Raw genomic sequence first — 53,352 nt, forward strand, 5'->3', positions numbered from 1 at the left:
CGTGCGTCGGGGGTCTGCGACTCCGCCCGGTTCACCGCGAACAGCGAGGCGGCCACGACCGCGCCGGGAATCAGCATCGCGACGAGAAACAGAACTCGAAACCGGGGCATTCGCGCAACGTATCAACCATCGTCACCCGGTCTTTCGACGCTGGGGCCGTGGACACCGGGAGCGTGAACCGCTGAGGGACATCTGCCCGGGGCGGGCGGTTCGCTGCAGGATGGATTGACCCGTACGTACGGTTTCGTTCCCTGGAAGGGCGCCGCATGACCGTCACCGACATCCTCTCGCCCGCCTGCCTGGCCGACCCCACTGAAGTGTGGGCGGCGTTGCGGGAGACCGAGCCGCTCGCGTTTCACGAGGGGATGAACGCGTATGTGATCAGCCGCTACGCCGACGTCGAGCGGGCGCTGAAGGACCCCGTCTTCACCAGTGACAACTACGCCTGGCAGATGGAACCCGTACACGGGCGGACGATTCTGCAAATGGACGGGCGGGAGCATTCGATCCATCGGCGGCTGGTCACTCCGGCTTTTCGCGGCAGTGAGTTGACCAACCGTTTCGTCCCGGTGATGCGGCGGAACGCCACCGAGTTGATCGACGCCTTCCGGTATGACGGCGAGGTGGATCTGGTGGACGCTTTCACGACCCGGTTCCCGATCAACGTCATCGTGGACATGCTGGGCCTGCCCAAGGCGGATCATGCGCTGTTCCACCGCTGGTACACGTCCCTGATGGAGTTCCTGGCGAATCTGGCCCAAGATCCGGCGGTGGCGGCCGCGGGGCTGCGCACCCGGGACGAGCTGGCCGCCTATCTGCTGCCGCGGATCGCCGAGCGCCGGGCGGATCCCCGCGACGATCTGATGTCGGTGTTGTGCACCGCGGAGATCGACGGCGCGCGAATGACCGCCGAGGAGATCAAGGCGTTTGTCAGCCTGCTGCTGCTCGCGGGTGGGGAGACCACCGACAAGGCGCTGGCGAGTCTGATGCTCAACCTGATTCAGAACCCGGACCAGATGGCCGCGGTACGCGCGGACCGCACCCTGATCGCCCGGGCGCTCGCCGAGACGTTGCGGCATTCACCGCCCGTTCAGATGATCATGCGGCAGCCGGATGCCGACGTGGAGTTGTCCGGCGGCGTCGTGCCGGCCGGGGCGACGGTGGTCTGCCTGATCGCGGCGGCGAACCGGGATCCGCGCCGCTACGCCGACCCGGACCGGTTCGATCTGACCCGGCCGGATCTGGATTTCGCCAAGGCGTTCACGGCGGCCGCCAATCATGCCGGTTTTGCGCTCGGCCGGCATTTCTGTGTGGGGGCGATGCTGGCCCGCACCGAGGTGGAGGTGGCGGTGAACATGCTGCTCGACGCCATGTACGACATCGAGCTGGCCGAGCCGGCGGTGGTGCGGGGCCTGTTCACCAGGGCCCCGTCGGCGCTGCGGGTGCGTTATCGTCACTGATCGATGACGAAGCGACTGACCCGGCTGGAGACCGAGGTCCTCGTCTCGCGCGGCATGATCGTGCTGCTGGACGACGCCGGTGACTACGATCTGTCCGGCGCGGACTGGGTGTCGGCGGTGGACAACTGTGTGGTGCTGATCAGTGCCGGCGCCACCGACCACTACGCGGGTGTGACGGTCGAGGTCTGGGGCGGGACGCCGCCGGTGCAGGACGGCTGGGAGGGCGGAAAGGCCGCGCGGGTACGCCTGGACACCGGCTCCGTGGAGATCCAGCCGACGGGTGGTCACGTGCTGCGGATCGGCCCGCCCGGCGACTTCGGGCTGCGGGTCTACGCGTCCGGCCGCACCCGGATCGCCGAGGCGACGCCCCGGTCGGGGATCGAGGAGTTGCGCGGGGTGGAGTCGTTCCTGGTGCAGTTCTGGCCGGCGATCTGGTCCAGTGACCGTGAGCCCAGCCCGGCGCCGCCCACTGGTGACGGCGCCGGACCAGGGTCTCAGGCGGCGTACGAGTTCAGGAACGCCAGCAGGTCGGCGTTGAGCTGGTCCTTGTGCGTGTCGGTGATGCCGTGCGGCGCACCCGCGTACACCTTCAGTTCAGCGTCCTTGATCAGCGCCGCCGACGCCTGGCCGCCGACCTCGAACGGGACCACCTGGTCGTCGTCGCCGTGCACGACGAGCGTGGGGATGTCGAACTTGGCCAGGTCACCGCGGAAGTCGGTGGCCGAGAACGCGGCGATGCACTCGTAGGTGTTGCGGTGCCCGGCGGCCATGCCCTGCAGCCAGAACGAGTCCTTCATGCCCTGCGACACCTGCGCGCCGGGCCGGTTGGCGCCGAAGAACGGGCCGTTGGCGAAGTCCTGGTACAGCTGCGAACGGTCGGCCAGCGAACCGGCGCGGATGCCGTCGAAAACGTCGAGCGGCAGGCCGCCCGGGTTGTCGTCGGTCTTCAACATCAGCGGCGGTACGGCGGACACCAGCACCGCCTGCGCGACCCGGGCGGTGCCGTGGTTGCCGATGTAGCGGGAGATCTCGCCACCACCGGTGGAGAACCCGATCAGCGTGACGTCCCGCAGGTCCAGGTGCTCGATCACGGCGGCCAGGTCGGCGGCGTACGTGTCCATCTCGTTGCCGTGCCAGGTCTGCTCGGACCGGCCGTGCCCACGCCGGTCGTGGGCGATCACCCGGTAGCCGTGGGAGGCCAGGAACAGCTGTTGCGACTCCCAGCTGTCCGAGTTCAGCGGCCATCCGTGGCTGAGCACGGCCGGCCGGCCGGCACCCCAGTCCTTGAAGTAGATCTGCGTGCCGTCGGAGGTGGTGACGAAGCCCATGAGGGTCCTTTCGAGTGGTCTTGCCTTCCCCCTCATGCAACCACCGCCGTACGGCGTGGACCACGCAGGAAATTACGCAGAACCGTCGAGCGCGGCCAGTTCCGCCCGGGCCAGGTCGATGTGCCGGGGCATGTCCTCGTCGAGCATCCGCAACGCCAGCAGCAGGTCGTCGCGGGCCTCGGCGGGCACGCCGAGGCCGATCCGGGCGCGTGCCAGGGTCAGGTGCACCTGGCCGGCCATCGTGGTGCTGGCGAAGTCGCGGACCAGCGTCAACGCCATCTGCGCGGCCTCCAGGGCCTCGGCCCACCGGCCGGCCCGGACCAGGGCCTCGGCCATGAAGGTGTGCGCCCCGGCGAGTGCGCCCTTGCCCGGTGCGGACGCCACCGGCCGGACGGCGACCTCCCGGATCGTGGCGCGGAACTGCTCGACCGCCTCGTCCAGCCGGTCCTGTTCCATCAGCAGCAGGCCGATGCCCTGGAACTGCTGGACGTACGCGTCGTGGTCGCCGGTCTCGTCGAACAGCCGCAGCGCCCGACGGCACGCGTCGAGCGCCTGACCGTGGTGGACCCGGGTGAATCGCCAGGCGGCGGCCGCGTACTGCAGCGCCCAGCCCTGCTGCCGCCGGTCGCCGATCTCCACCGCCAGCCGGTGGGCGGCCATCGCGATCTCCGCGCCCTCCGGTGGCCGGCGGGCGGCGTGGGTGGCGGCCCAGGAGAGGTAGTTGAGGTGGGTCACCTCCTGACGCCGGTCGGGGAGGCGGGCGGCGGCGGCCCGGGACAAGCCGTAGACCTCGTACCAGCCGGCCCAGAACGTCATCCGGTCGGAGAACCAGTGCATCGACTCGGCCACGTCCACCACCAGCTGGTCGGCGCCCGCGTTCGCGGCCCCACGCAACGCCTCCAGCCAGTTCTCCGACTCGGCCTGCAACCAGGCGGCGGCCTCGTCCGCGGTGGCCAGCGGCACCAGGCCGGCCCAGCCGTCCGGGAGGCTGCCGTAGCCCGGTTCGAACCAGCGCCCGGCCACGATCGCGGTGTCCAGCAGCCAGTCGCGCATCCGGCGAGCGGTCTCGGCGCGGGTGCCCGGCGGCTCCTCGATGCGTAACCGTTCGGCCGCGTACAACCGGATCAGATCGTGAAAGCGGTAACGGTCGGCGCCCTCCGGCTGCAGCAGGCCCAGCTCGACCAGCAGCTCCAGACCGTCGACCGCCTCGGGCAGGCCGGTGCCGGTGAGCACGGCCGCGATCGGCGCGGCGAAGTCGACTCCGGGCACGTGCGCCAGCCGCCGGAACAGGGTGGCGGCGTCCTCCGGCAGCTGGGCGTGCGACAGCGCGAACGCGGTGGCCACACCGGTGTCGCCGCTGGTCAGCACGGCCAGCCGGCGGTCCGCGTCGGCCAGCCGGGACACCAGGTGATCGACCGTCCAGGCCGGGCGGGTGGCCAGCCGGGTGCCGGCGATCCGCAACGCCAGCGGCAGATGCCCGCAGAAGTCGGCGACCGAGGCCACCGCACCGGCCGCGCCCGGGTCGACCGCCTGCGCCGCGATGCCCCGCAGCAGCCGCGCCGACTCGTCCGGGACCAGCGGTTCCAGCGCGATCCGGGCGACGTCGTCGAGCCCGCCGAGCAGCCGGCGGCTGGTCACCACGGCCATCCCCGGCCCGTCCCCGGGCAGCAGCGGCCGGATCTGTGCCTCGTTCGCCGCGTTGTCCAGCACCAGCAGGCAGCGGCGTTCGCGCAGCACCGCCCGCAGCTGGCTGGAGCGTTCCGCATCGGTCTCGGCGATCCGCCGCGGGCTGACCTCGCAGGCGCGCAGCAGCCGGACCAGGGCCTCACCGGCCGGCATCGGACTCGCGTCGGTGCCACGCAGATCGAGGTAGAACCGGCCGTCCGGGAACCGTTCCGCCAGCTCGTCGGCCAGCCGCACCGCGAACGCCGTCTTGCCCAGCCCGGCCTGCCCGTGCACCACCACGACCGGGGCGGAGGCGCCGTCCGCCCGGGACCCGGCAGAAGCAACGGCAAGTTCCAATTCGGCGGTACGGCCGACGAAGTCACCGATCGCCCGGGGCATCTCGCACAGCCGGGGCCGTCCGGCGCCGGTGCTGGAACGGCTCTGCTGGGCAATTCCGGTCAGCTCGCCGCGCTGCCGCCGGTCCAGCCCGAGGCCGTCGGCGAGGGCGGCGAGCGTGCGCGCCTGGGCGGCCCGGCTGTGTCCGCGTTCCATGTCGCTGATCGCCCGGGCGCTGACACCGGACGCCTCGGCGAGCTGCTCCATCGTCATCCCGGCGGCCTGTCGCAGGGCGCGCAGGTGGGTGCTGAAGGCCGACACGCCGGTCATCAAAACACAGTCGGGACCTTCGGCCCTGGTGTCGTGGCAACCGTCACGCGCCGGTCCGGTGGCGAGCTGACCGGGGATCAGTCGACGGCGCCGCGGTCGACGAAGCTGTAGGTGCCGCGGCTGCCGCCGTCACCCACCTGCTGGAGGTACAGCGCCGAGCCGTCGTTCTTCACCTGGAGGACACCGTGCCGCTCGCTGACGATCTGGTGGGTGGGGCGGCCCTTCTCGTCCTTCTCGCCGGTGGCCGAGATGGTGAACAGGGTGTCCTGGTTCTCCGTGCACTTCGCGGTGCCGACACTGGTGGGGTCGGTGCCGTCGTTGGTCTTCGCGATCGCACACCAGCGGCCGCCCTCCTCCCGGGGGCGCAGCGCCTCGATCAGATGCTTGTCGCCGCCGGCCGGCACGATCCGGAACAGGGCGCCGTCGTCGGTGCCGTCCCCGATGGCGATCGGTCCCTCGTACGTCGCGCTCCAGTCCTTGTCGTCCTCGGCGATGTGGATCAGAGCCTTCCGCTTCCCGGCGAGGATGTCGTCGACGGAGGCGGATTCGGCGCCGGAGCCGGACCCGGACTCGGAACCGGAGGTGGTCGCGGTGGACTCGGGGGTGGCGGTGGAACCGGAGTCGGCGGAGGCCGTGCCGGCGGTGGGGGCCGGTGCCCCGGATGACGGCTGCTCGGCCGGAGTGCTGCAAGCCTGAAGGAGCAGGGCGACACCGGCGAAGGTGACGCCGACGGTGCGGGGCCGGGTCGAGCGCATAGGTACTGCCTCCCATTTCTCAGTGGCTTGCCCGGCGGTTACCCGACACCGCCCGGCGGTTAACCCCCGGCTGATTGGACCGGTGGGTTCGGGGAAAGTGGTGCACGGCACGAGATCCACAACGGAGAAGGAGCTCGCACGATGCGGAACCGGACGATGCGATTCGCTGTGCTCGGCGCGATGACCGCGGGCGTGATGCTCACCCAGCAGGCATGCGCCGGTGAGTCGACAGCCGAACCGGTGGCGGCCGGGTCGACGGCGGAGGCGCCCGTCCCGGCCTCGGAGCCGGCGGCGCCGCCGAACCCGGACGAGGGCGCGGTCCCGCTCTGCAAGACCACCGATCTGGAGGCGAACATCACCCTCCAGCCGGACGGCAAGGGCGACACCCGGATGGGCCTGGTCACGCTGACGAACAAGTCGGACCTGGAGTGCACGGTCGGTGGCCGGGCGGCGATCTCGCTGAAGAACCCGGCGGACGAGGTGGTCGAGGTGCCGACCGAGGAGGTCGAGCAGCCGGGGGAGGCCGCGCGGACCGCGCTCAAGGTCGGGTCGAGTGTCTTCCAGGGCATCAAGTGGACGGTCTGCGACAAGGGCGATTCCAGCTGCGGTACGGGTAACACCCTCGTCTTCAGCCTGGAGGCGTCCACTGACGGCGAGCCGGCGGAGCTGTCGAACTTCCCGGACCCGGCGAAGAACGCCATCACCATGAGGTCGTTGCAGGTCGGCACGATTCAGCTGAGCCGTCAGGGTGTCGTCGCCTGGTGAGTTCCGCCACGTACGCGTCGGGAGGGTGACGCCCGGTTCTTCACCGAGCCGCCGGCCGTGATCCGCTGGGCTCACCGGGTGGCGCCGCCGAAGCCGGTGTGCTCGGTGTGGACACCCCGCTGGTCGCCGGGTACGCCCGTCCCGGCGCCTGACCGGGGTTCCGGAGTTCGGGAAACCGGGTGGACCCCGGGGCGGCCGGGCGGGCAGGGTCGGTCCGTGGACACCATCGCGGTTCGGCATCGTTCGCTGGCGGAGATTCTCGACGGGCTCGACGTGGTGCGGCAGTCACCACGCGACGCCGGCACCCTGGACCTGGCGGTGCGCCGGCCCGCCCCGGGCACCCGGGAGGTGCTGGCCACCGCCGATCTGGACCTGACCGGCGGGCTGGTCGGCGACGACTGGATCCGGCGCCCCAGCTCCCGCACCCCGGATCACACCCCGCATCCGGACATGCAGCTCAACGTGATCAACTCCCGGTTCACCGAGCTGATCGCCGGACCGGACCGGGACGCCTGGGCGCTCGCCGGTGATCAGCTCTACGTCGATCTGGACCTGAGTGTCGAGGCGCTGCCGGCCGGCACCCGCCTGGCGATCGGCGATCAGGCGGTGATCGAGGTGACCGCGGAGCCGCACACCGGTTGTGCCAAGTTCGCCGCCCGGTTCGGCCGCGACGCCCACAAGCTGGTCTGGACCGACGAGGCGAAACAGCTGCGGCTGCGCGGCCTCAACGCCCGGGTGATCGTCGCCGGGACCATCCGGCCCGGCGACGTCATCCGGCGTTCCTAGGGCCGTTCTGGAGATTCGGCCGCGCCGCAGCCCCGGCCGAATCTCCAGAAAGCCCGAGGTGCTGTCTACATCGCCTAGTATCCGTAGATCATCTTGTAGGCGACCTCGGGCAGGAACTGTCCGGCCGAGGATCCGCCGCCGACGCCGCAGTTGCCGTCGGACTCGCCGGGCGTCTTGAGCCACAGCAGCATCTCGGCCCCGCCACCCATCTGGGTCGGCGTGCCGATCCGCCGTCCGGCCGGGTTGCACCACTGGCCGTTGCCGCCGTTGCCGTTGCGGCTGGTGTCGACCACGAACGGCTTGCTGTGACCGTACCGCCGCAGCTCACCGGAGAGCCGGTTGCCGAAGGTGACGTTCTCCCCGGTGGGGAAGTAGTTCGACACGTTCAGCGCGAAGCCGCGGGCGCCGGCGACGCCTGCCGCGTTCAGCCGCTGGGCCATCGTCGGGGCGTCGATCCAGCCGGGGTTGCCCGCGTCGAGGTAGGCCCAGGTGTTGGGGGCCTTGGCCCGGAACTGGTTGACGGCCCGCGACAGCATCCCGGTGCGTTCGCTGATCTGGTTCTGGTTCATGCAGCTGAAATCGCCGAGCGAGTCCGGTTCCAGAACCACCACGGCCGGCCGGTTGCCGATCGCGGCGGCGAACGAGGAGATCCACGCGTCGTAGGCGCCGACGCTGCCGGCGCCACCACCGGAGTGCCCACCGCAGGCGTCCCGGCCGGGGATGTTGTACGCGACCAGGAGCGGGAGCTTGTCGGCGGCGTCGGCGGCACCGACATAGTTGCCGACGGCGCCGGAGATGTCGCCGCTCCAGTTGCCGAACCAGCTGGCCATCGGCTTCTGCGCGATGGCGGTGCGGATCGCCGCGGCCCGGCCGTCACCCGGGTTGGCGTTGGCCCACACCGCGGGGCTGGACGTCGGGTTGATGTAGAAGCCGCTGGTCTGGCTGATCGGATCGGCGTGCGCGGCGGGGGCGCCGAGCAGCACCGCGGGCAGGACGAGGGACAGGGCGGCCAGCACCCGGGCGCTTCGCATCGGGGACTCCATCGGTCAGGCCGGACGGCAGGTCAGGGCGGGCCAGGTCCAGTTGCCGCCGTGCTGGACGGTGAACCCGAAGGTGTTGCCGTTGCCGTTCGGGCGGCCGGTCATCACGTTGCCGCTGGAGTCCCAGGTGGCGGTGACGTTCCAGGTGGCGATGATCCGCTGGGGCGAGGACACCGTCACCGTCACGATCCAGTCGTTGCCGCCGGTGACGGTCACCTGGCCGTTGAAGCGGTCGTTCCACTTCTGGCCCTCGCTGTAGGTGGCCGTGCACCCGCCGGTGGGCGGCGGAGTGGTGGGGCTGCTCGACGGGCCGGGGCCGGACCCGCCGTTGTTGAGGGCGGCGAGCACCGCGTCGTACGCCGCCTTCTTCTGCCCGCTGCCGTTGAACAGCAGCGGGGTGCCGGAGGCCCGCCACGAGTCGGTGTCGCGGACGCCCCACACGGTGATGCCGTTGCACCGGGTGACGGCCAGGCACGCCTGGACGATCCCGCGGTACTGCTCGGCCTGGCTGGTTCCGGAACCCTCGATGTCCAGCTCGGTGATCTGCACGTCGACGCCGAGGTTCGCGAAGTTCTGCAGGGTGGTGTGGTAGTTGGCGGGCACCGGGTTGCCGGAGTTGAAGTGGGCCTGGAAGCCGACGCAGTCGATCGGCACGCCACGCTGTTTGAAGTCCTGGACCATCCGGTAGACGGCCTGGGTCTTCGCGTGTGACCAGTTGTCGGTGTTGTAGTCGTTGTAGCAGAGTTTCGCGCCCGGGTCGGCGGCCCGCGCGGCCCGGAAGGCGGCCTCGATCCAGTCGTTGCCGGTGCGCTGCAGGTTGGAGTCGCGGCGGGCGCCGGAGGAGCCGTCGGCGAACGCCTCGTTCACCACGTCCCACGAGTGGATCTTGCCGCGGTAGTAGGTGGCGACCCGGGTGACGTGGTTGAGCATGGCGTTGCGCAGCGCGGTGCCGCTCATGTTCTGCATCCAGCCCGGCTGCTGGGAGTGCCAGGCCAGGGTGTGCCCGCGGACCTGTTTGCCGTTGCTGATCGCCCAGTTCACGATCCGGTCGCCGGCCGAGAAGTTGAACTGGTTCTGGTTGGGCTCGGTGGCGTCGAGCTTCATCTCGTTCTCGGCGGTGACCGAGTTGAACTCGCGGTTGGCGATGGTCGTGTACTGCGAATCGCTGAGCCGCCCACCGGCGATCGCGACGCCGAAGTACCGGCCGCGCTCGGCGGCCGAGGCGCCCAGCGTCGACGCCGCGTTCGACGTGCCCTGCCACAGCAAAGCGGTCGAGGCGGTCACGACGGCTACCAGGCCGGTGACGGCGGCCGTCCGCCATCGCCGCCGGGCAGCGGGGCCACTGGTGGATCCGTGCATCGGGGAACCTCCTGGGGAATCGGGGATGTTTTCCGAGATTGCCAGGGCGTTTCCGGCTATTCAAGAGTTTCGATTACCGGATTGTCGCCCGAAACTTCCGGGGTTGAGCCGACTCCGTGAATAGTCGTTGCGTAACGCTTCTGGTGCCCGCTCTTTTGGCGCGATGTGCCAGATAAGTTCCCACGAAAAGTGTTACGCAAGTCGTCGAGCTGCGCTTGCCGCGCGTACCAAAATTGTGTTGTGCGCTCTTGTTGAATAGACCGGGAGCGCTCCCGTAACATCCGTGAAATCCGCAGTCGCAATGGCGATCGTCGATACTTTCGGAGGCGTTGCATGGCACAGCGAAGAAAGGGTTGGGCCGTACTCGCCGTCGCGGCGATGCTGGTCACGGCCGCGATGGCGGTCCTGACCGGGCACGGCAGCGCACTGGCGGCCACCGCGGGATGTGGGAGGACGCCGACCCTGCGCGACGGCACCTACACGATCCAGAGCGGCGGCCGGGCCCGGACCTACCAGCTGCGGCTTCCGGCCGGCTACTCCAGCAGCCAGTCCTACCGGCTCGTCGTCGGCCTGCACTGGCTCAACGGCAGTGCGAACGACGTGGTCGCCAACGGCTTCTACGGCCTGCAGCAGCGGTCCGGCAACAGCGCGATCTTCGTGGCGCCGCAGGGGCTGGACGCCGGCTGGGCCAACACCGGCGGCCGGGACGTCACCCTGGTCGACGACATCCTGCGGGTGGTCGAGAACGATCTGTGCGTCGACACCTCCCAGCGGTTCGCGCTCGGCTTCAGCTACGGCGGGGCGATGAGCTACGCCCTGGCCTGCGCCCGGCCGACGGTATTCCGGGCGGTCGCCCCGATCGCCGGCGCCAACCTCAGCGGCTGTTCCGCGCCGTCCGGGCCGGTCGCCTACTTCGGCATCCACGGCATCCGCGACAGCGTCCTGAACATCTCCCAGGGCCGGTCCCTCCGGGACGGCTTCGTCCGGGCCAACGGCTGCACCGCACAGAACCCGCCGGAGCCGTCCTCGGGCAGCGGAACCCACGTCACCACCGGCTACACCGGCTGCCGGGCCGGATACCCGGTGCGCTGGGCGGCCTTCGACGGTGACCACGTGCCGCTGCCGGTGGACCGCAACGCCTCGTCCTCGTGGGTCGCCGGTGAGGTGTGGCAGTTCTTCACCCAGTTCGGCGGCACCACGCCGCCGTCCAGCCCGCCCCCGTCCTCACCCGCGACAGGGGCGTGCCGGGTCACCAGCACGGTCAACGCGTGGAACAACGGCCTGACCGTCAACCTCACCGTGACCAACACCGGCAGCACCGCGATCAACGGCTGGTCCCTGACCTTCGGGCTGCCGGCCGGGCAGGCGATCACCGGCGGCTGGAACGCCGGCTACACGACCGCCGCCGGACGGGTCACCGCCACCGACGCCGGTTACAACGCGGCTGTGGCGCCCGGCGCCTCGGTCGGTTTCGGATTCCAGGCGACGCACACCGGCGACAGTGGAGCGCCCAACGCGTACGCCCTGAACGGATCCCCCTGTACCAGCGGGTGAGTCAGGGGACGGCACCCGCCGGGCCGGGCGGCGGCGGACACATGAGTGAGGTCGCCGCCCGGGTCCCCCAGTCCCCATCATCCCCACCCTTGTCGAGGAGAATCCGATGAGCGCACCAGCCCTATCCCCACGCCGCGGCCGATGGCGCGTCGTCCTGGCCGCGATGACCCTGCTCGCCGGAGGGGGGACGGTGGCCGTGACCGCTTCCGCCGCGTCCGCGGCGACGATCGACACCAGCGCCTCGTACGTGCTGGTCAACCGCACCAGCGGCAAGGCCCTGGACGTCTACAACCTGTCGACGGCCGACGGTGCGCGGATCACCCAGTGGACCCGTAACGATCAGGCGCAGCAGCAGTGGCAGTTCGTCGACTCCGGCGGCGGCTTCTACCGGCTCAAGTCGCGGCACTCCGGCAAGGTGCTGGAGGTCTACAACTTCTCCACCGCCGACGGCGGCTCGATCGTGCAGTGGACCGACAACAACACCACCAACCAGCAGTTCAGCGTCCAGGACGTGGACGGCTACATCCAGCTGATCAACCGCAACAGCGGCAAGGCGGTGGAGGTGCAGGGCGCGTCGACCGCGGACGGCGCGAACATCGTCCAGTACAGCGACTGGAACGGCGCCAACCAGCAGTGGCAGCTCGTCCGCGTCGGCGGTGGTGGCACCCCCAGCACCCCGCCGCCGTCCGGCTCGTGCACCCTGCCGACGTCGTACCGCTGGACCTCGACCGGTCAGCTCGCCACCCCGCGGGCCGGCTGGGCCTCGCTCAAGGACTTCACCGTCGCGCCGTACAACGGCCGGCAGCTCGTGTACGCCACCAACCACGGCGTCGGCGCCGGCAGCGACTGGGGCTCGATGAACTTCGGCCTGTTCACCAACTGGTCGGAGATGGCCTCGGCGTCGCAGAACCCGATGAACCAGCGGACGGTGGCGCCGTCGCTGTTCTACTTCGCGCCGAAGAACATCTGGGTGCTGACCTACCAGTGGGGTGCGGCGCCGTTCATGTACCGCACGTCGAGCGACCCGACCAACGCGAACGGCTGGTCGGCGGCGCAGCCGCTGTTCACCGGATCGATCACCGGTTCCCCCACCGGCCCGATCGACCAGACGGTGATCGGGGACGGCCAGAACATGTACCTGTTCTTCGCCGGTGACAACGGCAAGATCTACCGGGCGAGCATGCCGATCGGGAACTTCCCCGGCAACTTCGGCTCCTCGTACACCACGATCATGAGCGACACCCCGGAGAACCTGTTCGAGGCGCCGCAGGTCTACAAGGTGCAGGGCCAGAACCAGTACCTGATGATCGTCGAGGCGCAGGGCTCCAACGGCCGGTTCTTCCGCTCGTTCACCGCCACCAGCCTGAACGGCTCCTGGACACCGAACGCGGCCACCCAGAGCAACCCGTTCGCCGGCAAGGCCAACAGCGGCGCCACCTGGACCAACGACATCAGTCACGGTGAGCTGCTGCGCACCAGCGCCGACCAGACCATGACCGTCGACCCCTGCAACCTGCAACTGCTGTACCAGGGCCGGGCTCCCGGCTCGGGCGGCGACTACGGCCAGTGGCCGTACCGGCCGGGCCTGCTGACCCGACAGCGCTGAGATCAGCCGCCGGGCGCGTCACGGTGATCCGTGGCGCGCCCGGCTTGATAAGACAACGGCCGGGGGTACGCCGTTCGGGGCGCTCCGGCGACCACTGAGGCCGCCCTGGCGACCAGTCGGGCCGGAGCCGTTCCCCGTGGACGGCAGCTGTTCCTACCGTCGGCCGCATGCGTAAGGGATTTCGAATCGCACTCGTGATCGCCGCCGGTGTCGTGGTGGCCGGGGCCGGAACACTGGCCGTGCTGAACCGGCCGCTGTCGCGGGCCGAGGCCGACGCGGCCGTCCAGCGGCGCCTGGACGACACGGTGGCCGGCCATGACTCGGTCCGGGGCGCGCTGTTCGCCACCTGGTCGGGGCGGACCGGCCGGCTGGACCGGTATGCCGCCGGGGTGGCCCGGGTGGACAGCCGTTTCCATGCGGCGAGCGTCGGCAAGACCATGCTGGCCACCGTGGTCGGCCAGCTCGTCGACGAGGGCCGGCTCGGTTTCGACGATCCGGTGGGCCGGTGGCTGGACCCGGCCGTGCTGGACGGGCTGGTCGCCGAGGGGCGGGCCGGGGAGGTGACGCTCGGCCGGCTGCTCAGCCACACCGCGGGGGTGGCCGACTACTTCGAGGGGCCGGTGCGGTCCGGCACCCCGATGATCGACCTGATCGCGGCCGATCCTGATCGGCTGTTCAGTCCGGCTGATCTGCTGGCGTTCTCCCGCGATCGGCAGCGGCCGTTCGCCGGGCCGGGGACCGCCTTCCACTACTCCGACACCGGGTACGTGCTGCTCGGGCTGGCGCTGGAGGAGATCGAGGGCCGCCCGTACGCGGAAATCCTGGATCGCCGGATCTTCACCCTGCTGGGCATGCGCGACAGTCATCTGGCGACCACGTTCGGCACGGACGCCGGGCTGCTGCCGCTGACCGTGCGTGGAGTGGACCTGAGCAGCCGCAACGCCCTGTCGGTGGATTGGGCCGGCGGGGGCGTGGTGACCACTGCCGCCGACCTGGTCACCTTCCTGCGCGCGTTCACGGGCGGGGAGTTGCTGTCCCCGGCGACGCTGGCCCGGCTGACCGCTTTCGAGCAGGAGTTCCAGCCGGGCATCGGCTACGGGATGGGGGTGATGCAGTTCCGGTTCCGGGATCTGTCGCCGCTGCTGTTCGGCATGTCGGACGCGTACGGCGCGGTCGGTGCGACCGGCACGTACGCTCTCTACGACCCGGCGGGGGACACCTACTTCGTCGCGAACTACGGGTCGCTGGAGTTCGGTGAGAAGGCGATCGAGGAGCTGGTCGCCCTGCGGATGATCCTCGATCGACGGACGGAATGATCCGGAGGCCCGGCGGGATGGTGCGGCTGGTGTGCTCGCCGGGCCTGCGCGCGCGGCTGGAACGGGAGCTGGCCGCGCACGACGTCGAGGTGGGCGACGGTGACGGCTGGGTGCTTGTCGAGCGCGGGTTCCCGGTGCCGGACGGCGGCCCGGTGATCGTCTTCGACCCGCTGGATCACATGGACGTGGTGCGGCTGCTGGCCGCCGGGATCCGGGAGCGTGGCGGCGCCCGGTCGGTGGTCGGCCAGCGGGGCGGCAACTTCGTGGTGCTGACCGCGCGAGAGGTGGTGTTCCTGGAGGCGGGCGCGGACGGCACGGTGGCCCGGACCGCGTCCGGCCGGGACCGGGTGCGGGGCACGCTCCAGCACTACGAGGTGAGCTGGGCCGGGCTGGGGTTCGTCCGGATCAACCGGTCACAGCTGGTCAATCTGGCGCACGTGCGGGAGATCGTGCCCTGGTTCAACTCCCGCTACGTGCTGCGGCTGGCCGGCGGCGACGAGCTGGAAGTGTCGAAGACGTACGCGAAGCGGCTGCGTACCGCGCTGGGGATGTGAGGTGGTGACCGTGCTGGACGGGACGGCGATCCTGAAGTCGGTCGCTCTCGGGCTGCTGATCGGCGTCGCGCTCCAGGTGCCGGCGCCGGCGGGCACCGGCGTACCGGAGCGGCTTCTGGGGCTGCTGGTCTGCGGGGTGGTCGGTCTGGTCGTCGGGGTGGCGACCGAGTGGCTGACGTCGCTGCTGCCGATCCGGTTCGCCCGGACCGCCGTCTATTTCGCGGTCAACAACGTGATCGCGGTGGTGATCGCGGCGGTGGTGACGGTGCTGCTCGGCGGGCTGGCCACGGTGGTGATCCTGGTCGTGGTGATCGTGTGCGTGGCGAATCTGGGCGACTATCTGGTCTACCGCCGGGCCCAGCGCCGGCTGCGCGAGGTGCAGGCGAGGCTCGCCGACGGTCAGTGAGTGCGGTCCCAGCCGGGGCGGGTGGGGCGCAGCCCGGGGCGGCTGTCCCGGTAGCGGTAGACGACGTACGGCCTGGTCAGGTAGCCGACCGGGGCGCTGAACGCGTGCACCAGCCGGGTGAAGGGCCAGAACGCGAACAGTGCGAACGCGGCGAGCACGTGCACCTGGAAGGTGGCCGGCACCGCCGCCATCAGGGCCGCGTCCGGCTGGAGGGTGAACAGCGAGCGCAGCCAGGGGGAGACGGTCTCCCGGTAGTCGTAGCCGCCGCCGGACACGTTGGCGCGGACTGTCGCCCACAGGCCGCACACGATGACGAAGGTGAGGACCACGTACATCGCCTTGTCATTTTTGGTGGTGGCGGCGAAGACCGGGCCGGTCAGCCGGCGGCGGGCGATCAGCAGGGTGATGCCGATCAGGGTGCACAGCCCGGCGACGGTGCCGATGAACACCGCCATCAGGTGGTACATGTGCTCGGTGATGCCCGCGGCTTCGGTCCACGACTTGGGGATGAGCAGGCCGATGACGTGCCCGATCAGCACGAACAGCACCCCGAAGTGGAACAGCGGGCTGCCCCAGCGCAGGATGCTCGTCTCGTACAGCTGGGAGGAGCGGGTGGTCCAGCCGAACTTGTCGTACCGGTACCGCCAGACGGTGCCACCGATCAGAATCACGATTGCCAGGTACGGGTAGACCACCCACAGCATGGTGTTCACAGACGTCCCCCGGTGAAGGGTGCGAGGCCGACGAGTTCGGCCGGTGGTCCGGTGCGGGCGAGCCGGGCGACGGCGGCCCGGTCGGTGGGCGCCGGTTCGGGCAGCAGGGCGCGGACCGCGTCGACGGCCTGCCGGTAGATCGAGCCGTCCCGTTCCAGGGAGGCGGCGAGCAGGTCGAGGCCGACCCGGTTGCCGATCAGCAGCGGCCAGCCGGAGTCGTCGGCGGCGGCCAGGTCGAGGACGGCGGGCAGGTGGTCGGGCAGTTCCCCGCCGACCAGTTCCAGGCCGGCCTGCCGGTAGACGGCGGCGAAGTCGGCCAGGGCCTCGCCCCGTTTCCGGGTGTCGCCGCAGGTGTAGTAGGTCAGGTGCAGGCTGCACCGGCGGCGGAAGTCGAACTGGTCGACGTACGCGGCACGCAGCCGCCCGGGGTCGCCGGCGCAGCGGTGGGCGGCCACCGCGGCCAGCGGTTCGGCGACCGGGCCGGGCAGTTCGGGCAGGGCGTCGCGGATCAGCGGCAGCGCGCCGAGCACGTCGTCGTCGGGGTAGCGCAGCAGCAGGGACGCGGCCCGGGCGGCGACCGGCCGCCAGCCCGCGGTCACGGCCGGTCCCCGGGGCGCGGCGGGAACAGGCCCTCGGCCTGGCTGTTGCCGTCCCAGTTGAGCAGGTTCACCCGGCGCGGCTCGTCACCCGGGTCGGTGAACCCGTCCGAGGTCTGCCGGTCGCGCAGCATGTGGAAGGTCTCCACCTGCACCGGCACCGCCGTGCCGGAGGCCTCCCCGAACGGGCCGGTCTGGTACATGCCGGGCCCGCCGTCGTACTCCAGGGAGCATTCGGTGCCGAGTTGCTCCAGCTTGTGGGCGTCCTCGGCGTGCGCGGCCGGGATGACGTACCGCTGCTCGTATTTGGCGATGGCCAGCAGCCGGTACATGTCGTTCATCTCCTCCGGGGTCATCGCGACGGCGGCCGGGATCGAGTCGTCGGGTTTCTCCCCGAGGTTGATCCGCCGCTGGTACGAGCGCATCGCGGCCAGCCGGTTGAGCACGGCTTTCACCGGTTCCGGGTCGCCGGCGGTGAACAGCCCGGCCAGATAGTCGATCGGGATGCGCAGGCTGTCGACGGCCCCGAACAGGTTGTGCGGGTCCTCGCCGTCGTGGCCGGTGCCGCGCAGCACGTCGACGACCGGGGACAGCGGTGGGATGTACCAGACCATCGGCATGGTGCGGTATTCCGGATGCAGCGGCAGCGCCACCTCGTACTTCATGATCAGATCCCAGACCGGTGATCGTTTCGCCGCGTCGATCCAGTCCTCCGGGATGCCGGCGGCCAGTGCGGCCCGGGCCACCGCGGGATCGTTCGGGTCCAGGAACACCGAGCGCTGGGCGTCGTACAGGTCGTGTTCGTCCTTGACCGCGGCGGCCTTGGCCACCCGGTCGGCGTCGTAGAGCATCAGGCCGATGTAGCGCAGCCGGCCGACACAGGTCTCCGAGCAGATGGTCGGCTGGCCGATCTCGATCCGCGGGAAGCAGAAGGTGCACTTCTCGGCCTTGCCGGTGCGGTGGTTGAAGAACACCTTCTTGTACGGGCACCCGGTCACACACATCCGCCAGCCCCGGCACCGGTCCTGGTCGACGAGCACGATGCCGTCCTCGGCCCGCTTGTAGATCGCCCCGGACGGGCAGGTGGCCGCACACGCCGGGTTCAGGCAGTGTTCGCAGATGCGCGGCAGGAAGAACAGGAACGCCTTCTCGTAGTCCTGGCGCACCTGGTCGGACACCTGCTGGAGGATCGGGTCGGCCTGGAGCACCTGGTTGCCGCCGCCGAGCGAGTCGTCCCAGTTCGCCGACCAGGTGACGGTGGTGTTCCGGCCGGTGAGCAGGCTCTTCGGCCGGGCCACGGGCAGGTCCTCACCGGCGGGGGCGGACAGCAGGTGCTCGTAGTCGTACGTCCAGGGCTCGTAGTAGTCCTGCATCGACGGCAGTTTCGGGTTGGCGAAGATGGTGAACATCTTCTTGATCCGGCCGCCGGAGCGGGGCTTGAGCCGGCCGGTGGCGGTCCGCACCCAGCCGCCCTGCCACCTGTTCTGGTCCTGGTAGGTGCGCGGGTAGCCCTGCCCGGGCCGGGACTCGACGTTGTTGAACCACACGTACTCCACGCCGGAGCGGTTGGTCCACGCCTGTTTGCAGGTGACCGAGCAGGTGTGGCAGCCGATGCACTTGTCGAGGTTCATCACCATGGCGACCTGGGCCATCACGCGCATGTCAGTACTCCACGTCCTGGGAACGGCGGCGGATGACGGTGACCTCGTCGCGCTGGTTGCCGGTGGGCCCGAGATAGTTGAAGGCGAACGACAGCTGGGCGTACCCGCCGATGATGTGGGTGGGTTTGACCAGCAGCCGGGTCAGCGAGTTGTGGATGCCGCCACGCCGGCCGTTGACCTCGGCTTTCGGCACGTCGATGACGCGTTCCTGGGCGTGGTAGAAGTAGACGGTGCCCTCGGGCATCTTGTGGCTGACGATGGCCCGGCAGACCACCACGCCGTTGCGGTTGACCGCCTCGATCCAGTCGTTGTCGGCCACCCCGATCTTCGCGGCGTCGGCCTCGCTCATCCACATCGTCGGCCCGCCCCGGGACAGGGTCAGCATGATCAGGTTGTCCTGGTACTCGGAGTGGATCGACCACTTCGAGTGCGGGGTCAGGTAGCGCACGGTGATCTCCAGTTCACCGTTGCGGCCGAGCCGCGGCTCACCGAACAGGCGGTGCATGTTCAGCGGCGGCCGGAAGATCGGCAGGGTCTCGCCGGCCTCGTGCATCCAGTCGTGCGCGACGTAGAAGTGCTGCCGCCCGGTGAGGGTGTGCCAGGGCTTGAGCCGCTCCACGTTGATGGTGAACGGGGAGTAGCGGCGTCCACCGGTCTCGCTGCCGGACCACTCCGGACTGGTGATCACCGGGACCGGGCGGGACTGGCAGTCGGCGAAGGTGATCTGTTTGCCCTCGTGCTCGGCCGACAGGTCGGCGAGTTTGACCCCGGTGCGTTTCTCCACGTCGTGGAAGCCCTCGGTGGCGACCCGGCCGTTGGTGGTGCCGGACAGCGCCAGGATCGCCTCGCAGCAGTGGATGTCCTTGGCCAGGGAGGGACGGCCGTCGGCGATGCCACCACGGACGGCGCCGTTCTTGTGCCGCAGGTAGTCGACCTCCGGGTTGACGTCCACCGAGTAGCCCTTGACCGTGGTGCCCAGTTTGTCGATCAGTGGGCCGAGCGCGGCGAGTTTGTCGGCGACCGCGCCGTAGTCGCGTTCCACCACCACGATCTTCGGCATCGTCTTCCCGGGCACCGGCATCTCGCCGAGGGCCTTCCAGTCGCGGACCCGGCCGTGCGGGGTGGCCATCGCGTCCACGGTGTCGTGCAGCAGCGGCGCCGCCACCAGATCCTTGCGGACCCCGAGGTGGGTCTTGGCCTGGGCGGAGAAGTGCTTGGCGAGCCCGTGGAAGATGTCGAAGTCGGTGCGGGTCTGCCAGGGCGGGCTGATCGCCGGGGTGAACGCGTGGATGAACGGGTGCATGTCGGTGGTGTTCAGGTCGTGCTTCTCGTACCAGGTGGCGGCCGGCAGCACCACGTCGGACAGCAGCGTCGTCGAGGTCATCCGGAAGTCCAGGCTGACCATCATGTCGAGCTTGCCCTCCGGGGCCTGCTCGGTCCACCGCACGTCCTGCGGCCGGTGCTCCGGGCCGGCGTCGGTGGCGCGCAGGTTCGAGCGGGTGCCGAGCAGGTGTTTCAGGAAGTACTCGTTGCCCTTGGCCGATGAGCCGAGAATGTTGGCCCGCCAGGCGGTGAACACCCGTGGCCAGTTCTTCTCGTCGTCCGGGTCGGTGCAGGCGAACCCCAGCCGGTCCTCGTGCAGCGCTTCGGCGACGTACGCGCCGGGGTCGTCGCCCGCCTCGTCGGCCAGGTCCAGGGGGTTGCGGTCGAAGGTGGGCATCGACGGCATCCAGCCCAGCCGCGCCGACTGTGCCAGCAGGTCCATCGTGTGCCGCCCGCTGAACAGGCCGGATCCGGTGGGGGAGGACACCGTGTCGGCGCTGTACGTGTCGTACCGCCACTGGTCGGTGTGGGTGTACCAGAACGCGGTGCCGATCATCTGCCGGGGCGGGCGCACCCAGTCCAGCGCGAACGCCAGCTGCTGCCAGCCGGTCACCGGACGGCACTTCTCCTGGCCCACGTAGTGCGCCCAGCCGCCGCCGTTGACCCCCTGGCAGCCGGTCAAGGTGACCAGCGCCAGGATGCCGCGGTAGGTGGCGTCGCCGTGGAACCACTGGTTGACACCCGCGCCGAGCAGGATCATCGACCGGCCGCCGGAGCGTTCGGCGTTGTCGGCGAACTCGCGGGCCACCCGGGCGACCTGCGCGGCCGGAACGTTGGTGATCGGTTCCTGCCAGGCCGGGGTGTACGGGGTGTCCGCGTCGTCGTACCCGGACGGCCACTGACCCGGCAGGCCGGGGCGGGACACCCCGTACTGGGCGAGCAGCAGGTCGAACACCGTGGTCACCAGCTTGCCGCCGACCGTGCGGGTGGGCACGCCCCGGCGCAGCACCCCGGGCGTGTCGGTGTCGAACCGGGGCAGCTCCACCTCGGCCGTCTCGCCGGTGTCCAGGCAGGTCAGGGCCGGTTCGATACCGCCCAGGTCGAGGTTCCACTCGCCCGGCTCGCCGAACCGGTGCCCGAGGCTGCCCCGGGGCACCGCCGGCGCGCCGGTGGCCGAGTCCCACAGCACCGTCTTGAACGCCGAGGCGCCGCCCAGATCCTCGTCGGTGAGGAACCGGTCCGGCCGGTACGCGCCGTCCGGCCCCGGTTCCAGGGTGATCAGGAACGGCAGGTCGGTGTACTGCCGGACGTAGTCGACGAACCGTGGGGTGCGCCGGTCGACGAAGAACTCCTTCAGCACCACGTGGCCCATCGCCATCGCCAGGGCCCCGTCGGTGCCGGGCTGGGCGGGCATCCACTCGTCGGCGAACTTCACGTTGTCGGCGAAGTCCGGGCTGACCACCACCACCTTCTGGCCCCGGTAGCGGGCCTCGGCCATCCAGTGCGCGTCCGGGGTGCGGGTCACCGGCACGTTCGAGCCCCACATCAGCAGGTAGGAGGCGTCCCACCAGTCGCCGGACTCGGGCACGTCGGTCTGGTCACCGAACACCTGCGGGGACGCCACCGGCAGGTCGGCGTACCAGTCGTAGAACGACAGCATGGTGCCGCCGATCAGGCTCATGAACCGGGCGCCGACCGCGTGCGACACCATCGACATCGCCGGGATCGGCGAGAACCCGGCGACCCGGTCCGGCCCGTACTCCTTGATCGCGTGCACATGCGCGGCGGCGACCATCTCCAGGGCCTCGTCCCAGGTCACCCGCACCAGACCGCCCTGGCCACGGGCCTGCTGATAGGTGCGGCGCCGCACCGGGTCACCCTGGATGTCGGCCCACGCGGTCACCGGATCGCCCAGGCGCTGCTTCGCCTCCCGGAACATCTCGATCAAGACCCCGCGGGCGTACGGGTACCGCACACGGGTCGGCGAGTAGGTGTACCAGGAGAACGCCGCACCCCGGGGGCATCCGCGCGGCTCGTACTCCGGCTTGTCCGGGCCGACACTCGGGTAGTCGGTCTGCTGCTGCTCCCAGGTGATGATGCCGTCGCGGACGTACACCTTCCACGAGCACGAGCCGGTGCAGTTCACCCCGTGTGTGGACCGGACCACCTTGTCGTACGACCAGCGGTCCCGGTAGAAGGAGTCCGCCTCCCGGCCGCCGATCTGATACAGCGAGCGCCCGTCCGGGGACACCTCGGCCCGGCGGACCAGCCCGCCGAACCGCAACAACGCCTGCCCGCCGGTTCCGTTCGCCATGGTTCCCACACTCGTATGGGTAGCCCACCGGACCAGCAGAGATCAGGATTTTCGGGACTTTAGTCCTGTCTCACGCGTAATCCCTGCGTCCCGGCGTTCCGGGCAGGTACAAACGCAGGGGTGGGCACCCCGTCGACGACCTCCGCACCCGGCCGGGCCGGGCTGATGCTGACCCTGGCCACCGTCGGGTTCGCGGTCAACTTCTGGGCCTGGGCGCTGCTCAGCCCGCTCGCCGTCCGGTTCACCGCCGACCTCGGGCTGACCTCGTTCCAGCAGGCGCTGCTGGTCGCCGTGCCGGTGGTGGTCGGCTCGGTCGGCCGGATCCCGGTCGGCGCGCTCACCGACCGGTTCGGTGGCCGGATCATGTTCCCGCTGGTGTCGCTGACGACCATCGTCCCGGTGCTCTACCTGGGACTGTTCGGTCACGACTCGCTGTCGGCTCTGCTGATCGGCGGCTTCTTCCTCGGCATCGGCGGCACCGCGTTCGCCGTCGGGGTCCCGTTCGTCAACGCCTGGTTCCCGCCGCAGCGCCGCGGATTCGCCGTCGGTGTCTTCGGCGCCGGCATGGGCGGCACCGCGATCAGCGCCCTGACCACGGTGAAACTGGTCGACGCGGGCGACACCGCCACGCCGTTCCTGCTCACCTCGGCGGTGCTGGCCGTCTACGCCGTGGTGGCCTGGCTGCTGCTGCGCGACGCCCCGGACCGGCCGGTGCCCAGCGCGCCCCTGATGACCCGGCTCGCCGCCACCGTCCGCCTGCGGATCACCTGGCAGGCGTCGGCACTGTACGCGGTCGCCTTCGGTGGGTACGTCGCCTTCTCGGTGTACCTGCCCGCCTACCTGAAGACCGCGTACGGTCTCACCCAGGCCGACGCCGCCAACCGGATGGCCGGCTTCGTGGTGCTCGCGGTGATCATGCGCCCGGTCGGCGGCTGGCTCTCCGACAAGGTCCCGCCCGCGAAGGTCCTGGCCGTCTCGTTGACGGTCGTCATCGTGGGCGCCGCCGTCCAGGCGTTCACCCCCGCTCTGGCGCCGGTCGGCACCATCGCGTTCCTGTCCATGGCCGCCGCCCTCGGCGCGGGCAGCGGCGCCACCTTCGCCCTGGTCGCGCAGGTCGCGCCGGCCAGCCAGGTCGGCTCGGTCACCGGCATCGTCGGTGCGGCCGGGGGCCTCGGCGGGTTCGTGCCGCCGCTGGTGATGGGCACGATCTACGGGCAGATGCATTCGTACGCCCTGGGCCTGGCCCTGCTCGCGCTGGTCGCGCTGGCGGCCCTGCTGCTGGATCTGCTGTCGGTCGCCCGGGAGGGGACCGCCCACGTGTGAGTACCGCGGCGGCCAGGAGGTGGACGCCATCGGCGCGGTTCGAGCCCGGGTCGGCGTCCGCATCGACCCGGACTGAACCGTTTCAGGATTCCTGTCGGTGGTGGGTGCCGGGGGAGTGCCGGCCGGGGTGCCCGTCGAACAGTGAGCAGTCCTTGTCGTCCCGGCTGGGGGCGGGCGGCCCGGCCGGGCACCAGGTGTACGGGTTGATCTCGGACGCGCTCAGCGTCCACTGCGCCCACCACATCGTGTCATCGACCTGCTGGGCGAGGGCGGCGTGCGAGCCCTCGTGGCCCTCTTCGAGTTCGCAGCCCAGTTCGGAGCGCAGGCTCGGGGCCGCGACCGGGAGCTTGTCCAGGAAGGCCTGCTGTGCCGTATCGAGCGTGATACGGGCCGGGCAGTTCACCAGTTCCGCGCTTTCTATCGACATGGATCCATCTATTCCCCCGGGGGGGCGAACTTAACCGGTTCTTCACGACAGTCGAGTTGACGTGTCAATCCGCAATGGTTAGAGTTGACACGTCAATCCGGGAGGCGTGATGGCACAGGGCACGGGACGGACCCTGCCGACGCGGGAGCAGTTGCGCGTCTGGCGGGACTACATCGAGACCGCCGAGGTGTTGCGGACCCGGCTCGGCAGCCGGCTGCAGGCCGAGACCTCGCTGTCGTCCGGGGACTACCAGGTGCTGCTCGCGCTCAGTGAGGCCGGCGAGCGGACCCTGCGCTCCTCCTCGCTGGCCACGCACATCGGGTGGGAGCGCAGCCGGCTCTCCCACCACCTCGGCCGGATGGAGAAGCGAGGGCTGATCCAGCGCCGCTCCTGCCCCGACGACACCCACGGCATCGACGTGGTGATGACCGATGCCGGCGCGGAGACCTTCCGGGCCGCCACCGTGCCACACCTGCGAGCGGTCCGCGAGATGTTCGCCGACGCGCTCAGCCCCGAGCAGTTCCAGCAGCTGGAGGAGCTGACCCGGGCCCTGCGCAACCACCTTCGTTAGGCGACCGCGCGCTCCGGCACGCATGCACCCGCACGGTCCCTCTCACCGCCGTACACAGTGAAGGGATCTTTGGAAATGCAGTTCGGCATCTTCGGGGTCGGCGACATCGCCCCGGACCCCACCACCGGCATCCCGCGCTCGGAGGCGCAGCGCATCCAGGACACCGTCCGGGTGGCGAAGGCCGCCGACGAGCTGGGCCTGGACGTGTTCGCCGTCGGCGAGCACCACAATCCGCCGTTCGTGGCGTCCAGCCCGCCCGCCCTGCTCGGCTATCTGGCCGCCGCGACCGAGCGGATCCTGCTGTCCACCTCGATCACCCTGATCACCACGAACGACCCGGTGCGGATCGCCGAGGACTACGCGTTCGTGCAGCACCTGGCCGGGGGCCGGGTCGACCTGATGCTGGGCCGGGGCAACACGGTTCCGGTCTACCCGTGGTTCGGCCAGGACATCCGCCACGGTGTGCCGCTGGCGCTGGAGAACTACAACCTGCTGCACCGGCTGTGGCGGGAGGACGTGGTCGACTGGGAGGGCCGGTTCCGCACCCCGCTGCAGGGGTTCACCGCGACACCGCGCCCGCTGGACGGGGTGCCGCCGTTCGTGTGGCACGGCGCGATCCGCACCCCGGAGATCGCCGAGCAGGCCGCCTTCCACGGCAACGGCTACTTCGCCAACCACATCCTGGCGCCGAACCTCCACTTCAAGCCGCTTGTCGACTTCTACCGCAAACGGTTCGCCGACTTCGGTCACGGCCGGCCCGAGGACGCCATCGTCGGGCTCGGTGGGCAGGCGTTCATCGCGAAGCGGTCACAGGACGCGTACGACCGGTTCCGGCCCTATTTCGAGAGCTACCCGATGTTCCAGGGCACCCGCCTGGAGGATTTCGCGGCCGGCACCCCGCTGTCGGTCGGCTCGCCGCAGGAGGTGATCGACAAGACGCTCACCTTCCAGGAGGGTTTCGGCGACTACCAGCGGCAGCTGTGGGCGCTCGACCTCGGTTCGATGCCCGTCGAGGTGGTCCTGGAGCAGGTCGAGCTGCTGGCCACCGAGGTGGTGCCGGTGCTGCGCAAGGAGATGGCGTCGCGCCGGGCGCCGGGCGTGCCGGACGCGCCGACCCACGCGTCGCTGGTGCGGGCCGCCTTCGGCGACGGTCCGGCCCGCCAGGCGCGGCCCCGGCCGAACCGTGGTGACAACACCTCCGGTGCGGTGCCCTACCTGGACACGGAGGCCGCGGCATGAGTGTCGAGCTGGTCGTCGTCAGCGCCGGTGTCAGCGAGCCGTCCACCACCCGGATGCTCGCCGACCGGGCCGCGCGGGCGGTCGTCGCCCGCCTGCGCGGCTCCGGCCGCGACACCACCGTCCACGTCGTCGAGCTGGCCCCGATCGCCGCGGAGATCGCGCGGACCCTGGTCGGCGGGCCGGCGGCGCCGGCCGTCCAGGAGGCGATCGGGCGGCTGGCCACCGCCGACGCGGTGATCGTGTCGGCGCCGGTCTACAAGGCCGGGATCAGTGGGCTGTTCAAGTCGTTCGTCGACGTGCTGGACAACGATCTGCTGATCGCCAAGCCGGTGCTGCTGGCGGCGACGGCCGGGTCGGCCCGGCACGCGATGGTTGCCGACGACCACCTGCGGCCGCTGTTCGCCTTTCTGCGGGCCATCCCGGTGCCGACGTCGCTGTTCGCCGCGCCGGAGGACTGGGCGGCGGCGGAGATGACCGAGCGGGTGGACCGGGCCGCGGCCGAGCTGGCGGCGCTGGTGGTCAGCGGGGTCGGGCGGGACATCGCCGACGGCGGCTGGGGCGGCTACCAGCACACCTTCGGCGGGAACGCGACCCGGGCGCAGCGCTCCGGCGCCGACGTCGACCTGGACAGTGACCTGATGCGGCTGGCGCGTGGCGAGGACGTCGAAGGTTTGCTATCTTCGAAGAAACCGAAATAAGCGGGTGGGGGCATGTCCGACGGCGTCTTCGCGGCACTCGCGAACCCGACCAGGCGAGCCGTGCTGACGCTGCTGCAGCGCAACGGGCCGATGGCGGTCGGCGACATCGCCGCCGCGCTGGACGTCGTCGGGCCGACCCTCTCCGGCCATCTCAAGGTGCTGCGCGCCGCCGACCTCGTCGAAACCCAACGGCAGGGGACCACTATCCGGTACGTCACCAGGCTCTCCGTCCTGGAGTCGGCGATCGCGGACCTGATGGCGAACATGCGGGTCGGCTCCCGTGCCGAGCCGGAGGAGGGGAAGACGCGTGCGGACGACTGACAAGAGGGCCGCCCCCGTGGTGGGAATCGTGGTGCTGGCCACCGGGCTGGCGCTCATGACAGCACTGTCCTGGCAGGCCGCCGGGCACCTGGCCGACCCGGTCCTGCTCGCCGGCACCGGCAAGGGCGGCGCCGACCAGCACGCCCCGAAAGCGCTCGTCCTGGCCGGCCTGCCGGTGCTGACGGCGGCGCTGGCGGTGCTGCTCCTGCTCGGGCAGCGGCTGCGCCGGTTCACCGCGGGCAAGCTGGGCATCGCCGAGTGGCGCGACGACCGTACCCACCGGAAAGGGGTTGATCTCGCTCTCGGTGTGGTGGTCCCGGTGCTGGCGGCCGTCCACCTGACGCTGCTGCGGGCGGCCGAGGGCGAGCTCGGGCCGGCACTCGGCTACGTGGCCGCCGCCGTGGCACTGGTCGTCGTCATCGTCGGCAACGTCTGGCCCAAGCAGGCGCCGGCCGTCCCGGAGTTCCTCGCCGCGCACCTGAGCCCCCGGGCGCGCCACGGCGTCGACACCGCCCTGGAGGCGCAGCGGCGCAACCTGCGCCCGGCCGGCGTCGCCATGGTCCTCCTCGGCCTGGTGGCACTCGTCAGCGCCTGGTTCGCCCCCGGGCTCTCCCTCGCCCTGTCCATGATCGCGATCCTGGTGATGGGGGCGATCCCGCTGGTCACGGCCGTGAGGAGCGTGCGAGCCGGGTAGCGGTGGGGCTCAGCCGGCGGCGACGGCCGTGCCGGGGTCCGCAACCGTGACGATGCCGACCGGCTCGCCGTCGTGGACCAGCAGCGCGCGGGTCGGCAGCGGGTCGCCGCCGGCCTCCGCCACCCAGCCGGTGATGCTCCGCCGCGCCGCGGCACCCAGCTCGATCCCGCCGGAGCCGCTGGTGACCGTCACCTTGCCGTAGGGGCCGTCCAGCCAGGCGCACATGGCCGTGCCGGCGGACTCGACGTACCGCGCGTTGGTGCCGCACGGGAACGAGATCCGGCCGAACCAGCGGTCCTCCAGGCCGGTGGCCGCCGGGGTGGTCAGGACCGGTTCGTCGGCGATGAGGTAGACCTGCACCTCGGACGCGCCGGACGGCAGGACGGTGTGCTTCTTCGGCCAGCCGAGCCAGAGCACGACCCCGGCGACCAGCACGATCACGGCGGTCACCACCCAGATCGCGATCGGGGTGCTGCGGGGCTTCGTCGGGTTCCCGGCCTGATCGTTCATCGTCGTACTCGCCATCCGTGCGGTGAAGGGGTGTGTCTCGTTGCCGGGGATGACGGTACTGATCTCCACCGGCCCGGCCATCCGACCGCGGTGCCCTCAGCCGGTGGTACCGGGGTACCATCAGGCACTCGAACGGGTGTTCTGCTTCCGTCCCGCCGTACCGATCGATCACAATGTTTGCTCCATGGCAAATGTCGATGGTGGACGAAGGGTGCAGAGACCATGAACTCCCCGGCCCTGGAGTATGTCGCGGCGAGCAGCGCCGACGAGGTGACGGCCGCGCTCGCCGACGGCGTCACCGCGGTGCTCGCCGGCGGGCAGAGCCTCGTCCCGGAGCTGGCCGACCGGCACTCGCCGGCCCGGCGCGTGGTCGACATCAACCGGGTGCCGGGCTTCGACACGCTCACCGAATCCGCCGGTGTGCTCACCGTCGGGCCGCTGGTGCGGCACCGCGTCCTGGAGACCGGCGCGGTCGGCGGACCGCTGGGCCGGCTGATGCGCTCGATCGTCCAGCAGATGGGTCATCCACCGGTCCGGGCCCGGGGGACCGTGCTCGGCAGTCTCGCCCACGCCCATCCCGCCGCGGAATGGCCGGTCGTGGCGGTCATGCTGGACGCCGAACTCCTCCTGATCGACAGTCAGGGATCACGGACGGTGCCGGCCGCGGCCTTCTTCACCGGGCCGATGTCGACGATCCGGCGGCCGGCCGAACTGCTCGCCGAGATGCGGCTGCCGGTGCTCGGCGACCGGACCGGCGTCGGCTACGCCGAAGGGCGGCGGGCCACCCGGTCGTACGCGGACGCCGGCGCCATCGCGGCGGTGACGGTGACCGACGGCACGGTCACCACGGCGGCGATCGGTTTGATCAACGGCGGGCCCTGCCCGGTGCGGGTGTACGAGGCCGAGCACGTGCTGATCGGCACCTCGTTCTCCGACGCCGCCATCGTCATCGCCGCGCGGATCGCCGCGGACGCCGACGCCCGGGACCGGCGGCAGCCGCCGGCGGAGGCGCGGCGCCGGCACGACGTCGTCCGGACGTTGACGCGAAGATCGTTGACCCAGGCCCGGGGAGGTGCCGCCCGGTGAGGGTGACGTTGATCGTGGCCGGTCAGCGGCGGGTGCTCGAGGTCGAGCCGCGCCGGACTCTGGCCGAGGTGCTGCACGAGGATCTCCACCAGTCCCGGGCCGGCCGCGAGTGCGACGACGGTACGTGCCGCGCCTGCCTGGTGACGGTGGACGGGGTGGAGGTCTGCTCCTGCCTGATGCTGGCGGTGCAGTGCGACGGTGCGCACGTGTCGTGACACGGCCCGGNGGGCGCGACCGGGGGAGCGGTCAGATGCCGGGCCGGGGCACGTCGCCGCGCCAGCCACCGGTGGCGCCGCCGCGGCTCTCGATGAACTCCTTGAACCGCTTGGCGTCCGCCTTCACCTGATGGCTGTCGACGCCGACGGCGCTGCCGACCTTCTCGGCCAGGCCCTCGGGCTCCCAGTCCAGCTGGATGGTCACCCGGGTCTCGGTGTCGGAGAGACGGTGGAAGGTGACGACCCCGGCGTGCTTGGTGTCACCGCCGGTGCTGCGCCAGGCGACCCGCTCGTCCGGGTGCTGCTCGGTGATCTCCGCGTCGAACTCGCGGGTCTGCCCGGCGATCTTGGTCACCCAGTGGGTGTGCGTGCTGCCGGTCTGGGTGATCGACTCGACGCCGTCCATGAAGTGCGGGAAGTCCTCGAACTGCGTCCACTGGTTGTAGGCCGTGCTGATCGGCACGTTCACGTCCACGGACTCGGTCACGGTGCTCACGATGCTCTCCTCGGATCGGTGGTAGCCGGTGTCGTACCCGCGCATCCGACGGGGAAACAGGTTGCGTCGTTATCCGCGTCGCTTCGTGAGGTGCGTCGCGGTGACCGCCCCGGTCACCGCGGCCGGCCCCCGGACCACACCGACCGCCCCGCCTTCGCCCTGGTGCCACGCACCGGCACGGCCCGGACTCGGCACGATCGTGCCCAACCCGACCAGGGCGTCGCCCACCGGGTGGCGCTGGACGAGTGGCAGATGACATCGGTGACCGGGCGGGTCTTCGCGAACCGGGCGGACACCGCGGCGGTGCTCGCCCTGGCGAAACGCGCTTCTCTGATCGTCCAGGCCGGGTGAGCATCCGACGAGGCTCAGCGGACAGGGTGAGCAGGTCTCCCGTGCCTCGGAGGGCGCTGCGCGTCAGCTGTGGATCACAGTGACCTTTCAGGGGATTCCCTGGAGAAACGTCAGGAACTCTGGGGATTCTGTGAGGGTGTCCACGCCGCCGGCCTTCCCGGCGGGTGCACGGAGATCGGAGACCCACGTGCAACAGCCGTCGTATCCCACGTATCAGGGCCGCCGCCTTCCCCGCCCGGACGAGGAGGTGACCGACCAGGGGCTCGGCTTCGACCTGGCCACCCTGCTGGGCCGCCGCCAGATGTTGCGGGCCCTCGGTGCGGGCGCCGCGGTTCTCGGCCTCGCCGCGTGCAGCAGTGAGCCCGCTGCCCAGCCGGCCGGCGGGTCCCTCTCCGCCGGCCCGGCATCGGCGTCGCCGTCGACATCAGCGGCGGCGTCCGAGCCGGCGACGGGGGTCCAGATCCCGGAGGAGACCCAGGGCCCGTTCCCCGGCGACGGGTCCAACGGCCCCGACATCCTGGACCGCAGCGGCGTGGTCCGCAGCGACGTCCGGGCCGACCTGGACGGCTCCGGCCCGGTCGAGGGCGTTCCGCTCGCCCTCGAACTCACCGTCCGCGACGTGGCCGGCGGCAGCCCGCTCACCGGCGCGGCCGTCTACATCTGGCAGTGCGACCGGGCCGGGCTCTACTCGATGTACAGCGACGGGGCGGCCCGGCGGACGTTCCTGCGGGGTGTGCAGATCGCCGACGGTTCCGGCAAGGTCCGGTTCACCAGCGTGTTCCCCGGCTGCTATCCGGGCCGGTGGCCGCACATCCACTTCGAGGTTTACCCGGACCGCGCCGCCATCACCGACCACACGACGGTCCTGGCCACCTCGCAGCTGGCCTTCCCGAAAGACGTCTGCGAGCAGGTGTACGCGGAGGCGGGCTACCGGCGGTCGGCGGGCAACCTGGCCGACATCAGCCTGGAGACGGACATGGTGTTCCGTGACGACCTGGCCGCCCATCAGACCGCGGCCGTCACCGGCGACCCGGCCCGCGGATACCGCGCCACGCTCGCGGTCGATGTCCGCGGCTGACCCGATGGGTCTCGTGCTGCCCCGATGAGTAACGTTACCCAAAATCGGAGTTCCCAGAGTCCTTCAGGAGCATCGAAGACCGGGGTCAACGTTATCCATTCCGGCGGTTCTCCGCTGCCATCACCCGTGCGATGGCAGCGGAGAGGGATCATCCGCCGAGTGCGGTGGAGGCGTCCGCCCAGGTCGAGGCGTCGGTCACGTCCCTGAGCTGAAGACCCTGGAGGATCCTGGTCATCGCCGCGTCGGAGAGGCGCCCACCACTGGACACCTCGACACTGGTCCCGCCGTCCGCGGTGCGCTGGACGCACAGGCCGTCGACGCACCTGATCGCGGTGCCGTCGGCGCTCACGTTGGACTGTTCCGCCGGCACCACGGCGATCTCGAAACTGCCCGGCAGCGCGCGTCCGACGTTGCCGTCGTACGGCTCGGTCAGGCCGGTGGTGGCCGGAGCCGGATCGGCGAAGACGACGCTGCCGAAACCGTCCTCGTCACGGGCGGTGACGACGGGCGATTCGACCTCCACCGGCTGGTAACCGGCCGGCACGTGGCCGAGGGTGAACGGCAGCTTCGCCGGGGCCGGCTCGGCGGGCCGCAGACCCGGGGCCAGCTCGCGGAGTTCGGCGGCCGACGGGTCCTGCGCGGAGTCCGAGCTGGTCGACAGGACCGCCCAGGCGTCCGGGGCGTACGTCCAGGCGTACGACCGCTGGGTGATCATGCCGTTGTGGATCGACCCCGTCGCCTCGTAGGCCTTCGCGCCGTCCACGGTCACCTCGGTGGCGCCGGTCAGCCCGGCCGGATCGAACGCTCCCGGCCGGTACACCACCAGGGTTCCGCGCATCCACGGCCCGGTGTCGTACTCCTCGCCCCGTTCCAGCCGTTCCATCATGTCGCGGATCGCCGCCTCGCCGGCCGGCCCGGCGCTGGTCTTGCGCCCGTCCAGGCGGACCGGCGCGATCTGGTACGCCGTGGACACCACCTGTGGTGACCCGACGTGCCAGCGGCCGGCGTCGAACGCACCGAACGTGAACCGGAACGGATCCGCCGGGAACCGCCATGTGGTGGGTGGTGCCGTCGAGGCGGCCACCCCGACGGCGGGTGCCGGCCGGCTGGTGTCCCGGCCGAGCGACGGCACGACGACGCCCGCGCTCACCGCGACCACGGCGAGTGCCGCGCCCGCACCGGCGAAGGCGGCCCGGCGGCGGCGCTGGACCCGGCGGCCCCGGCCGACGATGTCGTCGACCGTGTTGGTGTCCTGTGGCGCGCCGGACGCGGCCAGGTCCATCACCTCATGCAACCGCACGGGACAGCTCCTCGATGTCGGTGACCTGCAGGTCGATGTTCTCGGCGGCCAGCACCTCGCGCAGGCGGGAGAGACCCCGCGAGGTCTGGCTCTTGGCGGCGCCGACCGAGATCCCGAGCACCCCGGCGGTCTCCTCAAGGCTCATCCCGAGGTAGAAGCGCAGCACCAGGGCGGCCCGCTGGCGGCGGGGCACGGCGCGCAGGGCGGCCTGGACCCGCAGTCGTTCGTCGGTGGCGGCCGTGGGGTCACGCACGACGACATCCGGCATCTCGTCGCCGGCGGAACGTTCCCGGCGCCACGGCCGGCGGAACTCGTCGACGGCCGCCCGGTACACCATGGTCTTGACGTACAGGTCCGGCCGGTCGAGCTTGCGCCAGCGTGGATACAGCTTGGCCAGTGCGGTGGCCACGGCGTCCTCGGCCGTGTGCCAGTTGCCGCAAGTCAGGTACGCCAGTTTGCGCAGCGGCCCCATCTGGGCCGTGACGAACTGACGAAACCCCTCCTCGTCATCGGCATTCACGATCGGCTACCTCCTTCAGCGCGGAAGGAACGGTGACGCTGGCGGAAAAGGTTGCACGACACGGTGGTGTGACGGGCGACACGATAGAGGGTGGGCAGTCGATGATCTGTCCCCTGAGCAGTCCGGAGCGGCAGGATCGTCTCCGCGGTGCCTCATCCGGTGCGTCCCCGTCGCCTCGGATGAGGCACGCTCTCCCACGTCACACGATGACGCCGGTGGCGGGCAACTCCGCGACCAGCTCCCATCCACGACCGGGCCGAGGGCCGGCGCGCAGCCGCCCGCCGAGCGCGGTGACCCGCTCGTCGAGACCGGTCAGCCCGAATCCCGAGCCGTGCGCGATCGCCCCGGCGCCCGCGGTGGTGCCGTCGTCGCGCACCACGACGGTCAGCGTGCCTCCGGCGTACCGCAGCTCGACGGTCACCTCGCCGGCGTCCGCGCCGTGCCGGCGGACGTTGGTCAGCGCCTCCTGGACCACCCGGTACGCGGCCGCCTGCACTTCGCGGGGCAGATCCTCCGGCAGGCGGTGGTGTGGGCGGAGGGTGACCGGCGGCCCGGCCCGGTTGAAGTCCTCGACGAGACCGGGCAGTGCCGCCAGGTCCCCGGCCGACCGGGGCGCGCTCGTCGCGTCCGGCTCGTCACGGAGGACGTCGACGGTGCGCCGCATCGACGCCAGCGTCTCCCCGGCGGCCCGCTCGATGCCCCGCAGGATCGGCCCGAGCCGCTCGGGCTGCAGGTCGAGGACCGCCTGACCCATCTGCGCCTGGACCAGGATGCCGGTCACGTGGTGGGCCACGAAGTCGTGCAGATCGGCCGCGATGGCTAGCCGTTCGGCGCGGCGGACCCGTGCCACGGCGGCCCGGCGGCGGGCGTCCGCCACCCGCAGGTATCCGCCCAGCCCGGCGAAGACCGCCGCCACCAGGGCCAGCACGACGGCGGCGCCGAGCTGGTCACCCGGATCGCGCGGCTCGACGGGTGTCATCCGCAGGGGCAGGACCACGACGGCCAGCGCGGCCGTCGCGGCGACCGGTGCCACCAGCGGGGAGCGGATCGTCCGGACCGCGATCAGCAGCAGGCACAGCAGCGCCAGGGCCTCCCCGGGGCCGCCCAGGAATCCCACGCCGGCCAGGCGGTCACCGGCGGTGAAGAGCAGCGAGGCCACCGCGGGCACCAGGACCCGGAGCTCCGGGGTCAGCCGGCGCGGCCGCCGCCCGGCCGGCCACAGGACGGCGGCCAGCGCGAGGGCGAGCACCGGGGCCGACCAGGGGGCCGCCGCCGGTGCGATGTTCCACGACGCCACGTCCACCACGGCGAGAGCGACCAGCACGACGATCCCGGCGATCCGGGCGGCGCGCCGCAAGCCGGCCCGGGGTACCGTACTTTCGTCCCGGATCCTCACCATATGCACCTCCGTGGTGGTACGCTCCCGGACCGTGTCCATGATCGGAGCGTTGCGGTGACCATCAGAGTCATGGTCGTGGACGACCAGGCGATGGTCCGCGAGGGGGTGGCCGTCCTCCTCGGCCTGCAACCCGACATCGAGGTGGTCGCCGCCGTCGCGGACGGGCACCAGGCCGTCACCGCCGCCGGCGAACACACCCCGGACGTCATTCTGATGGACATCCGCCTGCCCGGTCTGGACGGGCTGGCGGCCACCCGGCACATCCTCGACGTCCCGCCCGGCGGTCACCGGCCCCGGGTGATCATGCTGACCACCTTCGAACTCGACGAGTACATCTTCGAGGCGCTGCGTGCCGGCGCCAGCGGCTTCCTGCTCAAAGGCGCCTCCGCCGCCGACCTGGCCCAGGCGGTACGGGTGGTCGCGGCCGGCGAGAGCCTGCTGTCACCCTCGGTGACCCGCAGGCTCATCGCCGAGTTCGCTGCCCGGCCGGCCGCCCCCGCCGCCCCCGCCGCCCCCGCCGCCCCCGCCGCCCGCACCGGCGCGACCACCGCGCTGACCCCGCGGGAGACCGAGGTGCTCACCCTGATCGCCGGTGGACTGTCCAACGCGGAGATCGCCGCAGCCCTGGTGGTGGCCGAGGAGACGGTCAAGACCCACGTGGGCCGGATCTTCACCAAGCTCGATCTGCGCGACCGGGCACAGGCCGTCGTCGTCGCCTACGAGGCCGGTCTCGTAGTCCCCCGGAGGTAGCGGGTAGCTCCGTGGAGCTACCCGGGATCCGGCTCCCCAGCGTGACGACCGGGACCCCTCCCGATCGCGAGACTTCTCCGGACCGACCACCGGAGGAGCAACCATGGCCGACATCCGCCCGACCCCCGCACCGGCGCCGCTGAGCCCGGCCGACCTGCCCGACCTGTACCGCAGGTACGCCGCCGACCTGGCCGCCGCCCGCACCGCACAGCGTGACCTGCTGGCCCCCGGCTCGCCCCGGCTGCGGCCGAAACTCGACGACATCGAGGCCGAACTGACCTATCTGATGGTCCGGCACTACCGGCCGTGGGTGGTGGCCGAGATCGGCACCTTCCACGGCTGGTCCACCACCTGGCTGCTGCGGGCGCTGCGCGACAACGGCACCGGAGCGCTGCACTCGTACGACATCGTCGATCACGCCCGCCGGACCGTGCCGGCCGCCCTCGCCGACGGCCGCTGGACCTTCCACCACGGTGACGTCCGGCAGGCCGGCCTGACCCCGGGACTGATCGACTACCTGTTCGTCGACGCCGCGCACACCGCGCCGTTCGCCCGCTGGTACACCACCGGGCTGTTCACCCAGCTGCGCCCGGGCACGCCGGTCAGCGTGCACGACGTCTACCACCGGCGGCGGCCCGGCCCGGTCAGTGAGGGCCGGGTGGTGCTCGACTGGCTGGCCGCCCGGCGGCTCGGCCACTTCACCGCCTCCCGGGCCGCCGCACCGGCGCTGTACGGCGAGCTCATGGCCGTACGGCGGGAACTGGGTCTGCTGGCGCCGGTGCATCGCGGCGACCGCAACCCGATGATGTTCTTCCGGCTCGGCGACAGCTGAGCGGTGGTGTTCCGCCAACGCCCGCCCCGGCCGGATCTGCTCGCGTCCGCCCTGGCCACCGTGCTGTTGTGCCTGTCCTTCACCCCGTCGCTGCTGCCGCGCGGCTGGATCCTGCAGGGTGCCGTCAGCGGCCTCTGCGCGGCCACCGGGTACGCCCTCGGCTGCCTGCCGCGCCTCGTCCTCGGCCGCCGGCCGGCCGGGCGGTGGGCCTGGCCGGTGTTCGCCGCGCTGGCCGTGCCCGCGACGGTGCTGATGGCGTACCGGGGATGGCTCTGGCAGTGGGAGATCAGCCGGGCGATGGGTGCCGGCGGGCCGTCCGCGGCCGGCTGGCTCGGGGTCCTGCCGCTCGCCGGGCTGCTGTGCGCCGCCCTGGTGGGTGCGGCCGCTCTGCGCCGCCGGGCGGCGGTCCCGCTGGTCGCGGTCGGTCTCGCCGTCGCCGGGGTGCTGGTGGCCGGTCTGCCGCCGGCCCTGTCGACGTCGCTGGACGGCCGGGTCACGGCGCTCGCGGCGCCGGCCGCCGGGACCCGGTCGGGCAGTCCGGCCTCGCTGGTGTCCTGGGACTCGCTGGGCCGGCAGGGCCGGGCGTTCGTCACCGGTTCCTCGGCGGTACGCCACGGCACCGCGCCGATCCGGGTCTACGCCGGTTGGCGGACCGCCCCGGACAACCGGTCCCGTGCCCGCCTGGCCGTCGCCGAGTTGCGGCGCACCGGCGCCTTCGACCGCCGCGTCGTCTGCCTGGTGGTGCCGACCGGCAGCGGCTGGATCGACGAGCCGACGGTGGCGGCCCTGGAGGACGAACTCGACGGTGACACCGCTGTCGCCGCCGTCCAGTACGCCGCCCTGCCCAGCTGGCTGGCCCTGGCCACCGAGCCGGAGAGCGCGGAGAGCGCCGCCGCCGACCTGATCGACGAGGTACGCCGGACCCTGGTGACCCGGCCCGCCGGGCAACGGCCCCGGCTCCTGCTCTACGGCCACAGCCTCGGCGCCCTGGCCGCCCAGGCGCCCTTCGACACGGCCGGTGGCCTGCTCGGCGCCGTCGACGGGGCGCTGATCAGCGGCTCACCCCCGAACAGCCCACTGCGCACCCGGCTGCGCGACGGCTCTGCTCGGCCTGCCGTCCGGTTCGCCGCCGGGGCCGCGGACCTGGACGTGGCGGCTGACCCGGTGACCTCACCCCGGGTGTTGTACCTGGAGCACCCCACCGACCCGGTCGTCCGGTGGTCGCCGGACCTCGTCGCGCGCCGGCCCGACTGGCTTCGGCGGCCGTCGGGGGCCGTGCGCTGGTGGCCGGTGGTCACCTTCTGGCAGGTGACCGGCGACCTGCTCCGGGCGCAGGACGTGCCGGCCGGGTACGGGCACCGCTACGGCGCCGAGGCCCGGGCCGCCTGGCACCTGCTCCTCGGCGCCGAGCCGCCCGCCGTGCTCGCCGGCAGCGGTTGAGCGGTATCCGGTCTGGAGAGTGATCAGTTCGCGCTCCCATCATGATGCAACCCGGGCCGCCGGTGATCCGTCTTCGAGGCGTGAGACACGACAGCGGCTCGGCCCGATCCGAGCGAGAGACCCGTTTTCACGAGCTGGTGACCCGGCGGCGGCCCGGCATGCTGCGGACCGCGGTGCTGCTGGCCGCCGGTGACTCGCACCTGGCCGAGGACCTGGTGCAGGCCACACTGACCCGGCTGTACGTCGGCTGGGCCGCCTTCGAGCGGGCCGCCAACCCGGACGCGTACATCCGCCGGGCACTGGTCAACGCCCTGATCGACGAGCGCCGCCGGGTGTGGCGGCGCCGCGAGCAGACGGTCGCCGAACTGCCCGATCAGGCCGCCGCCGACGTCGCCGGCAACCCGGCCGGCCAGGCGGTCCGGCAGGCGCTGCGGGAGCTGCCGCCCCGGATGCGGGCCGCCGTGGTGTTCCGCTACTTCTACGACCTCGACGTAGCGGCGACCGCCGACGCCCTGAAGTGCTCGGAAGGCACCGTGAAGAGCCAGACCGCCCGCGGGCTGGACCGCTTGCGGGCCGCCCTGGAACAGACCCCGTCACCCGTTTCGTACGTTGTGGAAGGAGCACGGTCATGACAGATCTGCGTGATCACCTCGAGGACATCGCCGGGCCGGTCGTCCCGGTCGCCGCCGGCCAGGTCGACGACGACATCATGCGTGGCCGGCGGGCCACCCGGCAGCGCCGGTCGATCCAGACGGCGGTGGGTTCGGTGTTCGGCGTCGCCGCGCTGGTGGCCGCGTTCACCGTCCCGTCCGGCGGGGTCGGCGCCGGGCCGCACGGTCCCACGGCCGCCGCCCCACCGGCCGCTGTCATGCCGGTCGACCTGGTGGCGTACCAGGGGGTGCAGCCGAAGGGTTTCACCATCGACAAGGTGCCGGCCGGCTGGTTCGTCCAATCCGACGACGAGTCGCACCTGACGCTCGCCCCGGAGAAGGTGCGGAACCCCGGCCCGAACGTCGACCCGTCCGCGAATCCGGTCTACGACTCGTCCACCTACGTCGGCAAGATCGGCGTCTTCCTGGAGTCGAAGGACCAGAGCGGACCGCCGTTCGAGGGAACCGCGGTGACCGTCGGGGATCGTGCCGGAGTACTGCTCAAGAGCCTGCCCGCGGTGATCCCGGGCCAGCCGGCGGGCGATCCGGCCGACGACCACGGCTGGTCGCTGTGGGTGCGGCAGCCGTCCGGGATCTGGCTGATCGTGCAGTTCTGGTCCGGTCTCGGCATGAGCCGGGACCAGATGGTCGAACTGGCTTCCGGCGTCCACGTGCACGAGGGCGCGATCCAGGGCGTCGGCTGACCGTTCTTTCCGTTCACCGTTGTCAACGGCCTGATTCCACTCGCCAGGGTGTAAACAATTCCGCCACCGGCCCTTTATGGTCTTGTCGGTGGGAGGAATAACCTTCCGACATGGCAGGAATGGATCAACGTTGAATAACGTCACACGGCTCGGCGCGCTCACCGCTGTTCTGGCGATGGCGGCGGCCGGCTGCGATTCCAGCACGGCCGCCCCCTCCGCGACGGCCTCGTCCGCCGCGGTGACCGCCGGCCCGGAGCCGTCCACCGGCGACACCGTGGTGGACGGCTCGGACGCCGGAGCGGTGAAACCCGTCGACGTCACCACCCTGCCCGCCGCGGAGGTTCCGGACCCGGCGGTGGAGTACTACAAGCTCAAGACCGTCTTCCGAGGTGCGGACGAGTGCCTGGAGGGCAACCGGGTGGCCGGCGAGTCGGTGCTGGCCGGCGCCGCGTTCCAGGACAAGTGCCAGGACGTCGACGGGCAGGCGTGGCGCTTCACCAAGCGCGACGACGGCTACTACACGCTGCGTACCAAGTTCCTGGGTGACGGTAAGTGCCTGGAGGGCAACCAGCGTGCCGGGACGGTGCTGGGCGGCGCCGCGTTCCTGGACGACTGCGAGGAGGTCACCGGGCAGCAGTGGAAACTGGTCGAGGCCGGTGACGGCCGCTATCGGCTGCAGACGAGATTCCGGGAATCGGAAGGCGAATGCCTGGAAGGAAATCGTTTCGCCCCCGAATCGGTCCTCAAGGGCGCGTCATTCATGGATGAATGCCAGAATGTGACCGGTCAGCTCTGGTATTTCACCGCCATTCCGGCCTGACGCTCCACCACCACCCGGTCACGGCCGTCGCGTTTGGCGGCGTACAGGCACGCGTCCGCGGTGGACAGCAGCCCGGCCCGGGTGACGTCCGGGGCCGCCTCGGCCACTCCGGCGCTGACCGTCACCCGCAGTCCCGCGGCGACGTCCGCCCAGTCGTGGTCGCGGACCGCCTGCCGGAGGCGCTCCAGCCGGGCGCCCGCCCCGGCAGCGTCGACTCCGGGCAGGACCAGCAGGAACTCCTCACCGCCCAGCCGGGCGGCGAAGGCCGACGGCACCGTGCCGCACTCGGCCTCCAGCAGTTCGGCGACCCGGACCAGGACCCGATCGCCGATGTCGTGGGAGAACGCGTCGTTGATGCGCTTGAAGTGGTCCAGATCGAGGACCGCCACGGTCAGCGGCAGCTCCGGGCCGTCCATCAGCAGCGGTAGCTGTTCGTCGACGAACCGGCGGTTGCGCAACCCGGTCAGCGGGTCCCGGCGGGCCTGCTCACGGAACCGTTCGGCGTCCTGCCGGGCCTCGAGGACCTCGAACATCGCGTGCCGGTCCCGGGCCTGGGCCTGCTGCAACGACAGGTGCTGGTCCCGGTAGGCGGTGAAGAACTCCCGGTACATGTCGTACGCCGCCTCGAACTCGCCCCGGGCGGCGTACGTCTCGGCCTGTTCCTGCCGCCATCGCACCAGCACGTCGCCCAGTTCGCGCTCCTCGGACAGTTCGCGGCAGGAGTCCAGGCAGGCCTGCGCCGACTCCTGGTCGCCCTGTCCGCGGCGGGCCACGGCCAGGGTGAGCAGGTACTCGGCGCGGGAGTCGGCCTCCTCGGCGCCGCTGCTCTCGTCGTACGCCATCGCCTGTTCGACCGCCCGGACCGCGTCGTCGAACCGCCCGTTGGCCAGGTGGATGTTGGCGATGGTGTCCAGGTCGGCGCCCTCCAGTGCCAGGCCGTCGGCGGCGGCCACCGCCTGCAACCGTTGCGCCACCGCGTCCGCGGCCTCGGGAAACCCACAGGTCAGCTCCATGTACGCCCAGTTGTTCAGGACCGCCATCCGCAGCCAGGACAGCCGGTCGCCGGCGGCGAGGATCTCGGCCTGCCGGTAGTGGATCCGGGCGGCCTCCATCGCGTTGAACTGTCCCAGCGCGTCGGCGAGTTTGGCGCGGTGCCACACCCGGGTGCTCGGCGTCGCGGTGTCCTCCAGCAGCTCCACGGCCAGCACCGAGTGCTCCAGTGCGGCGGCGAAGTCGCCGAGATGCCGGGCGACGTTGGCCCAGAGCAGGTGGGCGCGGGCCCGGACCGGGCGCGAGTCGTGCCGCACGCCCCACTGCTCGATCTCCCGGACCTGCCGGCCGGTGGCCGCCACCTCTCCCTTGCGCATCCACATCTTCGCCTGGCAGATCCGGGCCCGCATGGCGAGTTCGCCGTCGCCGAGCACCCGGGCGCGTTCCTCCAGGTCCACCGCTGTCTGCAGGGTGTCCAGATCGACCCAGGCGAACTGCTCCTCGATCGCGATCAGGGCCCCGAGCAGTTCCGTGCGCGCATCCTCCGGCCCCGTCATGAGCGCAGTCTAATGTCCGCTTTGCCGGAACAGGTCGAACGGCGGGACCACTGGCGATGAGAGCGCTCCCACCAGTAGCGTGCGATCTCGGACGACGTACCGAGACGTGGGGAGAGTCGATGGCCGACAAACGGGTCGACGAGTTGCTGGAGTCGATGACGGCTGCCGAGAAGGCGGGTCAGATGACCCAGTACTTCTACTTCTCGGCGCCGCCGGGCAAGGACCAGCAGCCCAAGGCGGTCGAGAAGGCGCTGGAACGCGGCGGCGCCGGATCACTGCTGTACGTGTACGACCCGGCCGAGATCAACCGGCTCCAGCGGCAGGCGATCGAGGGCAGCGCACACGGCATCCCGGCCCTGTTCGCCTACGACGTCATCCACGGCCTGCGCACCATCCTGCCGGTGCCGATCGCGATGGCCGCCTCCTGGGACCCGGAGATCATCGAACGCGGCCAGGCGATCGCCGGCCGGGAAGCCCGCGCCGTCGGCATCCACTGGACGTTCGCGCCGATGGTCGACATCGCCCGCGACCCCCGCTGGGGCCGCATCATCGAAGGCGCCGGCGAGGACCCGGTGCTGGGCGCCGCGGTCGCCGCCGCCCAGGTCCGCGGCTTCCAGAGCGCCGGGATCATCGCCGGGCCCAAACACTTCGGCGGGTACGGCGCGGCCCTCGGCGGACGCGACTACGACGAGGTCAACCTGTCCGACTACGAGCTGTGGAACGTCTACTTCCCGCCGTTCCGGGCCGCCGTGGAAGCCGGCGCGGGCAACATCATGACTGCCTACATGGACCTCAACGGGGTGCCCGCCACCGCCAGCCGCTGGCTGTTCACCGAGGTCCTGCGCGACACCTGGGGCTTCGACGGGTTCGTGGTCACCGACGCCAACGCCGTACGCAGCCTGGTCGTGCACGGTTTCGCCCGCGACTTCCCGGACGCCGCCGCCCGCGCCCTGGCCGCCGGTGTCGACATGGAGATGGCCAGCGAGGACCCGGCCAACGACCACCTGCCCGAAGCGGTCGACTCGGCGGCCCTCGACGTCAGCGTGCGCCGCATCCTGGACGCCAAGGCCCGGCTGGGACTGTTCGACGAGCCGTACGTCGACGAGGCCCGCGCCCGGCGGATCCTCGACGACCCGGCCCACCGCGAGGTCGCCCGGGAGGCCGCCCGGCGCTCGGCCGTGCTGCTGCGCAACGAGGGTGACCTGCTGCCCCTGGACCCGGCCGCCCTCGGCACGATCGCCGTGCTCGGCCCGCTCGCCGACTCGAAACGCGACACGCTCGGCCCGTGGGTGTTCGACGCCGACGTCGACGAGACGGTCACCGTGCTGGACGGCATCCGCCGTGCCGTCGGCGACCGGGTCCGAGTCGAGTACGCGACCGGCGTACCGGTGGTGCAGCGCCTGGTCCCGTCGATGTTCGACGGCGACGGATCGAACGTGCAGGCCGACCCGCCCGGCTTCGACCCGGACACCGAGTTCGACCGCGCGGTGGCCGTCGCCGCCGCCGCGGACATCGCCGTCATCGTGGTCGGCGAGTGGCAGAACATGGTCGGCGAGACCGCGTCCCGCTCCTCGCTGGACCTGCCGGGCCGTCAGCTCGACCTGCTGCAGGCGGTGGTGGCCACCGGCACCCCCACCGTCGCGCTGATCATGAACGGGCGCCCGCTCGACCTGCGCTGGGCCGCCGAGAACGTGCCCGCCATCCTGGACATCTGGTACCCCGGCACCCAGGGCGGCGACGCCGTCGCCGACCTGCTCTTCGGCGCCGTCTCCCCGGCCGGGCGACTGCCGTTCACCTGGCCGCGCACCATCGGCCAGATCCCGATGATCCACTCACACACCCGCTCCCACGACCCGGACAACCAGAGCCGCCGCTACTGGAACGAGGAGAGCACCCCGCTGTTCCCGTTCGGTCACGGCCTCGGCTACGGCCGGATCAGTTACCACGACCTGACCGTCGACCAGCCGAGCGTCGCGCTGGACGGCACGGTCACCGTCACCGTTCAGGTCACCAACGACGCCGACCGGGAGACACCCGAGGTGGTCCAGCTCTACCTGCACCAGCGGCACGGCGGCGCCTCCCGCCCGATGCGCGAACTGAAGGCGTTCCGCCGCGTGGTCATCCCCCCGAAGACCACCTTGCCGGTACGGTTCCCGATCGGCCCCGCCGAGCGCCGCTACTGGCACCCGATCAGCCGAGCCCAGGTCCTCGACCCGTCCACCTTCGACCTGTACGTAGGCGGCTCCAGCACCGCTACCCTGACCACCACTTTCGAGGTGACCGCCTGACCGTCGCGTGTGGTGCCAGCCGGCCGGCACCACACGCCGGCCGGTCCGGGCAGGGCGGCCGTGGCCGGGCTGACCTCGTTCCTCAGCGAGCACCTGATCTGATCAGGGTGAGCAGCAGCGCGACGGCGAGCAGCACCAGCGCGCCGACCTGCGCGGCCCGCAGACCGGCCACGGCCAGCAGACCGCTGATGGTGATGACACCGATCGCCCCGGCGGTGCGCTGCAGGGCGAAGACCTCGGCCCGGCGGTCCGGTGGGGCGAGCCGGTCGAGGGCGAGGGAGTAGAACGTACCGAGTTGTGGCAGGAAGAAGCCGAGGACGGCGGCGCCGGTCAGGGTGGCGGCCAGATGCCCGCCGGTGAGGATCAGCGCCGACCCGGCGACGAACGCGGCCAGGAAGGCGACCACGGTCCGGTGCGACGGCATCCGGTTGCGGACGCTGACCCAGACGCCACCGGTGACCGAGCCCGCGCAGAGCACCGTGGCGAAGACGAACGCCCAGCCCGGGGCCAGGCCGAAGGAGAGCGCGAACGACACCGCGCCGACCTCGACGACGGCGACCCCGGCCGACGACGCGGCGGCACAGAACAACCAGAGGTAGGCGGCCGGCGGGATCGGCCCGCGGATCCCGGCCGGCTGTCCGGCGCCGGGCGCGGGGGCGGTGGGGACGCGGGGCAGCAGGAACAGCGGGGCCGCGCCCAGCACGGTGACCACCACCATCGCCCCGACCGGGGTCACCGTGCCGAGCGCGGACGCGAGCACCGGTGACGCCGCGAAGGTCAGCTCGTTCAGCGTGGCCGACACACCCAGGGCCCGGGGCAGCCGGCCCGGCGTCACCAGGTGGTTGAGCAGGGTCCGCAGATGGCCCAGGGCGGCGCCGTTGACGGCCCCGGCGGCCACCGCGGCGGCGATCAGGAACCCGATCGGGGCGCCGGCCGCGGCCAGCCCGGTGACGGCGGCCAGCGCGACCGTCCGGACGGCGATCAGCACGCGCAGGTAGCGGACGCCGTCGAACCGGTTGCCGAGCCGCGACAGCGGGACGGATCCGAGGATCTGCGCGGCGACCATCGCCGACACCATCGCGGCGCCGGTCCGGGCGGACCCGGTGATCGGCAGCGCCACCAGCGCGAACGCGATCGGGGCGGCGGCCTGCGGCACGGCGAACAGGCTGTTGCCGGCCTGCCACCTGATGATCCCCGGCAGGGGTGTGGTGGCGGTGGACATGATCGCACCCTAGTTCGCGGGTCAGGGCAGCTCGGCGGCACGGGCGGTGAAGAGGGCGGCGCCCCCGGGTTCGCGTCGAAACGGCTGGTGCCGAGCTGCTGGAGCACGATGCCGCCGCGGCCTGGGGTTCCCGGCCCACGCGACCCGGTTGCCGCCTACCGGTGGCGCACGGTGGCGGCTGCCCCGGCCACCAGGTCCGGATCGCCGCCGACACTGATCTGCACCTGGGCGGCGTGCGCCACCACCCGGGCGACGGCCAGCCGGGACTGCGAGCGCAGCGGCCCGGAAGCCAGCGGCAGACAGCCGAGCACTGCCTGTTGCGCGTCGGCGATCGCGGACAGCGGCCGGAACGCGTTCGCGTGCACCCGGGCCCGGCGGATCACCACGTCCGCGATCAGCTGGGCGTTCCCACCCGGCTCGGAGTAGACGGCCTCGGCCTCCTCCAGCACGGCGATCGCCTCGCCGAACCGGCCCTCCCGGCGTTCGAGCTCCCCGAGCGCGTACAGCACCGCGCCGAACTCCTGCTGTTGAGCGGGATTCCGGCGCGGAAGGTCACGCAGCCGCCGGGCGCCGGCGCGCAGGTCCTCGATGTCGGTCATCAGCCACCCCCCTCGTACTCATCTTGGTCGATGATTCGGTGTTCGTGGGAGCCGCGCGGTCCGGGATGACAGCTACCGGACAGCACGCCCGAACTGGCGGAGTCCGGGAACTCCCCGCCTTACCTCACGGCCGTGCCCGCGGGTATCACCGATGAGGGCACGTCACTCCACCCCGGGAAAGGAGCCGAAAATGTTCAGCATTCATCTGCCGGGCGAGGGCGGCGCGGCGCGGGACCGGCCGGCCCCGCCGGATCAGCCACTCCTGTCTCCGGCCCGGTTCGTCCTGCCCGCCATTCCCGCCGAAGTCCTCGAATGCCTGGGCGCCCGGGTGCTGTCGCCCACCGAGGCGGCCTTCTCCCAGGACGCCCCGACACCTCAGCCGACGATCTATCGCGCCACGGTCCTCCTCCTGCCGGATCCGCGGGATCCAGCGGCGACTCGTCAGCTCAACAGTCTTCTCGCGCCGATCGGGGTGAGAATCGACCGGTATGACCATCCGGTCGCCGAGTTGGCGCCCACCGGACGCTTCCGGGAGAACCCGGTCGACGCGTGGACGACACTGCAGTTTCTCCGCGCGAGCGTGCCGGACCTGGAGGAGCTGTCGAGCCGGCGACGCTTGCGGCTGGGCAACGCCGAGGAGAGGAGGCAGGCCCGCGCCCTCATCAGGATCATCGGCGGGATCACCCTCGATCATGTGCTGGTCGGCTCCGGCCTGGACGGGTCCGGCAGCGGCACGCTGACCGGCACCAACACCGCCACCAACGGCAGTCCGGACCTCGGTGGTCTGTTCAACGGCACCCAGCCGGGAACCAGCGGCCGGATCCCGGTCACCGTGGTCATGCCGCCACCCGCCCGGCCTGCCGTCTGCCACGACCAGCGCCGGCCGGTCGTCGCGGTGCTCGACACCGGCATCGCGACCGACCCGGAACACCCCTGGCTGGCACCGCTGTCGACGCAGATCACGGACGGGGACGCGGTCGTCCTCGTCGACCCCACGTTCCAGGACACGATCACGCGCGTGGTGGGATTCCGCGACTGGCCGGAGACCGAGGAACCGTTACGCGGGCTCCTCTCCACCCACGCCGGGCACGGCACCGCCATCGCCGGCGTCATCCGCCAGTTGGCCCCGGTCGCGCAGATCTACGTCATGCGGGTGATGCAGCCCTACGGGTTCGCCCACGAATCCGACGTCTGCCGGGCCCTGGAACGCATCGCCGAGCAGACCAGCCTGGCCCTCGACGACCCCGACACGGGGAAGATGGTCGACGTCGTCTCGCTGTCACTGGGCTACTTCCACGAGACCCCACAAGAGGTGGAGGTGACCGGCAGAATCACCGAGGCCCTACGAAAGCTGACCAGCCTGGGCGTCACCGTCGTGGCCGCAGCCGGCAACTTCTCCACCAGCCGCGAGTTCTATCCGGCCGCGCTGAGCCCCACCTTCCGCGTCGCCGGCCAGGCGCCCCTGATCTCCGTCGGAGCCCTCAACCCCGACGGATCGACGGCGATGTTCAGCAACGGTGGGGCCTGGGTGGACTGCTACGCCTCCGGCACCGCGGTCGTCACCACGTTCCCCAGATTCTCCGGATCGCTGACCGCCGGCCTGATCAACGGCCGCCGGCACGGCTACGACCCGGATTCCTTCCTCGGCATGTTCGGGCTCTGGAGCGGCTGCTCGTTCTCCACCCCCGGAATCGCCGGATGCCTGGCCGGCAAGCTCGGCGCGCGGCCCGTCGCCCGCGGCCAGTCGCGGGAGACTCGCCTGGCCGCCCGGATCACGGCGGCACGCGACGCGTGGACGGCGGTCAAGGACGACAGGCGGTTCAAGCCGCCGTGGGACGGAGACCGATGATGACCTCCGAGCAGCTCGCCGCGGTGTTCCGGGATGCCGTCGAGGGGCGGCGGGAGGCACTCGACCACCTCGTACGCCAATTGACGCCGTTGCTCTGGCGGGTCGCCCGGTCGACCGGCCTGGACACGGCCGCCTGTGAGGACGTGGTCCAGCAGACGTGGCTGCGGCTGATCGGCCACCTGGACCGGATCCACACCCCGCAAGCACTCACCGGGTGGCTGGTCACCGTCACCCGGCGGGAGGCCGTCCGCGTCCAGATCGCCCAGCAGCGCACCGGCCACGCCGCCGACCACACGCTCGAACAACTGCCCGACGGGCGGGCACCGGTGGAGGACACGGTCGCCGACACCGAGCGCGGCCGGGTGCTCTGGCGGGTCATCGCCCGACTGCCGAAACGGTGCGTCCAACTGCTGCAGGTGATCGCGTTCAGTGAACGGCCGGACTACGCCGGGATCGCCGCGGCGCTGGGCATGCCGACCGGCAGCATCGGCCCCACCCGGGGACGCTGCCTGGGCAAACTGCGCCAGCTGCTGGCCGCCGATCCGGAATGGAGCTGGTGATGTCCGGACCGGACGACCCGCACGGGCTCATCGACGAGACCGACCTGGCGATCCTGGCCGAGATGGCCGCCCTCTACACCGCCGCCGACCCGGTGCCGGACGGGCTGGTCGAACGGATCCAGTTCGTGCTGGCACTCGACGACCTGGACGCCGAGGTGCTGCGGCTGACCGGGCAGACCACGGTGGCCGCCGGGGCGCGGGGGGAGGGGGGCCGGATTCACACGTACGAAATCGGGGGTCTCGGTCTGACCGTGCGCATCGCCGGCCTGGGCCCGGGCGCGGTCCGCATCGACGGATGGCTCGCCCCGCCGGCCGCCTACCGGGTCGTCCTCAAGTCGGGGGACCAGCTGCTGCACCGTGTCGCCGACCCGGACGGCCGGTTCGTCTTCGAACGGGCGCCGACCGGCCCGGCCCGGATCTTCATCCGCTTCCTGGCCGGTGAAACGGCCTTGGCCACCCCCGAACTGGTGCTATAGAAACGAAGGCATGCGCGCCGAGGACGCCGCCCGCCGCCGGCACCGCCGTGGGGTCGAGGCGACGTCCGACGGCCGCCCCGGCGACGGCGCGCGCCACCTGCGGGAAGGGTTGGCGCTGCTCGGCTGGCACGAGACCATGGCGCCATCCGAGCCGCGCACCACCCGGGAGGCGCTCGCGGCCCGGCTGCTGATCAGCCTCGCCTACGCCGAGACCGAGCTGGGCCGCACCGACCACGGGTTCGGCCTGCTCGGCCTGGCGGAACGCCTCGTCGACCCGGACGACTGCGGTGTGCTGCTGCAACAGCGGGGGCTGATGCTGTGCCGGATCGGCCGGTACACCGAGGCCATCGGCTTCTTCGACGCCGCGATCCCGCTGCTCGGCGCGCCCCGGCACGCCACCGTGCTGTGCTCCACACTGCTCAACCGGGCGTCGGTGCACCTCGACGGCGGCCGGGTGCACACCGCCCGCGACGACCTGCGCGACTGTGAACGCCTGGCCCGCGATCATGACCTGGGCATGCTCGCGGCCAAGGCGGCACACAACCGCGGCTACTGCGACCTGCTCTCCGGCGATCTGCCGGGCGCGCTCGCCGCGTTCGACGGCGCCGAGGAGTTGTACGCGCGGCACGCCCCCGGATTCCGGCCGGTGCTGTCCGCCGCCCGCGCCCGGGTGCTGCTCACCGCCGGACTGTTCACCGAAGCCGGCCGCACCCTCGACGAGGTGATCGCCGTCTCCCGGCGGCAGCGGATCACCCAGGAACTCGCCGAAGCCGAACTGTTGCGCTCCCAGGCCGCCCTGCACGCCGGCGACCACACCACCGCCGCGACCTGGGCACGGCGGGCCGAACGGCGATTCCGGCGGCGCTCCAACACGGCATGGGCCCTGCTGGCGGCGTTGACAAGACTCCGAGCCGATTTGCCGTACGCCACCCGGCCCCTGTCGGTGGCCACGCGCGCGTTCACCGTGGCCGCCGGACTGCGCGCCGCCCGGCTCCGGCCCGACGCCGAACTCGCCGACCTGGTCGGAGTGCGCGCCCTGGTCAGCGGCGGACGGCTCGACCAGGCAGCGGACCGGTGCGCGGCGATTCCCCGTACCCCCGCACCCGTTCCGGTCGAATTGCGCCTGATGCGGCGGCTGGCCCGGGCCGAACTCGCGTACGCCCGCGGCGACCGGGCCCGGGTGGCGGCCGAAGCCGGTGCCGGGCTGTCCGCGCTGAACCTGCACCGCAGCCGGCTCGGCAGCGTCGACATGCAGTCCGGGATGACCGTTCTCGGACAGGACCTGGCGGCGCTCGGGCTGGGCGCGGCCTTCGAACGCGGGTCGGCGCGGGCGGTTTTCGCTTGGTCGGAGCGGTCGCGGGCACAGGCGTTCCAAATTCCGCCGGTCCATCCGCCCGACGATGAGGAGGTGGCGGCGGCGCTGGCCGAACTGCGTCAGCTGCGATACCGGATGCGTACCACCGGGCAGGCGTCGGCGGCCCGGTGCGCGACCCTGGAACGGTTCGTCAAAGCGCGGTCGTGGCGGGTCGACGGGCCCGGGTCGCATCACCGGATCGCCGCACTCGGTGACGTACAGCGGGAACTCGCGGGTCGGATCCTGGTCAGTTTTCTGGTCCGGGACGGGCGGCTGCGGGCGCTGGCGTTGCGGGACGGGGAAGTGCGGCTGATCGATCTCGGGGCGCACGGTGTGGTGGGGGAGGCGGTCGCCCGGCTGTCGGCTGATCTGGACGTCCTTGCCGGTGGAGGGCTTCCCGCCGCGATCGAGGCGGTCATCCGGTCGTCGTTTCTCGCTGCCCTGCGCATCGTGGACGAGCAGTTGATGGTGCCGATGGCGGGGTGGGTGGGGGACCGGGAGCTGGTTCTGGTGCCCACTCGGCAGCTGTCCGGGATTCCGTGGGGGCTGCTGCCGTCGTTGCGGGGGCGGCCGGTGACGGTCGCGGCGTCCGCGTCGGCGTGGATCTCCGCACGGCGGGTTGCGGTTCCGCTGTCCGGTGCGGGGCCGTTGCTGGTCGCCGGACCCGATCTGCGGTACGCGTCGAGTGAGGTCGCGCAGGTCGCCTCGGTGTACCCCGGTAGCCGGGTGCTGACCGGTTCGGCGGCGACGGTGGGGGAGACGCTGCGGGGGTTGAACGGGGTGGCGGTGGCGCATTTCGCGGCGCACGGGCATCACGAGAGGGAGAACGTTCTGTTCTCCTGTCTGGACCTGGTGGACGGGCCGTTGATGGCGTACGACATCCAGCAGTTGACCGTCGCCCCCCGGCATGTGGTGCTGTCGGCGTGCGATGTGGGCCGCTCGGTTGTCCGTCCCGGGGACGAGATGCTGGGCTTCACGGCCGCCCTGTTGTACGCGGGCACCGCGAACGTGGTGTCGAGTGTGGCCCGGGTGAGCGACCCGGTCTCGGCCGAGGTGATGACCGCCTACCACCGCGCGTTGGCGTCCGGAGTTCCGCCGGCGAGGGCGCTGGCCGAGGCCATCCCACCAGACGTGGTGGCTCCGTTCGTATGCTTCGGAGCAGGCTGAAGCCCCGCCGGAAGTCGCTCATGATCGGCTTGCTAGATTATCGGCGCAGGGCAGGTCCGGGTGGCGGAATGGCAGACGCGCTAGCTTGAGGTGCTAGTGCCCTTAACGGGCGTGGGGGTTCAAGTCCCCCCTCGGACACACGTTAAGCACACGGCCGAAGTCGTCAGAGACGATTTCGGCCTTCAGTGTTTCTAGTGCCCTGAGTCGTTGATTCGGCCGCAGTAGCGGGCGATGGAGTCGAGGATCTGGTCGGCGGTCTTGGTCCAGACGTAGGGCTTGGGGTCGTCGTTCCAGGTCTCGATCCATTGCCGGATGTCGGTGTTGAGCTCGCGGACGCTGCGGTGGGTGCCGCGTTGCAGCTTCTTGGTGGTCAGCTCGGCGAGCCGGCGTTCGACGAGGTTGAGCCAGGAACTGCTGGTCGGGGTGAAGTGCAGGACGAAACGCGGGTGGGCGGCCAGCCACCGCTTGATAGCCGGGGTCTTGTGGGTAGAGGCGTTGTCCAGCACGACGTGGACGTCCAAGGCTGCGGGGACCTGCTGGTCGAGGGTGAGGAGGAACTTCTTGAACTCGATCGCCCTGGTCCGGGCATGCAGGGAGCCGATCACCTTGCCGGTGGCCAGGTTGAGGGCGGCATAGAGGCTGGAGGTGCCGGCCCGGACGTAGTCGTGGGTGGCCCGCTCGGGGGTGCCGGGCATCATCGGCAGGATTGGTGCGGTCGGGTCGAGGGCCTGGATCTCGGACTTCTCGTCCACGCGGAGCACGACGGCGCGTTCGGGCGGGTTCAGGTAGAGGCCGACGACGTCGCGGACCTTGGCGATGAACTGTGGGTCCTTCGACAGTTTCCAGGTGTCCTGGCGGTGTGGTTGCAGGCCGAACGCCCGCCAGATCCGCGAGATCGCGGTCTGTGACATGCCGGTGTGGGCGGCCATCGACCGGGTCGACCAGTGGGTGGCGTCCTTCGGCGTGGTCTTCAGGGTCGTGGTGATCACCCGTTCCACGTCGGCGTCAGCGATCGTGCAGGGCCGACTGGGGCGGGGTTCGTCGACGAGTCCGTCGAGACGGTGGGAGGCGAACCGGTTACGCCACTTGTGGATCACGATCCGCGATCGGGCGGCGAGGGCTTGGGCTGACGACGGCCGACGCGATCAGGCGAGCGACTGCTCACGCTCGTCGTCGGTGAGCACGATCGGAACGGCCATCGGAGAAGGCATCCACCACACGTACCCACCGACATCGATTTAACGACTCAGAACACCAGGCAAGAAGATGATCGATCAAGAGCTGTCTCCATGATCAGCCAGGGTCGATGCCACCCAGCCACACGTAAAAACTCAAGCTACCGAAACCATCCCGGCCCGGACACCGTGTCGGTGCCGCGACCGCGGTACGCCGGTTCCGTGAAGGGCAGGACGAACTGCTGACCTTGCAGGTGCACGGTCACCGGCTGGGCGACGGCGTGCCATTCGCAGGCCCACACCTGGCCGAGGACCTGCACCGGTGGGCGGGTGCCGGCCGCCAGCGCCACTTCTGGCGCCTGCTCGCCGGGGAGCTCTCCGTAGACCATCCACCATGCTGCGACGCGGTTCCACTCACCGCCGCGTGCGTGTGGCTGAGCTAAACCGGTCCACGCGGCCCAGTCGTCCTCGCCGGGGATGAACACCCCAGCGGCTTCATCTCGGTACTGTGCGTCGTTAAGCTCGCGCCAGAAACCGTCGCTTCGCCACTGCAGCAGATATCCGATGCCAGGTAGCCGCAGCGTGCTGACCTGCGGCTCTCCCACTGAACTAGTCACGTTTCTCCTTCCATCTGCCCGGCAGGAGCAGCATCGCTCGGCGGCAAGCGTCGGACGCCGTCTGTGCCTTCCATTCGGCGTCGCCTACGGCCGCCGGGTCGTACCGGTTGCCGTGACGGCGATCGTAGAACCGCAGTTCCGGTGCGCGCCAGGATTTGGCGGTGGGACAACACCGTCAGACACGCGCCGCGAATATTCGGCCCGCTGCCCGCCCGGTCGTTCTTGATATGGTCGCAGCTCGTCGTCGCCAGACCTTGCCTGTTGATTTACCGGCCGCCGGTCCGACGTAAGGCGCAGCTCTCAAAAGGCCGTTGGTCCTGTTTTCATGGTGGGGAAAATAGCGTTCACTGTGAGTTTTCTGAAAGGATGACCCGGGCCCGCTTTCTCGGTATCCCGCTAGGTCTACTCAGCGGATCCTGCGACGTGCTTACCCGGCGATGGCCGTCAACATGTTCGAGCACCTTCTACGCCTTCCGACGCTGCCGATCGGGTTTGCCGACATGATCGCCCAGGCGCTGAACGTCGTACACGCCCGTCGAGAATCTGCAACCACGATTACGCCTCCGCCGCTGATTCCCGGCGGTGCCTGGCTGCACGTCACCGACCGCCCGCACCCGGACTGTCTCGCCTGGCTCATCCGCACCCGCGCGAGTAGCCCGTCGACTGCACCCGTCTACCGCCGGCTGGCACACCGTTCGACAGTTCGTCCATACAGGTGGAGTCCTGAGCCTCAATGGCCAGCACTGACAGAGCAAACCGCCTCAATTGACTACTAAGTGCGATTGCCCTATTCCAAGAGGTCAGGTACCGAGCCTCTTCATGGGGAACAGCGAACTCCGAATCCGCTTCGGTGGCCTTAGCCGCCAACGCGTCTACCAGATCACTAGGAAAACCATTTTCCTAAACCCGTCGCCCACCTAAACCCGTCGCCCACCTGAGCCCTGAGCTGGCCCAAAACGATGCCGCGCAAAGTGTTCGACCTGACGACCCTTGGACCCCTCGGCTGAATCGACTCGAGTGTGCGACATTCACCGACTGGATCCAGCCGAACGAGGAGCAGTTCAAATCTAGCGGGCCTACGTTCACGACCGTTCCGGAAAAGCTACGTAGTCGCGTGCCCTAAGGCGTGTTTCATAAGCCGGTCAGAGCCACTCGCAGATGATGACGATGGTCAGGACGGCTTGGAACCTGACGGCGAGTTTGTCGT

49 protein-coding genes, 1 tRNA gene and 1 pseudogene (1 of these 51 only partly in view) are annotated in these 53,352 nt (G+C 71.1%); 30 read left to right on the top strand and 21 right to left on the bottom strand.

The window, feature by feature from the left end; genetic code table 11:
• Window positions 1-110 carry the beginning of a hypothetical protein gene (locus ACQ0O7_RS11100; protein WP_430781864.1) on the bottom strand. The gene continues 370 nt to the left of window position 1, outside the view, so 110 of the gene's 480 nt are visible here — the first part of the coding sequence; its start codon is at window positions 108-110; its stop codon lies beyond the left edge, outside the window.
• Between the two features lie 156 nt (window positions 111-266).
• Here ACQ0O7_RS11100 and ACQ0O7_RS11105 point away from each other — a divergent pair, with 156 nt between their 5' ends.
• Window positions 267-1,460: a cytochrome P450 gene (locus tag ACQ0O7_RS11105; RefSeq protein ID WP_430781865.1), complete on the top strand. Its 1,194-nt coding sequence runs from the start codon at window positions 267-269 to the stop codon at window positions 1,458-1,460.
• Window positions 1,461-1,954: 494 nt separating this feature from the next.
• Here ACQ0O7_RS11105 and ACQ0O7_RS11110 read toward each other — a convergent pair whose 3' ends face one another.
• From ACQ0O7_RS11110 to ACQ0O7_RS11120, 3 genes are all read right to left on the bottom strand, one after another.
• On the bottom strand, window positions 1,955-2,788 hold the full coding sequence (locus tag ACQ0O7_RS11110) for an alpha/beta fold hydrolase (RefSeq protein WP_430781866.1): 834 nt from the start codon (window positions 2,786-2,788) through the stop codon (window positions 1,955-1,957).
• A gap of 72 nt (window positions 2,789-2,860) precedes the next feature.
• The gene (locus ACQ0O7_RS11115) at window positions 2,861-5,119 is read right to left on the bottom strand and encodes an ATP-binding protein (RefSeq protein WP_430781867.1); all 2,259 of its coding nucleotides are present in this window, start codon (window positions 5,117-5,119) and stop codon (window positions 2,861-2,863) included.
• A 77-nt stretch (window positions 5,120-5,196) separates the two neighbouring features.
• The gene (locus tag ACQ0O7_RS11120) at window positions 5,197-5,874 is read right to left on the bottom strand and encodes a hypothetical protein (RefSeq protein WP_430781868.1); all 678 of its coding nucleotides are present in this window, start codon (window positions 5,872-5,874) and stop codon (window positions 5,197-5,199) included.
• 141 nt (window positions 5,875-6,015) lie between these two features.
• On the opposite strand from ACQ0O7_RS11120, the gene ACQ0O7_RS11125 reads away from it, so the two are divergent.
• Both ACQ0O7_RS11125 and ACQ0O7_RS11130 read left to right on the top strand, forming a co-directional pair.
• Window positions 6,016-6,639 (top strand): DUF4232 domain-containing protein, encoded by a 624-nt coding sequence (locus tag ACQ0O7_RS11125; RefSeq protein ID WP_430781869.1) that lies wholly within the window; start codon window positions 6,016-6,018, stop codon window positions 6,637-6,639.
• A 216-nt stretch (window positions 6,640-6,855) separates the two neighbouring features.
• Window positions 6,856-7,425 carry an MOSC domain-containing protein gene (locus tag ACQ0O7_RS11130; protein ID WP_430781870.1) on the top strand — a complete coding sequence of 190 codons (570 nt, stop codon included), beginning with the start codon at window positions 6,856-6,858 and terminating at the stop codon, window positions 7,423-7,425.
• Window positions 7,426-7,499: 74 nt separating this feature from the next.
• Here ACQ0O7_RS11130 and ACQ0O7_RS11135 read toward each other — a convergent pair whose 3' ends face one another.
• Both ACQ0O7_RS11135 and ACQ0O7_RS11140 read right to left on the bottom strand, forming a co-directional pair.
• Window positions 7,500-8,456: a glycoside hydrolase family 6 protein gene (locus ACQ0O7_RS11135; RefSeq protein ID WP_430781871.1), complete on the bottom strand. Its 957-nt coding sequence runs from the start codon at window positions 8,454-8,456 to the stop codon at window positions 7,500-7,502.
• Window positions 8,457-8,471: 15 nt separating this feature from the next.
• A complete protein-coding gene (locus ACQ0O7_RS11140; RefSeq protein ID WP_430781873.1) occupies window positions 8,472-9,824 on the bottom strand; it encodes an endo-1,4-beta-xylanase in 1,353 nt (450 codons plus the stop codon).
• 333 nt (window positions 9,825-10,157) lie between these two features.
• Here ACQ0O7_RS11140 and ACQ0O7_RS11145 point away from each other — a divergent pair, with 333 nt between their 5' ends.
• From ACQ0O7_RS11145 to ACQ0O7_RS11165, 5 genes are all read left to right on the top strand, one after another.
• Entirely contained in the window at window positions 10,158-11,378 is a 1,221-nt protein-coding gene (locus ACQ0O7_RS11145; RefSeq protein ID WP_430781874.1) for a cellulose binding domain-containing protein, read from the top strand.
• A gap of 163 nt (window positions 11,379-11,541) precedes the next feature.
• Window positions 11,542-12,984, top strand: a complete 1,443-nt coding sequence (locus ACQ0O7_RS11150; protein WP_430781928.1) for a non-reducing end alpha-L-arabinofuranosidase family hydrolase — start codon at window positions 11,542-11,544, stop codon at window positions 12,982-12,984.
• A 167-nt stretch (window positions 12,985-13,151) separates the two neighbouring features.
• Window positions 13,152-14,300, top strand: coding sequence for a serine hydrolase domain-containing protein (locus ACQ0O7_RS11155; RefSeq protein ID WP_430781876.1), 1,149 nt, complete (start codon window positions 13,152-13,154; stop codon window positions 14,298-14,300).
• Window positions 14,297-14,854 carry a LytTR family DNA-binding domain-containing protein gene (locus tag ACQ0O7_RS11160; RefSeq protein WP_430781878.1) on the top strand — a complete coding sequence of 186 codons (558 nt, stop codon included), beginning with the start codon at window positions 14,297-14,299 and terminating at the stop codon, window positions 14,852-14,854. Before ACQ0O7_RS11155 ends, ACQ0O7_RS11160 begins: the two co-directional genes overlap by 4 nt.
• Window positions 14,855-14,858: 4 nt before the next feature.
• The gene (locus ACQ0O7_RS11165; RefSeq protein WP_430781880.1) at window positions 14,859-15,260 is read left to right on the top strand and encodes a hypothetical protein; all 402 of its coding nucleotides are present in this window, start codon (window positions 14,859-14,861) and stop codon (window positions 15,258-15,260) included.
• On the opposite strand, the gene narI is transcribed toward ACQ0O7_RS11165, so the two are convergent.
• From narI to ACQ0O7_RS11185, 4 genes are read right to left on the bottom strand one after another with little or no spacing between them, the layout of a single operon-like run.
• The gene (narI, locus tag ACQ0O7_RS11170) at window positions 15,254-15,964 is read right to left on the bottom strand and encodes a respiratory nitrate reductase subunit gamma (protein WP_430781929.1); all 711 of its coding nucleotides are present in this window, start codon (window positions 15,962-15,964) and stop codon (window positions 15,254-15,256) included. The genes ACQ0O7_RS11165 and narI overlap by 7 nt on opposite strands.
• Before the next feature lie 5 nt (window positions 15,965-15,969).
• The gene (gene narJ, locus ACQ0O7_RS11175) at window positions 15,970-16,572 is read right to left on the bottom strand and encodes a nitrate reductase molybdenum cofactor assembly chaperone (RefSeq protein ID WP_430781881.1); all 603 of its coding nucleotides are present in this window, start codon (window positions 16,570-16,572) and stop codon (window positions 15,970-15,972) included.
• Window positions 16,569-18,230, bottom strand: a complete 1,662-nt coding sequence (narH, locus tag ACQ0O7_RS11180; protein WP_430781883.1) for a nitrate reductase subunit beta — start codon at window positions 18,228-18,230, stop codon at window positions 16,569-16,571. Before narH ends, narJ begins: the two co-directional genes overlap by 4 nt.
• Before the next feature lies 1 nt (window position 18,231).
• Window positions 18,232-21,867 carry a nitrate reductase subunit alpha gene (locus tag ACQ0O7_RS11185; RefSeq protein ID WP_430781885.1) on the bottom strand — a complete coding sequence of 1,212 codons (3,636 nt, stop codon included), beginning with the start codon at window positions 21,865-21,867 and terminating at the stop codon, window positions 18,232-18,234.
• Window positions 21,868-21,987: 120 nt separating this feature from the next.
• Between ACQ0O7_RS11185 and ACQ0O7_RS11190 the strand changes: the two genes are divergently transcribed.
• Complete coding sequence (locus ACQ0O7_RS11190) at window positions 21,988-23,190, top strand: MFS transporter (RefSeq protein ID WP_430781886.1); 1,203 nt, start codon at window positions 21,988-21,990, stop codon at window positions 23,188-23,190.
• A gap of 82 nt (window positions 23,191-23,272) precedes the next feature.
• On the opposite strand, the gene ACQ0O7_RS11195 is transcribed toward ACQ0O7_RS11190, so the two are convergent.
• Window positions 23,273-23,617 carry a hypothetical protein gene (locus ACQ0O7_RS11195; protein ID WP_430781887.1) on the bottom strand — a complete coding sequence of 115 codons (345 nt, stop codon included), beginning with the start codon at window positions 23,615-23,617 and terminating at the stop codon, window positions 23,273-23,275.
• A 109-nt stretch (window positions 23,618-23,726) separates the two neighbouring features.
• Here ACQ0O7_RS11195 and ACQ0O7_RS11200 point away from each other — a divergent pair, with 109 nt between their 5' ends.
• From ACQ0O7_RS11200 to ACQ0O7_RS11220, 5 genes are all read left to right on the top strand, one after another.
• Entirely contained in the window at window positions 23,727-24,188 is a 462-nt protein-coding gene (locus tag ACQ0O7_RS11200; protein WP_430781888.1) for a MarR family winged helix-turn-helix transcriptional regulator, read from the top strand.
• Between the two features lie 75 nt (window positions 24,189-24,263).
• A complete protein-coding gene (locus tag ACQ0O7_RS11205) occupies window positions 24,264-25,427 on the top strand; it encodes a CE1758 family FMN-dependent luciferase-like monooxygenase (RefSeq protein WP_430781889.1) in 1,164 nt (387 codons plus the stop codon).
• The gene (locus ACQ0O7_RS11210; protein WP_430781890.1) at window positions 25,424-26,125 is read left to right on the top strand and encodes a CE1759 family FMN reductase; all 702 of its coding nucleotides are present in this window, start codon (window positions 25,424-25,426) and stop codon (window positions 26,123-26,125) included. Before ACQ0O7_RS11205 ends, ACQ0O7_RS11210 begins: the two co-directional genes overlap by 4 nt.
• A gap of 12 nt (window positions 26,126-26,137) precedes the next feature.
• Window positions 26,138-26,446, top strand: coding sequence for a metalloregulator ArsR/SmtB family transcription factor (locus tag ACQ0O7_RS11215; protein WP_430781891.1), 309 nt, complete (start codon window positions 26,138-26,140; stop codon window positions 26,444-26,446).
• The gene (locus tag ACQ0O7_RS11220; RefSeq protein ID WP_430781892.1) at window positions 26,433-27,140 is read left to right on the top strand and encodes a hypothetical protein; all 708 of its coding nucleotides are present in this window, start codon (window positions 26,433-26,435) and stop codon (window positions 27,138-27,140) included. Before ACQ0O7_RS11215 ends, ACQ0O7_RS11220 begins: the two co-directional genes overlap by 14 nt.
• 9 nt (window positions 27,141-27,149) lie before the next feature.
• On the opposite strand, the gene ACQ0O7_RS11225 is transcribed toward ACQ0O7_RS11220, so the two are convergent.
• A complete protein-coding gene (locus tag ACQ0O7_RS11225; protein WP_430781893.1) occupies window positions 27,150-27,719 on the bottom strand; it encodes a hypothetical protein in 570 nt (189 codons plus the stop codon).
• A gap of 153 nt (window positions 27,720-27,872) precedes the next feature.
• On the opposite strand from ACQ0O7_RS11225, the gene ACQ0O7_RS11230 reads away from it, so the two are divergent.
• Both ACQ0O7_RS11230 and ACQ0O7_RS11235 read left to right on the top strand, forming a co-directional pair.
• The gene (locus ACQ0O7_RS11230; protein WP_430781894.1) at window positions 27,873-28,736 is read left to right on the top strand and encodes an FAD binding domain-containing protein; all 864 of its coding nucleotides are present in this window, start codon (window positions 27,873-27,875) and stop codon (window positions 28,734-28,736) included.
• On the top strand, window positions 28,733-28,951 hold the full coding sequence (locus tag ACQ0O7_RS11235) for a 2Fe-2S iron-sulfur cluster-binding protein (protein WP_430781895.1): 219 nt from the start codon (window positions 28,733-28,735) through the stop codon (window positions 28,949-28,951). The genes ACQ0O7_RS11230 and ACQ0O7_RS11235 overlap by 4 nt, the downstream gene beginning before the upstream one ends.
• A 31-nt stretch (window positions 28,952-28,982) precedes the next feature.
• Here the strand turns inward: ACQ0O7_RS11235 and ACQ0O7_RS11240 are convergent, their stop codons facing one another.
• Window positions 28,983-29,447 carry an SRPBCC family protein gene (locus tag ACQ0O7_RS11240; RefSeq protein ID WP_430781896.1) on the bottom strand — a complete coding sequence of 155 codons (465 nt, stop codon included), beginning with the start codon at window positions 29,445-29,447 and terminating at the stop codon, window positions 28,983-28,985.
• Between the two features lie 90 nt (window positions 29,448-29,537).
• Here ACQ0O7_RS11240 and ACQ0O7_RS11245 point away from each other — a divergent pair, with 90 nt between their 5' ends.
• Window positions 29,538-29,798: a hypothetical protein gene (locus tag ACQ0O7_RS11245; RefSeq protein WP_430781897.1), complete on the top strand. Its 261-nt coding sequence runs from the start codon at window positions 29,538-29,540 to the stop codon at window positions 29,796-29,798.
• Window positions 29,799-29,985: 187 nt separating this feature from the next.
• The gene (locus tag ACQ0O7_RS11250) at window positions 29,986-30,876 is read left to right on the top strand and encodes an intradiol ring-cleavage dioxygenase (protein WP_430781898.1); all 891 of its coding nucleotides are present in this window, start codon (window positions 29,986-29,988) and stop codon (window positions 30,874-30,876) included.
• A gap of 148 nt (window positions 30,877-31,024) precedes the next feature.
• Here the strand turns inward: ACQ0O7_RS11250 and ACQ0O7_RS11255 are convergent, their stop codons facing one another.
• From ACQ0O7_RS11255 to ACQ0O7_RS11265, 3 genes are all read right to left on the bottom strand, one after another.
• Window positions 31,025-32,176, bottom strand: a complete 1,152-nt coding sequence (locus ACQ0O7_RS11255) for a hypothetical protein (RefSeq protein WP_430781899.1) — start codon at window positions 32,174-32,176, stop codon at window positions 31,025-31,027.
• Window positions 32,163-32,696, bottom strand: coding sequence for a SigE family RNA polymerase sigma factor (locus ACQ0O7_RS11260; protein WP_430781901.1), 534 nt, complete (start codon window positions 32,694-32,696; stop codon window positions 32,163-32,165). The genes ACQ0O7_RS11255 and ACQ0O7_RS11260 overlap by 14 nt, the downstream gene beginning before the upstream one ends.
• Before the next feature lie 199 nt (window positions 32,697-32,895).
• Window positions 32,896-34,053, bottom strand: a complete 1,158-nt coding sequence (locus tag ACQ0O7_RS11265; protein ID WP_430781902.1) for a sensor histidine kinase — start codon at window positions 34,051-34,053, stop codon at window positions 32,896-32,898.
• 42 nt (window positions 34,054-34,095) lie between these two features.
• Here ACQ0O7_RS11265 and ACQ0O7_RS11270 point away from each other — a divergent pair, with 42 nt between their 5' ends.
• From ACQ0O7_RS11270 to ACQ0O7_RS11295, 6 genes are all read left to right on the top strand, one after another.
• Window positions 34,096-34,845, top strand: coding sequence for a response regulator (locus tag ACQ0O7_RS11270; protein WP_430781903.1), 750 nt, complete (start codon window positions 34,096-34,098; stop codon window positions 34,843-34,845).
• Between the two features lie 103 nt (window positions 34,846-34,948).
• Window positions 34,949-35,677 carry a class I SAM-dependent methyltransferase gene (locus tag ACQ0O7_RS11275; protein WP_430781904.1) on the top strand — a complete coding sequence of 243 codons (729 nt, stop codon included), beginning with the start codon at window positions 34,949-34,951 and terminating at the stop codon, window positions 35,675-35,677.
• A gap of 6 nt (window positions 35,678-35,683) precedes the next feature.
• A complete protein-coding gene (locus ACQ0O7_RS11280; RefSeq protein WP_430781906.1) occupies window positions 35,684-37,117 on the top strand; it encodes an alpha/beta-hydrolase family protein in 1,434 nt (477 codons plus the stop codon).
• 80 nt (window positions 37,118-37,197) lie between these two features.
• A complete protein-coding gene (locus ACQ0O7_RS11285) occupies window positions 37,198-37,749 on the top strand; it encodes a SigE family RNA polymerase sigma factor (protein ID WP_430781907.1) in 552 nt (183 codons plus the stop codon).
• On the top strand, window positions 37,746-38,471 hold the full coding sequence (locus tag ACQ0O7_RS11290; protein WP_430781908.1) for a hypothetical protein: 726 nt from the start codon (window positions 37,746-37,748) through the stop codon (window positions 38,469-38,471). The genes ACQ0O7_RS11285 and ACQ0O7_RS11290 overlap by 4 nt, the downstream gene beginning before the upstream one ends.
• 130 nt (window positions 38,472-38,601) lie before the next feature.
• Window positions 38,602-39,291, top strand: coding sequence for an RICIN domain-containing protein (locus tag ACQ0O7_RS11295; RefSeq protein ID WP_430781909.1), 690 nt, complete (start codon window positions 38,602-38,604; stop codon window positions 39,289-39,291).
• Here the strand turns inward: ACQ0O7_RS11295 and ACQ0O7_RS11300 are convergent.
• A complete protein-coding gene (locus ACQ0O7_RS11300; protein WP_430781910.1) occupies window positions 39,258-40,838 on the bottom strand; it encodes a diguanylate cyclase in 1,581 nt (526 codons plus the stop codon). The genes ACQ0O7_RS11295 and ACQ0O7_RS11300 overlap by 34 nt on opposite strands.
• A 119-nt stretch (window positions 40,839-40,957) precedes the next feature.
• On the opposite strand from ACQ0O7_RS11300, the gene ACQ0O7_RS11305 reads away from it, so the two are divergent.
• Window positions 40,958-43,126, top strand: coding sequence for a glycoside hydrolase family 3 N-terminal domain-containing protein (locus tag ACQ0O7_RS11305; RefSeq protein WP_430781911.1), 2,169 nt, complete (start codon window positions 40,958-40,960; stop codon window positions 43,124-43,126).
• 82 nt (window positions 43,127-43,208) lie between these two features.
• Here ACQ0O7_RS11305 and ACQ0O7_RS11310 read toward each other — a convergent pair whose 3' ends face one another.
• Both ACQ0O7_RS11310 and ACQ0O7_RS11315 read right to left on the bottom strand, forming a co-directional pair.
• The gene (locus tag ACQ0O7_RS11310) at window positions 43,209-44,348 is read right to left on the bottom strand and encodes an MFS transporter (protein ID WP_430781913.1); all 1,140 of its coding nucleotides are present in this window, start codon (window positions 44,346-44,348) and stop codon (window positions 43,209-43,211) included.
• A gap of 155 nt (window positions 44,349-44,503) precedes the next feature.
• On the bottom strand, window positions 44,504-44,947 hold the full coding sequence (locus ACQ0O7_RS11315) for a hypothetical protein (protein ID WP_430781914.1): 444 nt from the start codon (window positions 44,945-44,947) through the stop codon (window positions 44,504-44,506).
• 190 nt (window positions 44,948-45,137) lie between these two features.
• Here ACQ0O7_RS11315 and ACQ0O7_RS11320 point away from each other — a divergent pair, with 190 nt between their 5' ends.
• The 5 genes from ACQ0O7_RS11320 (at window position 45,138) to ACQ0O7_RS11340 (ending at window position 50,491) form a co-directional block, all read left to right on the top strand.
• A complete protein-coding gene (locus tag ACQ0O7_RS11320) occupies window positions 45,138-46,796 on the top strand; it encodes a S8 family peptidase (RefSeq protein WP_430781915.1) in 1,659 nt (552 codons plus the stop codon).
• A complete protein-coding gene (locus tag ACQ0O7_RS11325) occupies window positions 46,796-47,356 on the top strand; it encodes an RNA polymerase sigma factor (RefSeq protein WP_430781916.1) in 561 nt (186 codons plus the stop codon). Before ACQ0O7_RS11320 ends, ACQ0O7_RS11325 begins: the two co-directional genes overlap by 1 nt.
• Window positions 47,356-47,832 carry a hypothetical protein gene (locus ACQ0O7_RS11330; protein ID WP_430781918.1) on the top strand — a complete coding sequence of 159 codons (477 nt, stop codon included), beginning with the start codon at window positions 47,356-47,358 and terminating at the stop codon, window positions 47,830-47,832. Before ACQ0O7_RS11325 ends, ACQ0O7_RS11330 begins: the two co-directional genes overlap by 1 nt.
• A 10-nt stretch (window positions 47,833-47,842) precedes the next feature.
• Window positions 47,843-50,353, top strand: a complete 2,511-nt coding sequence (locus ACQ0O7_RS11335) for a CHAT domain-containing protein (protein WP_430781920.1) — start codon at window positions 47,843-47,845, stop codon at window positions 50,351-50,353.
• Window positions 50,354-50,407: 54 nt separating this feature from the next.
• Window positions 50,408-50,491 (top strand) — tRNA-Leu (locus ACQ0O7_RS11340).
• A 53-nt stretch (window positions 50,492-50,544) separates the two neighbouring features.
• On the opposite strand, the pseudogene ACQ0O7_RS11345 reads toward ACQ0O7_RS11340, so the two are convergent.
• Window positions 50,545-51,498, bottom strand: a pseudogene (locus tag ACQ0O7_RS11345) (IS630 family transposase); the annotation flags it as partial.
• Window positions 51,499-51,689: 191 nt separating this feature from the next.
• Window positions 51,690-52,145 carry a hypothetical protein gene (locus ACQ0O7_RS11350; RefSeq protein WP_430781921.1) on the bottom strand — a complete coding sequence of 152 codons (456 nt, stop codon included), beginning with the start codon at window positions 52,143-52,145 and terminating at the stop codon, window positions 51,690-51,692.
• Between the last annotated feature and the right edge of the window lie 1,207 nt (window positions 52,146-53,352).

This window comes from Actinoplanes sp. G11-F43, from assembly GCF_050589265.1.
Taxonomy (GTDB): Bacteria; Actinomycetota; Actinomycetes; order Mycobacteriales; family Micromonosporaceae; genus Actinoplanes.

Coding starts and splice junctions, on each gene's coding strand:
- ACQ0O7_RS11160 (WP_430781878.1), top strand. CDS start 14,297: ATGATCCGGAGGCCCGGCGGGATGGTGCGGCTGGTGTGCTCGCCGGGC.
- ACQ0O7_RS11230 (WP_430781894.1), top strand. CDS start 27,873: ATGAACTCCCCGGCCCTGGAGTATGTCGCGGCGAGCAGCGCCGACGAG.
- narH (WP_430781883.1), bottom strand. CDS start 18,230: ATGCGCGTGATGGCCCAGGTCGCCATGGTGATGAACCTCGACAAGTGC.
- ACQ0O7_RS11290 (WP_430781908.1), top strand. CDS start 37,746: ATGACAGATCTGCGTGATCACCTCGAGGACATCGCCGGGCCGGTCGTC.
- ACQ0O7_RS11310 (WP_430781913.1), bottom strand. CDS start 44,348: ATGTCCACCGCCACCACACCCCTGCCGGGGATCATCAGGTGGCAGGCC.
- ACQ0O7_RS11275 (WP_430781904.1), top strand. CDS start 34,949: ATGGCCGACATCCGCCCGACCCCCGCACCGGCGCCGCTGAGCCCGGCC.
- ACQ0O7_RS11110 (WP_430781866.1), bottom strand. CDS start 2,788: ATGGGCTTCGTCACCACCTCCGACGGCACGCAGATCTACTTCAAGGAC.
- ACQ0O7_RS11145 (WP_430781874.1), top strand. CDS start 10,158: ATGGCACAGCGAAGAAAGGGTTGGGCCGTACTCGCCGTCGCGGCGATG.
- ACQ0O7_RS11105 (WP_430781865.1), top strand. CDS start 267: ATGACCGTCACCGACATCCTCTCGCCCGCCTGCCTGGCCGACCCCACT.
- narI (WP_430781929.1), bottom strand. CDS start 15,964: ATGCTGTGGGTGGTCTACCCGTACCTGGCAATCGTGATTCTGATCGGT.
- ACQ0O7_RS11195 (WP_430781887.1), bottom strand. CDS start 23,617: ATGTCGATAGAAAGCGCGGAACTGGTGAACTGCCCGGCCCGTATCACG.
- ACQ0O7_RS11200 (WP_430781888.1), top strand. CDS start 23,727: ATGGCACAGGGCACGGGACGGACCCTGCCGACGCGGGAGCAGTTGCGC.
- ACQ0O7_RS11205 (WP_430781889.1), top strand. CDS start 24,264: ATGCAGTTCGGCATCTTCGGGGTCGGCGACATCGCCCCGGACCCCACC.
- ACQ0O7_RS11135 (WP_430781871.1), bottom strand. CDS start 8,456: ATGCGAAGCGCCCGGGTGCTGGCCGCCCTGTCCCTCGTCCTGCCCGCG.
- ACQ0O7_RS11185 (WP_430781885.1), bottom strand. CDS start 21,867: ATGGCGAACGGAACCGGCGGGCAGGCGTTGTTGCGGTTCGGCGGGCTG.
- ACQ0O7_RS11125 (WP_430781869.1), top strand. CDS start 6,016: ATGCGGAACCGGACGATGCGATTCGCTGTGCTCGGCGCGATGACCGCG.
- ACQ0O7_RS11140 (WP_430781873.1), bottom strand. CDS start 9,824: ATGCACGGATCCACCAGTGGCCCCGCTGCCCGGCGGCGATGGCGGACG.
- ACQ0O7_RS11115 (WP_430781867.1), bottom strand. CDS start 5,119: ATGACCGGCGTGTCGGCCTTCAGCACCCACCTGCGCGCCCTGCGACAG.
- ACQ0O7_RS11335 (WP_430781920.1), top strand. CDS start 47,843: ATGCGCGCCGAGGACGCCGCCCGCCGCCGGCACCGCCGTGGGGTCGAG.
- ACQ0O7_RS11215 (WP_430781891.1), top strand. CDS start 26,138: ATGTCCGACGGCGTCTTCGCGGCACTCGCGAACCCGACCAGGCGAGCC.
- ACQ0O7_RS11330 (WP_430781918.1), top strand. CDS start 47,356: ATGTCCGGACCGGACGACCCGCACGGGCTCATCGACGAGACCGACCTG.
- ACQ0O7_RS11155 (WP_430781876.1), top strand. CDS start 13,152: ATGCGTAAGGGATTTCGAATCGCACTCGTGATCGCCGCCGGTGTCGTG.
- ACQ0O7_RS11270 (WP_430781903.1), top strand. CDS start 34,096: ATGCACCTCCGTGGTGGTACGCTCCCGGACCGTGTCCATGATCGGAGC.
- ACQ0O7_RS11320 (WP_430781915.1), top strand. CDS start 45,138: ATGTTCAGCATTCATCTGCCGGGCGAGGGCGGCGCGGCGCGGGACCGG.
- ACQ0O7_RS11325 (WP_430781916.1), top strand. CDS start 46,796: ATGACCTCCGAGCAGCTCGCCGCGGTGTTCCGGGATGCCGTCGAGGGG.
- ACQ0O7_RS11120 (WP_430781868.1), bottom strand. CDS start 5,874: ATGCGCTCGACCCGGCCCCGCACCGTCGGCGTCACCTTCGCCGGTGTC.
- ACQ0O7_RS11210 (WP_430781890.1), top strand. CDS start 25,424: ATGAGTGTCGAGCTGGTCGTCGTCAGCGCCGGTGTCAGCGAGCCGTCC.
- ACQ0O7_RS11315 (WP_430781914.1), bottom strand. CDS start 44,947: ATGACCGACATCGAGGACCTGCGCGCCGGCGCCCGGCGGCTGCGTGAC.
- ACQ0O7_RS11150 (WP_430781928.1), top strand. CDS start 11,542: ATGACCCTGCTCGCCGGAGGGGGGACGGTGGCCGTGACCGCTTCCGCC.
- ACQ0O7_RS11300 (WP_430781910.1), bottom strand. CDS start 40,838: ATGACGGGGCCGGAGGATGCGCGCACGGAACTGCTCGGGGCCCTGATC.
- ACQ0O7_RS11305 (WP_430781911.1), top strand. CDS start 40,958: ATGGCCGACAAACGGGTCGACGAGTTGCTGGAGTCGATGACGGCTGCC.